At 37.5% G+C, this 57671-nt stretch carries 55 protein-coding genes and 2 tRNA genes (1 of these 57 cut by a window edge); 41 read left to right on the top strand and 16 right to left on the bottom strand.

The annotated features are described in order from the left end of the window. The 5 genes from AC07WY_RS13780 to AC07WY_RS13760 form a co-directional block, all read left to right on the top strand. A protein-coding gene (locus tag AC07WY_RS13780) for an AraC family transcriptional regulator (protein WP_494736524.1) crosses the window boundary here: on the top strand, positions 1-705 show its 3' portion. The gene continues 324 nt to the left of window position 1, outside the view; 705 of the gene's 1029 nt are visible here — the last part of the coding sequence; its start codon lies off the left edge, out of view; the stop codon is at positions 703-705. Positions 706-930: 225 nt separating this feature from the next. Further along, complete coding sequence (locus AC07WY_RS13775; RefSeq protein WP_004719389.1) at positions 931-1278, top strand: hypothetical protein; 348 nt, start codon at positions 931-933, stop codon at positions 1276-1278. Positions 1279-1554: 276 nt separating this feature from the next. Then, positions 1555-2538, top strand: coding sequence for an aliphatic sulfonate ABC transporter substrate-binding protein (locus AC07WY_RS13770; protein WP_494736523.1), 984 nt, complete (start codon positions 1555-1557; stop codon positions 2536-2538). Next, the gene (locus tag AC07WY_RS13765) at positions 2538-3371 is read left to right on the top strand and encodes an ABC transporter permease (protein WP_262086398.1); all 834 of its coding nucleotides are present in this window, start codon (positions 2538-2540) and stop codon (positions 3369-3371) included. Before AC07WY_RS13770 ends, AC07WY_RS13765 begins: the two co-directional genes overlap by 1 nt. Before the next feature lie 111 nt (positions 3372-3482). Then, on the top strand, positions 3483-4394 hold the full coding sequence (locus AC07WY_RS13760) for a bestrophin family protein (protein ID WP_494736522.1): 912 nt from the start codon (positions 3483-3485) through the stop codon (positions 4392-4394). A gap of 147 nt (positions 4395-4541) precedes the next feature. Here AC07WY_RS13760 and prmC read toward each other — a convergent pair whose 3' ends face one another. Both prmC and prfA read right to left on the bottom strand, forming a co-directional pair. Further along, entirely contained in the window at positions 4542-5360 is an 819-nt protein-coding gene (prmC, locus tag AC07WY_RS13755; RefSeq protein ID WP_262086399.1) for a peptide chain release factor N(5)-glutamine methyltransferase, read from the bottom strand. Continuing rightward, entirely contained in the window at positions 5360-6448 is a 1089-nt protein-coding gene (prfA, locus tag AC07WY_RS13750) for a peptide chain release factor 1 (protein ID WP_004719378.1), read from the bottom strand. Before prfA ends, prmC begins: the two co-directional genes overlap by 1 nt. Before the next feature lie 390 nt (positions 6449-6838). On the opposite strand from prfA, the gene AC07WY_RS13745 reads away from it, so the two are divergent. Continuing rightward, a complete protein-coding gene (locus AC07WY_RS13745) occupies positions 6839-7270 on the top strand; it encodes a YMGG-like glycine zipper-containing protein (RefSeq protein ID WP_004822418.1) in 432 nt (143 codons plus the stop codon). 66 nt (positions 7271-7336) lie between these two features. On the opposite strand, the gene AC07WY_RS13740 is transcribed toward AC07WY_RS13745, so the two are convergent. Next, positions 7337-7834, bottom strand: a complete 498-nt coding sequence (locus tag AC07WY_RS13740; RefSeq protein ID WP_494736521.1) for a GNAT family N-acetyltransferase — start codon at positions 7832-7834, stop codon at positions 7337-7339. A 637-nt stretch (positions 7835-8471) separates the two neighbouring features. On the opposite strand from AC07WY_RS13740, the gene AC07WY_RS13735 reads away from it, so the two are divergent. The 5 genes from AC07WY_RS13735 to AC07WY_RS13715 all read left to right on the top strand — a co-directional run bounded on the left by AC07WY_RS13735 (position 8472) and on the right by AC07WY_RS13715 (position 12632). Further along, a complete protein-coding gene (locus AC07WY_RS13735) occupies positions 8472-9011 on the top strand; it encodes a glycine zipper domain-containing protein (RefSeq protein ID WP_209828544.1) in 540 nt (179 codons plus the stop codon). Between the two features lie 169 nt (positions 9012-9180). Continuing rightward, positions 9181-10194, top strand: coding sequence for an LLM class flavin-dependent oxidoreductase (locus AC07WY_RS13730; protein WP_262086401.1), 1014 nt, complete (start codon positions 9181-9183; stop codon positions 10192-10194). A 237-nt stretch (positions 10195-10431) separates the two neighbouring features. Next, positions 10432-10914 (top strand): inner membrane protein YiaA, encoded by a 483-nt coding sequence (yiaA, locus tag AC07WY_RS13725; protein WP_262086402.1) that lies wholly within the window; start codon positions 10432-10434, stop codon positions 10912-10914. Positions 10915-11127: 213 nt separating this feature from the next. Further along, on the top strand, positions 11128-12057 hold the full coding sequence (locus AC07WY_RS13720; RefSeq protein ID WP_004822426.1) for a hypothetical protein: 930 nt from the start codon (positions 11128-11130) through the stop codon (positions 12055-12057). 17 nt (positions 12058-12074) lie between these two features. After that, entirely contained in the window at positions 12075-12632 is a 558-nt protein-coding gene (locus AC07WY_RS13715; RefSeq protein ID WP_494736520.1) for a flavoprotein, read from the top strand. Positions 12633-12682: 50 nt separating this feature from the next. Here AC07WY_RS13715 and AC07WY_RS13710 read toward each other — a convergent pair whose 3' ends face one another. Both AC07WY_RS13710 and ppsR read right to left on the bottom strand, forming a co-directional pair. After that, a complete protein-coding gene (locus tag AC07WY_RS13710; RefSeq protein WP_494736519.1) occupies positions 12683-13435 on the bottom strand; it encodes a hypothetical protein in 753 nt (250 codons plus the stop codon). Positions 13436-13547: 112 nt separating this feature from the next. Then, positions 13548-14384, bottom strand: a complete 837-nt coding sequence (gene ppsR, locus AC07WY_RS13705) for a posphoenolpyruvate synthetase regulatory kinase/phosphorylase PpsR (RefSeq protein ID WP_004719361.1) — start codon at positions 14382-14384, stop codon at positions 13548-13550. A 154-nt stretch (positions 14385-14538) separates the two neighbouring features. Between ppsR and ppsA the strand changes: the two genes are divergently transcribed. The 9 genes from ppsA to AC07WY_RS13660 all read left to right on the top strand — a co-directional run bounded on the left by ppsA (position 14539) and on the right by AC07WY_RS13660 (position 26234). Continuing rightward, positions 14539-16917: a phosphoenolpyruvate synthase gene (gene ppsA, locus AC07WY_RS13700; RefSeq protein WP_004719359.1), complete on the top strand. Its 2379-nt coding sequence runs from the start codon at positions 14539-14541 to the stop codon at positions 16915-16917. Between the two features lie 374 nt (positions 16918-17291). Continuing rightward, a complete protein-coding gene (locus tag AC07WY_RS13695) occupies positions 17292-18071 on the top strand; it encodes an RDD family protein (protein ID WP_034613420.1) in 780 nt (259 codons plus the stop codon). A gap of 295 nt (positions 18072-18366) precedes the next feature. Next, positions 18367-19431 (top strand): ubiquinol oxidase subunit II, encoded by a 1065-nt coding sequence (cyoA, locus tag AC07WY_RS13690; protein ID WP_004822435.1) that lies wholly within the window; start codon positions 18367-18369, stop codon positions 19429-19431. A 3-nt stretch (positions 19432-19434) separates the two neighbouring features. After that, complete coding sequence (gene cyoB / locus AC07WY_RS13685; RefSeq protein WP_004719352.1) at positions 19435-21426, top strand: cytochrome o ubiquinol oxidase subunit I; 1992 nt, start codon at positions 19435-19437, stop codon at positions 21424-21426. A 4-nt stretch (positions 21427-21430) separates the two neighbouring features. After that, on the top strand, positions 21431-22051 hold the full coding sequence (cyoC, locus tag AC07WY_RS13680) for a cytochrome o ubiquinol oxidase subunit III (RefSeq protein ID WP_056512630.1): 621 nt from the start codon (positions 21431-21433) through the stop codon (positions 22049-22051). Next, on the top strand, positions 22048-22374 hold the full coding sequence (gene cyoD, locus AC07WY_RS13675; RefSeq protein WP_171066910.1) for a cytochrome o ubiquinol oxidase subunit IV: 327 nt from the start codon (positions 22048-22050) through the stop codon (positions 22372-22374). Before cyoC ends, cyoD begins: the two co-directional genes overlap by 4 nt. Positions 22375-22380: 6 nt before the next feature. Then, positions 22381-23259 (top strand): heme o synthase, encoded by an 879-nt coding sequence (gene cyoE / locus AC07WY_RS13670; RefSeq protein WP_004719345.1) that lies wholly within the window; start codon positions 22381-22383, stop codon positions 23257-23259. 85 nt (positions 23260-23344) lie between these two features. Then, positions 23345-25477: a PA5441 family protein gene (locus tag AC07WY_RS13665; RefSeq protein WP_494736518.1), complete on the top strand. Its 2133-nt coding sequence runs from the start codon at positions 23345-23347 to the stop codon at positions 25475-25477. A 7-nt stretch (positions 25478-25484) separates the two neighbouring features. Beyond that, positions 25485-26234 (top strand): DUF3142 domain-containing protein, encoded by a 750-nt coding sequence (locus tag AC07WY_RS13660; RefSeq protein ID WP_494736517.1) that lies wholly within the window; start codon positions 25485-25487, stop codon positions 26232-26234. A gap of 60 nt (positions 26235-26294) precedes the next feature. Here AC07WY_RS13660 and AC07WY_RS13655 read toward each other — a convergent pair whose 3' ends face one another. Beyond that, positions 26295-26780 (bottom strand): hypothetical protein, encoded by a 486-nt coding sequence (locus tag AC07WY_RS13655; protein ID WP_419335831.1) that lies wholly within the window; start codon positions 26778-26780, stop codon positions 26295-26297. 266 nt (positions 26781-27046) lie between these two features. Here AC07WY_RS13655 and rpsF point away from each other — a divergent pair, with 266 nt between their 5' ends. The 4 genes from rpsF to dnaB all read left to right on the top strand — a co-directional run bounded on the left by rpsF (position 27047) and on the right by dnaB (position 29793). Continuing rightward, positions 27047-27433 carry a 30S ribosomal protein S6 gene (gene rpsF / locus AC07WY_RS13650; protein ID WP_004719337.1) on the top strand — a complete coding sequence of 129 codons (387 nt, stop codon included), beginning with the start codon at positions 27047-27049 and terminating at the stop codon, positions 27431-27433. A gap of 11 nt (positions 27434-27444) precedes the next feature. Further along, positions 27445-27672, top strand: coding sequence for a 30S ribosomal protein S18 (gene rpsR, locus AC07WY_RS13645; protein WP_004719336.1), 228 nt, complete (start codon positions 27445-27447; stop codon positions 27670-27672). 9 nt (positions 27673-27681) lie between these two features. After that, the gene (rplI, locus tag AC07WY_RS13640) at positions 27682-28128 is read left to right on the top strand and encodes a 50S ribosomal protein L9 (RefSeq protein ID WP_004719333.1); all 447 of its coding nucleotides are present in this window, start codon (positions 27682-27684) and stop codon (positions 28126-28128) included. A 219-nt stretch (positions 28129-28347) separates the two neighbouring features. Continuing rightward, a complete protein-coding gene (gene dnaB, locus AC07WY_RS13635; RefSeq protein ID WP_004719332.1) occupies positions 28348-29793 on the top strand; it encodes a replicative DNA helicase in 1446 nt (481 codons plus the stop codon). A 57-nt stretch (positions 29794-29850) separates the two neighbouring features. On the opposite strand, the gene AC07WY_RS13630 is transcribed toward dnaB, so the two are convergent. Next, positions 29851-30273, bottom strand: a complete 423-nt coding sequence (locus tag AC07WY_RS13630) for a DUF4259 domain-containing protein (protein WP_004719330.1) — start codon at positions 30271-30273, stop codon at positions 29851-29853. 283 nt (positions 30274-30556) lie between these two features. Here AC07WY_RS13630 and alr point away from each other — a divergent pair, with 283 nt between their 5' ends. Further along, the gene (gene alr, locus AC07WY_RS13625) at positions 30557-31630 is read left to right on the top strand and encodes an alanine racemase (RefSeq protein ID WP_494736516.1); all 1074 of its coding nucleotides are present in this window, start codon (positions 30557-30559) and stop codon (positions 31628-31630) included. 66 nt (positions 31631-31696) lie between these two features. On the opposite strand, the gene AC07WY_RS13620 is transcribed toward alr, so the two are convergent. From AC07WY_RS13620 to AC07WY_RS13600, 5 genes are all read right to left on the bottom strand, one after another. Further along, a complete protein-coding gene (locus AC07WY_RS13620; RefSeq protein WP_004719325.1) occupies positions 31697-32125 on the bottom strand; it encodes a BLUF domain-containing protein in 429 nt (142 codons plus the stop codon). Between the two features lie 333 nt (positions 32126-32458). Continuing rightward, positions 32459-33193, bottom strand: a complete 735-nt coding sequence (locus tag AC07WY_RS13615; protein ID WP_004822453.1) for a proteasome-type protease — start codon at positions 33191-33193, stop codon at positions 32459-32461. A gap of 73 nt (positions 33194-33266) precedes the next feature. Beyond that, the gene (locus AC07WY_RS13610; RefSeq protein ID WP_494736515.1) at positions 33267-34046 is read right to left on the bottom strand and encodes a transglutaminase family protein; all 780 of its coding nucleotides are present in this window, start codon (positions 34044-34046) and stop codon (positions 33267-33269) included. Next, entirely contained in the window at positions 34043-34651 is a 609-nt protein-coding gene (locus AC07WY_RS13605; protein WP_004822456.1) for an alpha-E domain-containing protein, read from the bottom strand. Before AC07WY_RS13605 ends, AC07WY_RS13610 begins: the two co-directional genes overlap by 4 nt. Positions 34652-34689: 38 nt before the next feature. Beyond that, positions 34690-36291, bottom strand: a complete 1602-nt coding sequence (locus AC07WY_RS13600) for a circularly permuted type 2 ATP-grasp protein (protein ID WP_494736514.1) — start codon at positions 36289-36291, stop codon at positions 34690-34692. A 310-nt stretch (positions 36292-36601) separates the two neighbouring features. Here AC07WY_RS13600 and AC07WY_RS13595 point away from each other — a divergent pair, with 310 nt between their 5' ends. After that, positions 36602-37597 carry a helix-turn-helix transcriptional regulator gene (locus tag AC07WY_RS13595; protein ID WP_004719313.1) on the top strand — a complete coding sequence of 332 codons (996 nt, stop codon included), beginning with the start codon at positions 36602-36604 and terminating at the stop codon, positions 37595-37597. A gap of 604 nt (positions 37598-38201) precedes the next feature. After that, entirely contained in the window at positions 38202-40280 is a 2079-nt protein-coding gene (locus tag AC07WY_RS13590; protein ID WP_494736513.1) for a TPR end-of-group domain-containing protein, read from the top strand. A gap of 161 nt (positions 40281-40441) precedes the next feature. On the opposite strand, the gene mnmG is transcribed toward AC07WY_RS13590, so the two are convergent. Continuing rightward, complete coding sequence (mnmG, locus tag AC07WY_RS13585; protein ID WP_004719311.1) at positions 40442-42322, bottom strand: tRNA uridine-5-carboxymethylaminomethyl(34) synthesis enzyme MnmG; 1881 nt, start codon at positions 42320-42322, stop codon at positions 40442-40444. A 259-nt stretch (positions 42323-42581) separates the two neighbouring features. Here mnmG and AC07WY_RS13580 point away from each other — a divergent pair, with 259 nt between their 5' ends. The 7 genes from AC07WY_RS13580 to purD all read left to right on the top strand — a co-directional run bounded on the left by AC07WY_RS13580 (position 42582) and on the right by purD (position 50115). After that, complete coding sequence (locus AC07WY_RS13580; protein WP_004719309.1) at positions 42582-43004, top strand: hypothetical protein; 423 nt, start codon at positions 42582-42584, stop codon at positions 43002-43004. A gap of 581 nt (positions 43005-43585) precedes the next feature. Next, positions 43586-44461 (top strand): bile acid:sodium symporter family protein, encoded by an 876-nt coding sequence (locus AC07WY_RS13575; RefSeq protein ID WP_224963796.1) that lies wholly within the window; start codon positions 43586-43588, stop codon positions 44459-44461. A 127-nt stretch (positions 44462-44588) separates the two neighbouring features. Next, positions 44589-45491 carry a 50S ribosomal protein L11 methyltransferase gene (gene prmA / locus AC07WY_RS13570; protein WP_004822468.1) on the top strand — a complete coding sequence of 301 codons (903 nt, stop codon included), beginning with the start codon at positions 44589-44591 and terminating at the stop codon, positions 45489-45491. Between the two features lie 21 nt (positions 45492-45512). Continuing rightward, positions 45513-46373 (top strand): zinc-ribbon and DUF3426 domain-containing protein, encoded by an 861-nt coding sequence (locus AC07WY_RS13565; RefSeq protein ID WP_494736512.1) that lies wholly within the window; start codon positions 45513-45515, stop codon positions 46371-46373. Between the two features lie 375 nt (positions 46374-46748). Then, the gene (gene fis, locus AC07WY_RS13560) at positions 46749-47018 is read left to right on the top strand and encodes a DNA-binding transcriptional regulator Fis (RefSeq protein WP_001086304.1); all 270 of its coding nucleotides are present in this window, start codon (positions 46749-46751) and stop codon (positions 47016-47018) included. Positions 47019-47112: 94 nt separating this feature from the next. Beyond that, complete coding sequence (gene purH, locus AC07WY_RS13555; protein ID WP_494736511.1) at positions 47113-48687, top strand: bifunctional phosphoribosylaminoimidazolecarboxamide formyltransferase/IMP cyclohydrolase; 1575 nt, start codon at positions 47113-47115, stop codon at positions 48685-48687. Between the two features lie 144 nt (positions 48688-48831). Continuing rightward, on the top strand, positions 48832-50115 hold the full coding sequence (gene purD / locus AC07WY_RS13550) for a phosphoribosylamine--glycine ligase (RefSeq protein ID WP_494736510.1): 1284 nt from the start codon (positions 48832-48834) through the stop codon (positions 50113-50115). A 94-nt stretch (positions 50116-50209) separates the two neighbouring features. Here purD and AC07WY_RS13545 read toward each other — a convergent pair whose 3' ends face one another. After that, a complete protein-coding gene (locus AC07WY_RS13545) occupies positions 50210-50872 on the bottom strand; it encodes an RBBP9/YdeN family alpha/beta hydrolase (RefSeq protein WP_494736509.1) in 663 nt (220 codons plus the stop codon). 561 nt (positions 50873-51433) lie between these two features. Between AC07WY_RS13545 and AC07WY_RS13540 the strand changes: the two genes are divergently transcribed. The 7 genes from AC07WY_RS13540 (at position 51434) to AC07WY_RS13510 (ending at position 57186) form a co-directional block, all read left to right on the top strand. Further along, the gene (locus AC07WY_RS13540) at positions 51434-52306 is read left to right on the top strand and encodes a MetQ/NlpA family ABC transporter substrate-binding protein (RefSeq protein WP_004719302.1); all 873 of its coding nucleotides are present in this window, start codon (positions 51434-51436) and stop codon (positions 52304-52306) included. A 113-nt stretch (positions 52307-52419) separates the two neighbouring features. Then, a complete protein-coding gene (locus AC07WY_RS13535; protein ID WP_494736508.1) occupies positions 52420-53445 on the top strand; it encodes a methionine ABC transporter ATP-binding protein in 1026 nt (341 codons plus the stop codon). After that, positions 53442-54137 (top strand): methionine ABC transporter permease, encoded by a 696-nt coding sequence (locus AC07WY_RS13530; RefSeq protein WP_034613374.1) that lies wholly within the window; start codon positions 53442-53444, stop codon positions 54135-54137. The genes AC07WY_RS13535 and AC07WY_RS13530 overlap by 4 nt, the downstream gene beginning before the upstream one ends. A 201-nt stretch (positions 54138-54338) precedes the next feature. Beyond that, positions 54339-54959, top strand: a complete 621-nt coding sequence (locus AC07WY_RS13525; RefSeq protein ID WP_419335845.1) for a hypothetical protein — start codon at positions 54339-54341, stop codon at positions 54957-54959. 204 nt (positions 54960-55163) lie between these two features. After that, positions 55164-55895 (top strand): hydroxyacylglutathione hydrolase, encoded by a 732-nt coding sequence (gloB, locus tag AC07WY_RS13520; RefSeq protein ID WP_494736507.1) that lies wholly within the window; start codon positions 55164-55166, stop codon positions 55893-55895. Between the two features lie 24 nt (positions 55896-55919). Continuing rightward, the gene (locus AC07WY_RS13515; protein WP_262086419.1) at positions 55920-56660 is read left to right on the top strand and encodes an alpha/beta hydrolase; all 741 of its coding nucleotides are present in this window, start codon (positions 55920-55922) and stop codon (positions 56658-56660) included. Positions 56661-56982: 322 nt separating this feature from the next. After that, a complete protein-coding gene (locus tag AC07WY_RS13510; RefSeq protein ID WP_004719296.1) occupies positions 56983-57186 on the top strand; it encodes a hypothetical protein in 204 nt (67 codons plus the stop codon). A gap of 172 nt (positions 57187-57358) precedes the next feature. On the opposite strand, the gene AC07WY_RS13505 is transcribed toward AC07WY_RS13510, so the two are convergent. Then, positions 57359-57443 (bottom strand) — tRNA-Leu (locus tag AC07WY_RS13505). Between the two features lie 36 nt (positions 57444-57479). Beyond that, positions 57480-57553: transfer RNA gene (locus AC07WY_RS13500), tRNA-Trp, on the bottom strand. Between the last annotated feature and the right edge of the window lie 118 nt (positions 57554-57671).

Here is a 57671-nt window from a genome sequence, read left to right as displayed (position 1 = left end):
CAAATTTTGCAATATTTTAATTTTGTCTTGGATGACTTCACCAGCAAACTGATTATTGATGAAAATTATGCATACATTGTCATTACAGATAAATTACAAACTAAGCGTATGTTCTGCTATGCCACTTATATTATGTTGATTCACAGTTTGATCTGTTGGTTAGTAGATCAAAGAATTTTACTCAATCAATTACAATTAAAATGCACGCCTCCTGAAGATGACAGCGATTATCGCGTTCGATTCTGTGAAAATATTACTTACCAAGCAGATGAGAATTATCTGCAATTCGATGCAAACTACTTAAACATTCAAATCAAACGCGATCAAAAGTCTTGGTATGGTTTTATTAAAAATACCCCTGAAAATCTACTATTAAGATTTAAGAATCCTTTGGCTTTAAGTTCAATGATTCGTAAGCAATTACTTTCTATTGCTCCTGCTGAATGGTTAGAACTCGGTGAACTATCAGCACAGCTCAATATTTCAGAAGCCACTATACAACGCCGTTTAAAAAATGAAGGCAGCAGTTACCAACAACTCAAAAATGATATACGGCGAGATATGGCGATTGAACTACTTGGTAAAACCACACATACCTTACAAGACATCAGTGAGCTGTTGAATTTTCAGGATGCCAGCGCATTTCATCGCGCATTTAAAAAATGGACTGGGGTAAGTCCAGGTGCTTATAGAGAACCCAAATAACCTTGATAACATCGTTAAAAAAACTCAGTTTTCAGTAAAACTTATTTAAAATCAAAATTATAATAAAAAATATATCAATATAAAGGCAAGCTCGATATTTACAGCTTATCTGAATAAGGTTGCAAATTAATCAATAATGGTATATTTAATACCCAATTTAAAGCAGGTTTTCTGCTTATTTCCTGTGGTACCCTCCTCCCCTTTAATCACTTTTAGGTCACTAACATGATTAAGATGATTGATGTACTAGAGCAAAATCTAGTTCAAAACTTTATCCATTCCCTTTCTGCTCAAACTGAACATTTAGATGAGCTTATCGAAGGTATTTTAAAAGCTTCAGATCATGACTTTGAACATGCCATGAATGATTTTTTCAAAACCAATGATGCTGCAGAAGTCGCACAAGCGCTTGATATTCACCAAGAGCGATTAGATGCAATTCAATCAGGCTTAGCAATGAAAAAAGAAAACATTGCTGATACTGCAAAAATTGTTGCGCTTTGTCTGGCACTTGAAACCAATGCATTAGACCAAGTTGAAATTGCAGACAGTCTGGAAGATTATCCAGTTTAATTTGCCCAATCCCAAAATGCCTCTGTATAGAGGCATTTTTTATGTCTAATGACTAAAATTTAATTAGAATATTTTTTTATAACTCATTTCAATAATCATCTATTCAACAAACAAATATGCATACTTTAAAAACATAAATTTATTCATATAGTTAAACTAATATTTTTTACATTTCATATTTTAAGAAGTGAATATCTGTTTTTCTTTTTTGTACTTTCACCCTAAAAAATATACATATCTAACTCTGTGTTTCTCTTTGAATTTTATGGGGTATGTATGAACGTTTTTAGCAAAAAAATGACGCGCTTAGTTTCCACCTTAGCCTTAAGCTTAACCGCAATGTATTCTTTTGCAGCCATCCCAACAACATTGAAATTAGACTATGCCTATTACGCCCCAACAAGTTTAGTGGTTAAAGAACAAAAGCTGTTAGAAAAAGCCTTACCCAAAACAGAGGTCAAATGGGTGTTTAGCCAAGGCAGTAACCGTTCACTTGAATATTTAAACAGTGGCAGTATCGATTTCGCCTCTACCGCGGGTTTAGCAGCAGTATTAAGTCGTGCCAATGGCAGTCCGATTAAAACGGTTTATATCCAAAGCCAGCCAGAATGGACTGCATTAGTCGTTGCTAAAAACTCAGCAATCAAATCCTTAAAAGACCTCAAAGGGAAAAAAATTGCTGCAACCAAAGGTACAGATCCATTCTTATTTACGCTTCAAGCACTTGAAACCGTCGGCTTAAATAAACGCGATGTGCAATTGGTACATCTACAACATCCAGATGGGAAAACAGCTTTAGAACGTGGTCAGGTAGATGCTTGGGCTGGTCTTGATCCACTGATGGCATCTGCACAATTACAATCAGGTGCAAAACTGCTCTATCGCAATATCGCTTTTAATAGTTACAGCGTGTTAAGTGTAAAAGATCAATTTAGTACCCAAAGCCCAGAAGCAGTTGAGGCTGTAATTAAAGCTTATGAACAAGCACGTAAATGGGCAAAAGCCAATCCTGATAAACTTGCACAATTATTAGCACGTGAAGCAAAATTGCCACTTGAAGTGGCGAAGTTGCAATTGAGTCGAACTAATCTAGATCAAAACATTCCAACCGCGAAACAGCTTAATGCGCTAAAGAAAGCAGGCACTATTTTGACTGAAGAGGAACTGGTTCGAAAAGGCACTAATGTAAATCAAGTTGTAGATCAACTATTTGACAGCAAATATGCACAAAAGGTCATTGGCAAGGTTGCTGAGAAGTAATGACAAAGTCTACACATACCCAATCGACGCAAAGCGAATCAAATGTACGTATAGCGCAGGCGAGTTTAAACAAACCTGCCTTTAAGGCCAATGTTTTAAAATGGGTAAAAGGAATTATACTTCCGTTGCTGCTCATTTTATTATGCGAGTATTTAGTTCGTTTTGGATGGATTGAGTCTTATCTGCTCCCTGCCCCAAGTAGCTTAGTTGACTCATTCAAGCAGCTTGCCGCAGGTGATTTATTGAACCATATCTATACCAGTACTTGGCGTGTTTTTTTAGGTTTTTTTATTGGTAGCCTATTGGGGCTCATTTTTGCAATTGCAGTGGGTTTAAACAAACACATTGAAGAATTTTTAGAACCTACATTTTCAGCGATCAAATCTATTCCAAGTCTTGCTTGGATTCCGTTATTGCTTTTGTGGTTAGGCATTGATGAGGCCTCAAAAATTACCTTAATCGCGATTGGTGCATTCTTTCCCACCTATACCAATAGCGTATCTGCCATACATGGTGTTGATTCAAAGTTGTTAGAAGTGGCAAAAGTATACCGTCTGACCTATCTACAAAGTATCTTCCAAATTGTTCTGCCTGCCGCATCGCCTGGAATTCTCGTTGGACTCAGAAACAGTTTAAGCCTAGCGTGGATGTTTATGATTGCAGCAGAACTGATTGCAGCGACACAAGGTATCGGTTATCTGCTCAGTGATGGTCGAGAAACCTCACGGCCCGATATTGTGATTATTGCGATTATCTTACTGGCTGTCCTCGGCAAACTCACAGACAGTCTAATGAAATTGATTGAAAACTGGTTTTTACGTTGGAGAACATAAACCATTCAAAATACGGCTTTTAATCAGCCGTATTTTTAAATTGCTTATTTGCAACTTGCATTTCTGCTTTTCTCTATGAAACACTGTCGCAGTAATATTTAGGTAGACAGTATGATCATTCGTGATAAAAGTAACAGCTTCGCACTACTCTTTGCTTGGCACGGCACCATTCTTCCCAAAGTCTTACCTGCATTAACTTTTGTTGTGCTGATCTCTACAGTTCTGGTTTATCTATCATCACATCACTATTTTACAATTCCTGCTGTACCTGCAATTGGGTTTACCGTGTTCGGGATTATCCTTTCTATCTTCTTAAGCTTTAGAAATACTGCATGTTATGATCGTTGGTGGGAGGGTCGTAAACTCTGGGGTGCCTTGATTGCAACCTCACGCCATCTTTCTCGTGACACACATGTTTTACAAGAAAACCTGCGTAAAGTTTTAATGTATCGTGTGATGCTATTTACCCGTTTATTAAGAAATCGTTTACGCAATCAAAATCAGTCCATTGAATTTTATAAAAATAAAGTTGATTTAGATGAATTAAGCTTTAGCCAACTGGCAAACCACATAAATGCTGCACAATTTGTTTTAGAGGAAATCCAAAAATCTTTAGTGCAATCACTTAAATCAGGTGAAATTTCTGACATTATCTATCAAGGTTTAAATCATCATATTGTTGCTATGGGTAATATTCAGGCTGGCTGTGATCGCATTCTAACCACCCCATTGCCTTATTCTTATTCAGTCTTATTACATCGCACAGTATATTGCTTTTGTTTAATTTTGCCGTTTAGTTTAGAAGCAAGTTTAGGGATTTGGACACCCGTCATCGTCAGTTTAATTGCTTATTTATTTTTGGGACTAGATGCTTTGAGTGCTCAGCTTGAAGAACCATTTGGCCTACAAGAAAATGATTTACCTTTAGATTCAATTACTCGTTTAATTGAAAGAGAAATGCACAGCTCTTTGGGTGAAAAACTCTTAGAGCCGATTCAATTGGTGAAAAGTAATTTGACTTAGCTGGTTTTTCTAAAGGCTATATTCCCCCCCTTAGCTTTAAAATACAGCGAATTCTTTTAATACTTTTTATTCGCCAATAAAAAAGACTTTGTTGGATAAGCAACCACCGCCATCCAACAAAGTCTTTTTAGATATAGCAATGCAAAACTAATTTGGCCACTGACCTAGTGTGACACGATCATTACCGCCATAGTCTTTCACGGTTCTGACTTGTTTAAAACCAGCACCTTTAAAAATGTTTTGTACCGCTTCAGCTTGATCATAACCATGCTCAAGTACGATCCAACCTTGAGTCGCCAACCATTTTTTACCTTGCTGAATAATATGTTCAATATCCGCTAAACCATGCTGCTCAGCAACTAAAGCTCGTTCAGGCTCAGAAGCAAGATGCGGCATATGCTCATCATCAGCATCAATATAAGGTGGATTAGAAACTATCACATCAAAAAATTGACGATTCAAAGCTTTAAACCAACTTCCTAGAAAAAACTTCACCTGCCCTAAGTCATGTTTTTCAGCATTATGTAAAGCAACCTCTAAAGTCGGCTCATAAATATCTGTGGCAATAATAGACCAATTTGGACGCTCACTTGCCAGCGATAATGCGATCGCACCTGTACCCGTACCTAAATCAACCATACGAGTATCTTCAGGCAAATCAAGATTTAAAACCGTTTCAACCAATACCTCAGTATCTGGACGAGGGACTAAAGTGTCTCTGGTAACGGTTAAATCCAAAGTCCAAAATGGTTGTGAGCCAGTTACATAAGCCAAGGGTTCACCCGCAGCAATCCGCGCTAGACCCTCAACATATTGCTGTTCTTGCTCAGCAGTTAATTCTTGCGTAGATTTAAGTGACAAATCAAAAGCATCAATTTTTAAAATATGCTCAAGTAACCAAGCATTTTCTTGACGCTCATAACTTTCAGCTTCTCCACGTAAGGCCAAAGCCTGTGCAATATTCATTAACCACCATTTTGTTGTGCAAGCATCGCCAACTGATCTGCTTGATATTCGCGATGTAAGCTGTCAAGTAGCTCAGTCAAATCACCTTCCATTACTGCATCTAACTTATATAAAGTTAAATTGATACGGTGATCTGTCATACGGCCTTGTGGATAGTTATATGTGCGGATACGTTCCGAACGATCCCCTGAACCCACCAAATCACGACGCATTTCGGATGTTGCTGCATCGGCTGCAGCACGTTTCGCATTCTCTAAACGTGAAGCCAGTAACGCCATCGCTTTTGCTTTGTTTTTATGCTGTGAACGTTCATCCTGACATTCCACAACAGTACCTGTTGGAAGATGGGTAATACGTACAGCAGAATCAGTTTTGTTAATGTGCTGACCACCCGCACCAGAAGCACGGTAAGTATCAATACGTAGATCCGCAGCATTAATCTCTACTGTGGTGTCTACATCAACCTCTGGAAGAATTGCCACAGTACATGCCGAAGTATGTACACGACCTTGTGACTCAGTGGCTGGAACACGTTGTACACGATGCGCCCCGCTTTCAAACTTCAAGCGACCGTAAACACCTTCACCATTCACTAGACAGATAATCTCTTTATATCCGCCATGCTCACCTTCATTTTCAGATAAGATCTCAATACGCCAGTTTTGAGTTTCAGCGTATTTACTATACATACGGAATAAGTCACCTGAGAAAATCGCAGCTTCATCACCACCGGTACCAGCTCGGATTTCCAAATATGCCGAGTTGGCATCATTTGGGTCTTTAGGAATCATGAGAATATTCAACTCAGCTTCAAGTTGTTCAATTAAAGCTTTGTTCTCTTTGATTTCCTCAACAGCCATATCCTTAAAATCTGGATCTGTTAACATTGCTTCTGCTGTTTCAATATCTTCTTCAGCTTGCTTGTACTTTTTCCAAACATCGGTAATTTCTGATAAATCATTATGCTCACGCGACAAATTACGAAAACGCTTATTGTCTGAAATGACTTCAACATCTGCCAATAATGCTTCTAACTCTTCATGTCGATCACAAAGTTGGTCTAATCGTAAACGTAACGATTCTTTCATTTTAAATACATTCTCAAGCTAAGCCTTACCAAAAAACATTGAGCTTTATAACAGCCCATTTAAAATTGGTAAGAAAATTCTAAAATTGTGCCTAGTTTACCGATTCTGCCATTTAAATGACACATTTATATAAGCGCCATCAAGATAAGCTGTAGAATTTATAGCAAGATGATCCGCATGATTTTTGATTAGATGCTTTTATTCTCCATTATTCATGCTATTTGTTAACTAATATGGGTGTTTTAAAATCACTTTTAATAGAAAACATACATTCAGATACCAAACGCTATCAATTTTCAGATCCCTCTCCACATTTTTTGGAAAAATTTTTGTTACATTTGCCACATCGAATAGAGATAGAACTGTCCAGATAAGGACATGGAGCAACACATGAAATTTAATACGATCATATTTAGTACTGTATTGGCAGTAACTTCAATATTTACAGTAAGTGCTCATGCTGATAACTCAACACGTATTGCAGCAACTTCTGCTCTAGGTAGTGTCGTTGGTACTGCTGTAGGTAAACAAATCGGTGGTAACACGGGCGCAATGATTGGTTCAGCAGTAGGCGGTGCAGGTGGTGCTGCAGCATCAACCAATAGAAAAGACCGTACTGCGGCTGCAATCGGTGGTGGTTTAGGTGGTGTTGGTGGCTATACCGTAGGTAAAAATATGGGTGGTACCACAGGCGGTTATATTGGTGCTGCTGCAGGTGCGGCGGGTGGTTCGGTTCTCGGTAAAAAAGTTTCTCAAGACCGCCATGCAGATCAACGTAAGTACAATAAAAAGTACTATAAAAAACACCGTCGTCATCACTAATTGATCCTTGAACGATATCAAGCACCTTCGGGTGCTTTTTTATTTTTCACATTACTCTTCTCCTTTTTATTCAAATTTTTTTTCAAAAAAAATCACCTGCATATTAAAAAAATGAGAAGCATATCTTTGTATAAATCCAAGTTTAAGCAACAGTTGATGTGCAGCAGCATTATTTAATTCAGAAAACGCGATGACCGATTGAAAACCTCTAGCTTGAATATCTTCACATAATTTGATTGCAGCTTCTTTTATATAGCCCTTTCGCCTTTCTTGTTTTAGCAAACGAAATCCTAATTCAACGGTTTGATTACCATTCAATACGCATTTTTCAAAACCACAATATCCAATAATTTGCTGAGTTGCTTTTAAGTAAATCGCCATTTTTGCATAGCCATATTCCTTATAATGTTTCTCAATCTCCCAAAATCGCACTATGGCAGACTCAGTCGTTAAAACCCCATTGGGAGAAAAAGCCATAAAATCTTCATCCTGAAATAAAGCAGAGATTTCCAATAAATCTTTTTCCATAAATGGTTTTAAAATTAAGCGTTCAGTTTCTATCATTTGTCTTTAGCCCGAGCGATTCTTCATATTTATTCACATATCAATATCACGTTTCTTTATAGTCAAACCCCCTAATTATTTATACAAATGATTTTCATCCAGTTATTGATCATCAATGAAGCTAATGTTTTTTGTATGAAATCGAGAAGTTTTGGCTATGAATAAGTTTTTGTATTTGTGAATCCTAGATGGTTAACCTACTGTGGGGCGACATCGATGTCGCCATGTTGGGTGGAGGTATTTAAATTTTGAATGTAAGGTGTGGCATTGCAAGCTTTTTATCATTAAACAATTTATTTTTCCATACAATTGATTTAATTAAAAATGCTAATTAAGAGAAATTATATTCTTGTATATAAGTTTTTTAGCCGGTTGACTATATGTTCTAGCTATATATTGGTAGAGCTGCATCTCAACAGATATTTTAATATTAAAATATCATCATGATTGTTACGACAACAATATTGCCCTCATAAGCTCAATACAAACTAATCATGAATAAATTAATCAGCCAAATATACAATCCACACACAAAACACAGAAATTGCTTACATTCAAATCCATAATTATTGCTAAATGTTTCGTTATTCTAGCCTCAAGTTAAAGAATTCGAAGAAGCTTCGATCAGGAGTTTAAAATGAAATTACAAGCAATCCTTGGTGCAACTGTAATTGCAGCAACAATGATGACGACTGCACATGCAGGCAACTCAACCAATACAGCATTAACATCTGCTCTTGGTGGTGTGGTGGGTGCTGCGATTGGCCAACAAATGGGTGGTTCAACAGGCGCGATGATTGGTTCTGCAATCGGTGGTGGTGTTGGCGCAGGCGCTTCATCAAATAAACGTGATCGTAATGGTGCGATCATCGGTGGTGCGTTAGGTAGTGCTGGTGGTTATACCGTAGGTCGTAATGTTACGGGTACTTCAACTGGTGGCTATATTGGCGCAGGTCTTGGTGCTGCAGGTGGTTCGGCATTAGGTCAAAAAGTCAGTAACGACCGTCGTTATGACGACCGCTATGACAACCGTTATGGACGTTATAATGATCGATATGATCGTGGCGGTTACCGTAATGTTGATTATCGCTACAATGACCGTGGCTATCGTAAAGACAATGGCAATCATTATGGTCACTACAAAAACAAGAATCATTGGAATAACTGGAAAAATTAATTTCAGTCCAAAATTAATATCCAATCATTTAAATCAAGCACCTTCGGGTGCTTAATTTGTTTTTGGACAATAAAATCAACATCAAAACCACCAAATATCGATACTTTTCGATATACATTTGCACACTTACATCGTATTATTTCGATATATATTATTTTCGAGTTTAAAAATGTCGTCTTTAACAGATACCGCATTAAAGAATACGAAGTTCTCTATCCTAGAACTCGCACCTGTTCGAGAAGATCAAACAGTTGAGTTTTCACTTAAGCACGCATTGCAACTTGCTCAGCATGCTGAACTGTTGGGCTTTGATCGCCTTTGGTTAGCTGAACATCATAATATGGACGGTATCGCCAGCTCCGCAACTGCTGTATTGCTGGGTTACATCTTAGCCAATACAAAAAATATTAAAGTGGGCTCGGGAGGGATTATGTTACCCAACCATGCACCTTTAGTGGTTGCTGAACAGTTTGGTACCTTGGCAACCCTCTATCCGAATCGTATTGAACTCGGCTTAGGTCGTGCGCCTGGAACAGATCCAACCACCATGCGTGCATTAAGACGTGGTCGTCAAGAAACAGAAGAGCAATTTCCACAAGATGTTTTAGAAATTTTAAGCTATTTCGCCGACGCAGTGCCTCAGCAAAGAATTAAAGCAACACCTGGGCAAGGTACGCATGTGCCTGTATGGCTTTTAGGATCGAGCCTTTTTAGCGCACAACTGGCGGCTAAATTAGGACTTCCTTATTCATTTGCCTCACATTTTGCACCGAGAATGTTAGGTCAAGCCATTCAGCTCTATCGTGACAATTTTGAACCATCCGACTATTTAGACAAACCATTTGTATCTATGGGGGTTCCTACTGTGGTCGCCGAAACCGATGAGGAAGCGGAGTATCTAGCCACAAGTGTGTATCAACGTATTCTTGCATTACTGACAGGACAAAGTTTAAAACTAAAACCGCCTGTAGCAACAATGGAAGGCCGATGGTCTGCATCAGAGAAAATGTCAGTACAAAATTTCTTAGGTATGGCGCAAATTGGCTCACCAGACACAGTGAAGAACGGTTTAAAGCAACTTTTAGAAAAATATCAGGTAGATGAATTTATTTTCACTTGCGATATTTATGATACACAGAAGCGCCTAGACAACTTTAGTTTATTGATGGATTTAAAAAAATAATACAAATCAATCATGTTTTCCTCTTTACCAAAATGAAATGACAAATTTCATTTTGGCTTTTTTTGATTTAACTGTCTTACATCCTAAGTATCTAATTGATTTAAAATACTATTTATTAATTTCTACACTTAAACACTATTTGAATTAGCTCTCATAAATTGAAAAGATTTGCCATCTCATTTCAAATCAGCATAATAGAACATATAAAAATCAGTAAAATAGTAATAAGGAACAACAATGAACCAATATATCAATAAGCCCACCCCTGCTTTTATTGCAGTCAGTTGGGTGGCTTTGCTTGCTGGTGCGGCTGCCTACTGTGTCGGTTTATTCAATGCACAAATTCTATTAAATGAAAAAGGCTATTATTTAATCCTGATCCTATATGGTCTATTTTCTGCTGTTTCACTACAAAAAGTTGTTCGGGATAAACTTGAAGGGCAGCCAGTCACAGCAATTTATTATGGACTGTGCTGGGCTTCAGTGGTGATCTGTATCGTTCTGCTCGCATTAGGTTTATGGAATGCGACCATGGCACTCAGTGAGAAAGGTTTTTATATCATGGCTTTTTTACTTAGCCTCTTCGGTGCTGTTGCTGTACAAAAGAATATTCGAGACTTGGAATATCTCAGAACGAATTCACAGTCTGAATTGCCTCAGCCCCACGCTGTTCAACAAGTTGAAGTTAAAGAACTTGAAACACCAGAAGATAAATTTTAATTGTTAAACAATCTATTGCTCAAAATGATAAGACTTGTCCTTTTATGACAAGTCTTTCTTTTTATCTCAATCACTTAGCTAAATTTTCACATTCAAAATCAAACCATTACTGGGTTGATATTTTTCATCATTCCACAATGAATATCTTTGCCAATTAATTCACAGAAATATTAAATAAAATGCAATGAAATCCTTATTTTTGATAGATTTGCTATGGCCTCAATTGACTTAGAAAAAATGTTAGATAAAGTCAAAAATACACAATGGACTTTATCCGATATTGATTGGGATGCACCAGGTCGAGAGCTGGTTACAGCTGAACAATGGCCAAAACTTAAAGACTTTATGGCAGATCTGATGTGGATTGAGCATGTAGGTGCCCGTGCATTTTCGGCAATGTCAAAAAAAGCGCCAACAGCAACTTTACGGGAGATGTACGCCATCTTCCATGCCGAAGAACAACGCCATGCCAATGCAGAAATGGCGCTCATGAAACGTTGGGGAATGTTAGATGGTGATATCCCTAAACCAAATAAAAATTTACGCTTAATTATTGAATGGCTAGATACCTATGCCGATGAAATGCCTTTTTATATTTTAGGTGCAGTGATTCCCATGCTTGAAGTGGCTTTGGATGGCGCTTTATGTACCTTTTTATTGGATACTGTAGATGATCCTGTTTGCCACCAAGCCTTTGAACTGATTAATGGTGATGAGGCACGGCATTTAGGTGTGGGTTTTAGTGTAATGGAAGCACAAGGGATCAATAAAAGCGTTATTGAGCTTGCCCAAATGGCTGCACGAGTAATCGACCCACGTTTGATGCTGGGTATTTTGGCCTACCTACCATTGATTAATAAAATGCGTGACAACGTCATTAAGCTCGGGCTTCCTGAAGAAAAATTATATGCAGCAATGAATAAATTTTCGAAAATTGGCGGAAGAACAGCGGAAGGACGCCGTAACCCATGGTTCCAAATCATTCAATTTCATGGCAAAAATGTAGTAGATCGCAATAAAAAATGGTTCCATATCCCGATTGATGCCATGGTTAGCGTGACTGACAAGATTCCTGAAAAGTCTTTACCTAAAGTCCCAAGTTGGATATATCAATTAACGTCAGAACCCACTGCGACCAATTAGTATAAAAAGGAAATAATATGCTCGATAGGAAAAAGAGTCAAAATGAAGGTTTTTTTCAAAATCAGCCGGAATTTTTTAAGCATTATAAAGGTAAAATTATTGCATCTACTGAGATTAAACTCACCGATTTTAGCGGTTTAAACGTGGCAATTATTGGTGCAAATCAACTTACAGTCACCCATCTTGGCCACGTTTTAAACAGTGCTGAATTTGTAAAAGTGTTTCAAATCACACCCGCTTTTATTTTACCGCAAACTGAAAAAGGGGTTCAAAAGTTAATTTCGCACCCTTTGATTATCAAAAATCGTCGTTTGTTTAATCATCGTGTTAAATCAATGTTGGCGATTCGTTATCTAGAGTCGCAAGTTCAGGAACAATGGTTAAAACGTCAGTTGATGCCGAACTCTGCGTTAAAGAGTAAAGTATTTTTAAAATCAGATACTTACTATACAGCATTACAACGTAAAAACTGTAAATTAATCACTTGGCCAGTCGTTAAAATTACTGAAAATGCAGTACAAAGTATGGAAGGAATTGAACATTTAGTGGATGTGATTATTACCACTTACGAATAATAGCTTGAAAAGGTTTGAATAAAAGAGGCCTTTAGGCCTCTTTTATTTAATTATTTGACCACACCACTGTAACGATAACCCTGTGGAGCTTTTTGATAACGTAAATAGTTATTGGTCAATTTTCCTGAAGCATTCACCACCAATATATCGATATTTTTTAAGTCTTTTGAGATACGGATAAAATCTTCAGCAGAACGCTCCCATTCCTGACAATCATTTTCAACACCAATTGAATCAAGTTTTTGAGTCTTGGTTTCAAAAATGGGGTGCGCGACAAATTTGCCGTTGTTCAATACAAAGGAGTGAATGCGATAGCCCCTTGAACAAGTACTATTAATAAATAGACTGGTGACTAAATAAACGTCCTGATTTTTAATTTTGACTTGCGCAATTTTATCAATAAATCCCACTTGCGCTAACTCTTGGGACGCCAATCCACTGCTTCGCTTCACCTGAATTAAACTATATGGCTCTCTCATCGTTCCCCCAGCAGAAACGTCCATTGTATAAAATTTGATTTTTCGATCAGGGCTATAATGGATATCCAGCATATTTTTTTCAGTGAGTTTTGCAAACGAATATGCAAAACTCGATGAATCATTTTTAATTTTACTTTCAATTTCGCTGGAAATTTTTTCATTGTACTGATCACATTCAGCACGCCCTGAACAGGTTTTTTGATAATATTTTTCAACCAACCCATTTTCAAATTTGCTCAATGATTCAGCATTGGTTTGTTGTGCAAATATACTTTGTCCACTTACAAGTATGAAAAATGAACTTACTTTTAATATCTTATTCATATAACAAATCACACTATAAAAAATAATAAACATAAAAGAAAAAGAGCCAAATCTTGATTCAGCTCAATACTGTTGTTACACCACAACACACATCAAAAAATAAAATGATGGATTATCCAATACGACGTTTTAGCCCTGTCATTTGTAAAACGCGTGTTGAAATTTCTTCAATCGACATCTCTGAAACATTTAAATATTTAATCCCTTCAGAAATATAGATCCCTTCAACAGCGCGCAGCTCCATCTGACACTGCGAAAAGCTCGCATAGCGACTATTGGCTTTACGTTCAGAACGAATGGCAACGAGACGTTCAGCATCAATCATCAAACCAAATAGTTTATTTTTATGTTCTTTCAGTACCGCAGGTAAACGGTTATCGTCTAAATCTTCTTCGGTCAATGGGTAGTTTGCAACTCGAATACCAAACTGCAAAGATAAATAAATTGAAGTTGGAGTTTTACCAGAACGCGATACGCCGATCAGGATTAAATCTGCTTTGTCATAATGGCGGGTACGTGCCCCATCATCGTTATCCAAAGCAAAATGAACAGCATCAATACGTGCTTTATACGACTCAGAATCCGTCACAGCATGGGTTTGTCCGACTAAAGTTGTAGGCGGTGTACCTAAAACGTCCGACAACTTACTAATAAGCCCTTCAAAAACATCAAGATTTACGGCATTTGCAGTGTTAATAATGTCACGAACATAAGGGTCAACCAAAGTATCGAATACCAAAGGTTGTTGACCATCTTTATCTGCCCTTTTATTGATTTCTTCGACTACATTCATTGCAGCTTCTTCAGAGGTAATATAGGGAATAATATGGATATCAAACTTTACATGAGGAAATTGCGCTAATAATGAATGCCCAAGGGTTTCAGCCGTAATCGCTGTACCATCAGAAATAAAAAATACGCTCCGCTTTATTTGGTTACTTTCTGACATTAAAAATCTCCTCAAACATTTGTCTTAGCGATGTATAATCTTTATAGTAAGCCCATCTTACATGACTATCACTTAGTTGAATCAAAATGCTAAGTTTTTTGTTATAATTTCATGCCAAGATAGTGATTAATACTGCATAAGTGGAGTAACAACTTTGGAAGCACGCGTAATCGGTCTGGAAAAACTAGGTAAACACGACGTTGAGATCGTGGGTGGTAAAAACTCTTCACTTGGGGAAATGATCAGTCATTTAGCAAATGCTGGTGTATCGGTTCCAGGTGGATTTGCAACGACTGCTGATGCATATCGCGAATTCCTAGAGCAAAGTGGCCTAAATGCTAAAATCAATGCAGAACTTGCAGCATTAAATGTTGATGATGTAATCGCACTGGCAGAAACTGGTGCAAAAATCCGTCAATGGATTGTAGAAACTCCACTTACTACAGGTCTAGAGACTGAAGTTCGCGAAGCATTTGCTGCCCTTTCTAACGGTAATCCTGACATCGCTGTTGCGGTACGTTCTTCTGCAACTGCTGAAGACTTACCAGATGCTTCATTTGCGGGTCAACAAGAAACTTTCTTAAACATTCGTGGGATCGACAACGTTCTTATCGCAATTAAAGAAGTTTTTGCTTCACTTTATAATGACCGTGCCATTGCTTACCGTGTACACCAAAATTTTGCACATGATATTGTTGCGCTTTCTGCTGGTATTCAGCGTATGGTTCGCTCTGAAACGGGTGCTGCAGGTGTAATGTTTACACTTGATACAGAGTCTGGTTTCCGTGAGGCAGTATTTATTACTGCTTCTTACGGTTTAGGGGAAATGGTTGTACAAGGTGCAGTAAACCCTGACGAATTCTATGTTTCTAAGCCACTTCTAAGAAATGGCAAACATGCCGTTATTCGCCGTAATCTTGGTTCTAAACACCAAAAAATGATTTATGGTGAAGAAGGTGCTGCGGGTAAATCTGTTGTGGTTGTTGATGTTGAAAAAACAGATCGTCAACAATTTGCTTTAAATGATTTAGAGCTTCAAGAACTTGCTAAACAAGCCTTGATCATTGAAGAACATTATCAAGCACCGATGGATATCGAATGGGCAAAAGACGGTGATGATGGTCAAATCTATATCGTTCAAGCACGCCCTGAAACGGTAAAAAGCCGTGAGAATGTCGGCACAATGGAACGTTACCTCCTTAAACAAAAAGGTACAGTTCTTTGTGAAGGTCGTTCAATTGGTCAACGTATTGGTTCTGGTAAAGTTCGTATCGTTACCTCAATTAAAGAAATGGACAAAGTACAAGAAGGTGATGTTCTTGTATCTGACATGACTGACCCAGATTGGGAACCAGTGATGAAACGTGCGGCTGCAATTGTAACTAACCGTGGTGGTCGTACTTGTCATGCGGCAATTATTGCCCGTGAACTTGGTGTTCCTGCCATCGTAGGTTGTGGTAATGCAACAGAAGTGCTTGTTGATGGTCAAGAAGTCACTGTTTCTTGTGCTGAAGGTGATACAGGCTTTATTTATGAAGGTGCGCTAGATTTCGAAATTCAACGTAACTCGATCGAATCTATGCCTAAACTTCCGTTCAAAATTATGATGAACGTAGGTAACCCTGACCGTGCATTTGACTTTGCTCAAATTCCAAACGAAGGGATTGGTCTTGCACGTTTAGAATTCATCATCAACCGTATGATTGGTGTGCATCCAAAAGCTTTGTTAAACATTGACAGCCTACCACGCGAAACACGTGCGGCAGTTCTGGCACGTACCGCAGGTTATGCATCACCGATTGAATTCTATGTTGAAAAATTGGTTGAAGGTATTTCCACCCTTGCAGCTGCATTTGCTGACAAACCAGTAATTGTTCGTATGTCTGACTTTAAGTCGAATGAATATGCGAACTTGATTGGTGGTAAGCTTTACGAGCCTGAAGAAGAAAACCCAATGCTTGGTTTTCGTGGTGCGAGCCGTTATGTATCTGATAACTTCCGTGACTGCTTTGAACTCGAATGCCGTGCATTGAAAAAAGCACGTGATGAAATGGGTTTAACCAATATTCAAATCATGATTCCTTTTGTACGTACAGTATCTGAAGCGAAACGTGTTATTGAGTTATTAGCTCAGAACGGTCTTAGACGTGGTGAAAACGGTCTTAAAGTGATCATGATGTGCGAGTTACCTACAAACGCATTACTTGCTGAACAATTCCTTGAACACTTCGATGGTTTCTCTATCGGTTCAAATGACTTAACTCAGCTAACACTTGGTTTAGACCGTGACTCTGGTATCGTTTCTCACTTGTTTGACGAACGTGATCCAGCAGTAAAAGCATTACTTTCTATGGCAATTCATGCTTGCCGTAAAGCGGGTAAATATGTAGGTATCTGTGGTCAAGGTCCTTCTGATCACCCTGATCTTGCAAAATGGTTAATGGAACAAGGTATTGAATCTGTTTCATTAAACCCAGACTCAGTTTTAGATACTTGGTTCTTCCTTGCTGAAGAAAAGATTAAACAATCTTAATCAAAGCTGCTTAAAAAGACCCTCTAGCAGGGTCTTTTTTATGTATATTTTTTAAACTTTGATTTTAATATTCTATGAAATATCAGATTTAAGATTGGTAGTTTTTAACGTAGATGCAAATATTCGATATATCGTTGGTGTATTCAGTTTTCACATCTGTGTTTGAATGTTAAACCAAGTTTCAGGGCCACTCCTCTGCTGCTAAATAGGTTAATTTTTCTTGATATTTTAAGATTTCGTGTAAATTTAATGTTAATACATTCAAAAATCTAGTATACATAGTGGTTTAAAAAAGTAGGTGAACAAAGTTGCGGTTATGTTCATTTTCATCTACCAATTTTGTACTTTTAGATTTATTTTGAGAATTGAGTTTTATGCAAATTTACTTGGCGAGAAATAACCAACAAGCTGGTCCGTATTCAATTGAACAACTGAATCAAATGCTTGCAAGCCAGCAAGTACTTTTAACAGATTTAGCTTGGCATCAAGGATTAACGGAATGGAAAGCGCTTGGTGAACTTACACAAGGTAAACTTGTTTATGAGCCTATTGGTTATGTCACACCAACGTCATCAAACAACGAACAAATTGATCGTCAACAAAATCCTGCTATCACCAATATAAAAATTGAAAAAAGTACAAAAAAAATCATTAAAGCGGCACCTGTAGGCAAACGAATCTCAGCCAAACTTATCGATTTCGCCCTTTTGTTTTTACCCCAATTCATCGCTATTGCTTATTTTATGCCTGAAGATGCAATCAAAGTTGCTTCAGATGGTTTTTCAGTAGACAACCAAGTTAAAATTGCTGAAATGATCAGTCAAAGTATGCCAGCCTATCTGAATATTGCTCTGATGGTCTTTGTACTTATTCTCTTGATCACTCAATGCTTTATGATTACTAAATTTGGGCAATCTATTGGTAAAAAAATATTCAAACTGCAGATTGTTGATGTCAATACCAATCAATTGCCAGGGTCACTAAGAGGATTTTTTGTTCGTTCATTTTTATTTCTTATCCTGTCTCAAGTTATGAGCGTATTACCTCTGATTGCCATCATTTTCATTGTTGATTTGTTCATGTTTTTCTCTAAAGAGAATTATGCATTACATGATCGTATTTCTAAAACCAAAGTTATTGATCTTTCAGAATAATTCAAATGGCGGTTATACCGCCATTTTTTATCGCTCGCCAAGCACAAAATAATAATTTATGTTTTTGTTTTCCTTATAATTCCGACTAAAAATATCAGGTATTTTTACATCAATATATTCAACCTCTATGTATAGCTAAGTTTGACGATATGAGGCATAATGCCCTACAACGTAGCGGTGTCAGATCATTGAGAATGTTTTCTATTTAGAAATAATAGTCATTTTCAATCATGCGGCACTTTAATCGCTATCCCATATTTATATAGGGAATGGGACTCTTCACCGAGGTTGTAAAATGAGACAAACGACTTTAGCTGTATTGTCTTTATCTGCGATCGCCGCACTCTTAACTGGGTGTGGTGGTGATATAGTACTTCTAAACTCTAAAGGTCCAGTCGCTGAAGGTCAAAGTAGCCTGATGATGACTGCGATCTACTTAATGCTATTGGTCGTAATTCCTTCGATCTTGATGGCATTGTGGTTTGGTTGGAAATATCGCGCGTCAAATAAAGATGCAGACTATAAACCTACATGGGCACACTCTACTGCGATTGAAATTGTAGTATGGGGTATCCCATGTATTATTATTGCTATTCTTGCGTATTTAACATGGTGGGGTTCACACAAATATGACCCTTATAGACCATTAACGAATACTCAAGGTCAGATGGAAGAACATTTAAAAATTCAAGCAGTCGCTGAACAGTTTAAATGGGTATTTATCTATCCTGAACAACAAATAGCTACAATTAACGAAGTTCGTTTCCCAGTCAATAAACCAATTGAATTTCAAATCACTTCTAACTTTACAATGAACTCGTTCTTCATTCCTAAGTTAGCAGGTCAGGTTTATGCAATGGCAGGTATGCAAACTAAGTTACATATGCTTGCAGAACATCCAAGTCCAGCAGATGGCTACCGTGGATTCTCAGCAAACTATAGCGGCTATGGCTTTACGCAAATGCGTTTCAGAGCTCATGCTGTTTCAGATGCTGACTTCAACACTTGGGTAGACGCTATTAAAGCAGGTAAAGGTACTTCAATTAATCCTGAAGCGATCCAAAAAACCACGCTTGATGCGACTGAATTTGCTACGCTCAAAGATGGTGATCGTTCTAAACACCAAATTGAAGCAATGCTGAACAATGCGCATACTCCAGAAGAACTTAAAGCTGCACACGAAGCTGAACGTAAAGGTCCATTCCCTACTAAGCCTCATCCTGTGACTTATTATTCTTCAGTTACGCCTGACTTGTTCAAAAGCATTATCAACACTTACATGAGCAACTACCATGGTGCAGACCATGCAGGCGCTGAACATGCAGGTGCTGAACATGCAACTGCTTCTGTAGGGGAATAAGACATGTCTTTGTTATTAGGTAAACTCAATTGGGATGCAATCCCTAAAGAGCCGATTGTACTTGTAACAATGGTCATTATGGCTCTTGGTGCAATTGCAGTTTTCGGCGGTATCACCTATTTCAAAAAATGGGGTTACCTCTGGAATGTATGGTTTAAATCTGTAGACCATAAAAAAATTGGTATTATGTATATCCTTGTGTCTGTTGTGATGCTACTTCGTGGCTTCGCAGATGCAATCATGATGCGTCTTCAACTGTTCCTTGCAAAAGGTGGCGGTGAAGGTTACTTACATCCAGACCATTACGATCAGATCTTCACCGCACATGGTGTAATCATGATCTTCTTCGTAGCAATGGGTCTTGTTGTTGGTATGATGAACATCACTGTACCACTTCAAATTGGTGCGCGTGACGTTGCATTCCCATTATTAAACTCTGTGAGCTTCTGGTTATTTGCTGGTGCTGCTGGTTTGATGATGGTTTCACTAGTATTAGGTGAGTTTGCTGCAACAGGTTGGATGGCTTATCCACCTCTTTCTGGCATTCAATATTCTCCTGGTGTTGGTGTTGACTACTATATCTGGGCACTCCAGGTTTCTGGTCTAGGTACGCTTTTAACGGGTGTTAACTTCTTTGTTACCATCATCAAAATGCGTGCGCCTGGTATGAAACTTATGGACATGCCGATCTTTACTTGGACTGCACTTTGTACAGCAGTATTGATCATTGCATCTTTCCCAGTATTGACTGCAACAATTGCAATGTTAACGCTTGACCGTTACTTCGGTTTCCACTTCTTCACCAATGAGCTTGGCGGTAGCCCAATGCTTTATGTGAACTTGATTTGGACATGGGGTCACCCAGAAGTATATATCTTAGTATTACCTGCTTTTGGTCTTTACTCTGAAATCGTTTCAACGTTCTCTCGTAAAACGTTGTTCGGTTACAAGTCTATGGTGTATGCAACGATTGCGATTACAGTACTTGCTTTCGTGGTATGGTTACACCACTTCTTTACCATGGGTGCTGGTGCCAACGTTAACGCGTTCTTCGGTATCATGACCATGATTATTGCGATTCCTACTGGTGTGAAAATCTTCTCATGGTTATTCACTATGTATAAGGGTCGTATTACCTTTACATCACCAATGTACTGGACACTTGGCTTCCTTGTGACTTTCGGTATCGGTGGTTTAACGGGTGTATTGATGGCTGTTCCACCAGCGGACTTCTTGGTACACAACTCTTTATTCTTGATCGCTCACTTCCATAACGTAATTATTGGTGGTGTTGTATTTGGTATGTTCGCAGGTATCACTTTCTACTGGCCAAAAATGTTTGGTTGGAAGTTAAATGAAACTTGGGGTAAAGCATCGTTCTGGTTCTGGTTCTTTGGTTTCTATTTTGCATTCATGCCACTTTATATCCTTGGTTTCATGGGTATGACACGTCGTTTGAATACATATGATAACCCTGAATGGGACCCATACTTAGCAATTGCTTTGTTTGGTGCTGTGCTTGTAGCAATCGGTATTGCTTGTTTCTTAATGCAAGTTATTGTTGGTTTCTTACAACGTCACGACAACATGGACAACACAGGCGATCCATGGGATGGTCGTGTACTTGAATGGTCTACTTCATCCCCTGCTCCGTTCTATAACTTTGCTGAAATTCCAAAAATCAATGGTATTGATACTTTCTGGAATGACAAAGAGAATGGTGTAGCGTATGCACGTCCTGAGAAATATGAAGATATTCATATGCCAACTGACCGTGCTGCTGGTTTTGTTATTGCCTTGTTCATTACAGCAATGGGCTTCGCTTTAATCTGGCATATCTGGTGGTTAGTCGTTGCAACTTTCCTTGGTGCTGTTATCAGCTTCATCGTAAGTTCATTCACTAAAAAAGTGGACTACTACGTACCAGCTGCTGAAGTAGAACGTATCGAAAACGAGCGTTATGCTTTACTTGAAAAACACTTGAAGAAGGACTAAGGATATGGCTGAAGTACTTCATCACGACAACCACGGACACGATGAACATCATCATCACGATGATACAGACATCACCGTCTTTGGTTTCTGGACATACTTGATGAGTGACTTGATTTTATTCGGTACACTCTTCATCGCGTTCGCTGTATTAAGCAGTCATATTCCGCCTGGTACTCCAAGTCCAAAAGAGTTATTTGGTGAGTCTTTAGGTTTCGTACTTGTTGAAACCTTTGCTCTCTTGATTTCTTCTGTGACTTTCGGTTTTGCGGTACTTGCTTCTTACAAGAAAAATGTCAACCAAGTGCTTATGTGGTTAATTATCACTTGGCTCTTTGGTGCAACATTCATCGGTATGGAACTTTATGAGTTTAATCATTTAGTTCACGCTGGTCATGGTCCTAGCCACAGTGCGTTTTTGTCTGCGTTCTTTACCCTTGTAGGTACGCACGGTATCCACGTAACATCTGGTTTGGTCTGGATGATCGTATTAATGGTTCAAATCAAGAAAAATGGTTTGACTGTTCCAAATACACGTCGTCTTGCTTGCCTAAGTTTGTTCTGGCACTTCCTTGACATCGTTTGGATCTGTGTATTCAGCGTAGTTTATTTACTGGGAGCTTTATAATGAGTCATGATCATAATGCTGCTGGTGCTTCGCACGGAAACATCAAACAATACTCTATCGGCTTCATTCTTTCAGTTGTATTGACCATCATCCCTTTCGGGATGGTGATGAAAGGAATGACTGGTGGTGCAGTTGTTGCAACGATTGCGATCACTGCGATTGCTCAGGTTCTTGTACAATTAGTTTTCTTCTTGCACATGAATTCATCTTCTGAACAACGCTGGAATGTGATTGCATTCATCTATACGATTCTGACGATTGCAGTACTATTAATTGGTTCTGTATGGATCATGAACTACTTACATTCAAACATGATGCTCTAGGGTGTCATGTTGAAAAAATATCTATTCCTGACTAAGCCAGGAATTCTCTTTGGTAACTTCGTTACCACTTTGGGCGGCTTTTTCTTAGCCGCTCAAGGTTCTGTAGATTTCCTTTTACTTCTCATCACATTACTCGGTACTACGCTTGTCGTTGCCTCTGGCTGTGTGGTGAATAATGTCATTGACCAAGACATTGACCAAAAAATGCAACGTACAATGAATCGTGCGCTCGTCAAAAAAACCATCAGCCCAACAGTTGCTTTAATTTTTTCTGCTGTGCTCGGTTTAATTGGCTTTGCTTTGTTGTGGTTTTTTGTCAACGCCTACGCATTTGGCTTTGCTGTACTCGGCTTTGTTGTGTATGTGATTTTTTATAGTCTTTGGAGTAAACGTACTACCATTCACCAAACTGTGATTGGAAGTATTTCTGGCGCAAGCCCTCCTGTAATTGGATATACTGCTGTTTCCAACGGATTTGATGTTGCCGCTTTGCTGATTTTTTTAGCTTATGCACTCTGGCAAATGCCACATTCTTGGGGAATTGCAATCTATCGATTTGATGATTATAAAAATGCAAATATTCCAATTTTACCTGTAGCCCGTTCAATTTTTCGCACGAAAGTTGAAAGTTTAATTTACGTTATTCTGTTTGCTGCAGTTTTAAACGGATTGTATTGTTTTGGCTATACCAACATTTTCTTCCTTATTACCTTTAATGCTTTATGTGCCTATTGGGTATATTTGTCGATTATTGGATTTAAAGCTGAAAATGATCAGGTCTGGGCAAAAAAATATTTTTTGTATTCCGTCATTCTAATTACAGCGCTCAGTGTGAGCTTTAGTTTTAGTTATGTCTCCCCTGCACCTCATTTGCCACTGTTTTAAAAAAAGATAGAGTTCTCTCTATCTTTTTTTTATCTGCATAAATAAAATTAAAATATTAAAATTTTATTATAACGATAGGCACTTTATGCTTTTTAAAAATAAAACACTGCAATATGTCTTTCTTGTCGGTTTACCTTTGGTAGTTCACCCTACTTCTAGCTTTGCTGGCGCTGCAGAAGAAATCGCATCACCAACTTTTGACCTAAACAACAATCAATATCGTATATTAAATCTCCCCATACTCTATCCAGCCAATGACAATAGAACCAACATGATGCTACTGCTAAGTGACAAAGGTTTAGCAAGTATCAAAGTATTTGAAGTTGATAAAATGAGTTTATGGGATACGTCTAGTGGCTTAGTCCCTTTTTACCCTACCGAATTAACTCAAGCATCTGAAAATAAAATTCCAAACAAACGTGCTTTTTATGATGCAAATGATCACGTCTATGATGAGCGCTGTATAACGCTCAAATCTGGTGCTGAAGTTTTTCTTAAACAAGTTTCAAATCACAAGAAAATATCTCAAGACGAAAAAGGCAGCTTGTTAGAACAACGAAATCAGATTACAGATTGTCAACAAACTATTCCATTGATTCAGGTCAATGCGCAATGGACACAGTCCGCTCAACAGTATGCTTCTTATTTAAATGGGATCATTTTATTTTACAAAGCTAACTATTCCTCAGCAACTAAAATATTTACAGCCTTAAGCCAAGTTGATGACCCTTGGTTAAAAGAAACCGCTCAATACATGCTCATCCGCACATCATTAAATGAGTTGTATAGCCAGTCATTAGGAACTTATGGTGATTTAGATACTCAAAAAGTTGATCAAGCGCTTCTTAAAACTTTTTTTAATCGCATTACTGATTATTTTAAGCTTTACCCTAAAGGTCAATACGTAGCCAGTGCTAGAGGCTTTTTACGCCGAGGCTACTGGATTGCCAATCAACAAGATGCGCTAGTCAAAGAGATGATTTGGCAGATGGATCACCCCAGATCAGATTATTACAATCTCGATATGTCCACATTGGCGGCCGAAATAGATCGCAAGGTATTTGGTTTAGAAAACTTCAACGCAAAAACACTCAACGATCCTTTCTTTTTAGCCATCTATGATCTGATGTATATGCGTCAGAGTGATTCTACGCAGTACCGGCCAATTAGCTGGTCCGAGTTAAATGCACAAAAACCTGTATTTAAGGAGCAACCTGAGTTGTTCCGTTATTTACAAGCCGTTCATTTATATTTTATTCAGAAAAAACCGCAAGATGCGTTAAATTATTTACCGAAACAAAAACCCAATTCCATTCAAAATTATTTAGAACTCAGCCAATATACGCTTAAAGGGGTCATTCTTGAAAAAAGTAGCGATAAAAATCTGGTTGAACAATATTGGGATCATTTACTCGCAATTTCTGCTAATCCTTATCAAAAAGCTTTGGCAGAAGTCGCCCTAGCGATTCACTATAAAAACACCAATAACCAAAATGCCTTTTTAGGAAATCATTCAAAAATCAAACAAGCCACCTTACAGAAAGCATTCATTACTCAAATTGCCGATGTCAAAGCTTTAGAAAGTATCATTACTGCCAAAGACAGTTCAGCTGATAAAAAGAATCTGGCTTTATATACATTATTAGATAAAAGCTTAATGAGTCAAAACTATGCGGTATTCAATAAAGCCTATACCACATGGTTACCTCAAGATGCCTCAGAATACAAAGCATACAACAGCAAAATTAAAGCTTATAAGTCAGAACCCCACTTCGAAGTTTTTGTTTGGAATGGTCATGAAATTACACCAACGCTCAAATGCCCTAAATTAAGTACCTTAACAGCTGGCTTAGAAAAAAATCCAAAAAATTTAACTTATCGTTTATGCCTAGGCGAATATATGCGTAATCAAGGCACTGCTTTAGAAAGTTTTTATGGTGACTATTACTATGGTCCAAGTTTTAGCCAGCCGAAAAATGCCTTTACAGGTGAAGCTTTTAGTCGTGGTGAGGTCTATAAAGAAATTATTAAATCGAATTCTAAAAGTGAATTACAAGCTTATGCGCTTTATCGCGCTGTTATGTGTTATTCGCCGAGTAGTATAAATGTCTGTGGTGGAAAAGAGGCCACAAAATCCACACGCAAACAATGGTACGCACAAATTAAACGTGACTATCCAAATACCACATGGGCAAAATCTTTAAAATATTATTGGTAGTTGATTCATGCTTAAACAGATTTTCTCGGTTCTACTGACAATCCAATGTTGTTTAGGATTAATGGCATGTCAACCGAGTCAATCCGCGACAGCCTCAGATCAGGTCAATGCAAATGACTATGATGCCTTTTGGATTTGGGGAAATATCAAGTCTGCGCCTTATTTAAGTAAAGCTAAGGAAATCTATATTTTACAAGGTGAAGTTAAGCTGGAGAAAAATTCCAACCAATCTATCTTGATCCAACAAGGCATTTCTGTGGTTAAAATTCCACATCAGAAAGTATGGTTAGTTTTTCGAAATCATCATTTAAATTGGCAAGGCGCTGAAATAGAAAAAATTTTACAACGCGTCCGACAGTGGGAAAGCGCAGGCAATCACCTTCAAGGTATTCAAATCGACTTTGATGCACCAACTAAAAATTTAAAAGCGTATGGCTTATTTCTACAACAGCTTAGAAAGCAGTTACCACAGCATTATCAACTCAGCATCACCAGTTTGATGGATTGGGCCAATCTGCGTGATCCAGTTACACTTAGGCTATTTAGAGAAAATATTGATGAAATGGTGATTCAAACCTATCAAGGCACTACGACTATTCCAAATTATCAGACTTATTTAACCAAGGCTTCAACATTGAAACTGCCTTATAAAATTGGCTTGGTACAACATGGTAAATGGGATCAGCAACTTAAATTTGATACTGATCCAAACTTTAAGGGTTTTGTGGTGTTTTTATTACGACAAAATAAATCATAAATTAATCTAATCAATAAATTCACGTTTTTATTCAATTTAACGTCTAATTGAGTGACCCAATTAACTTCCAAAAAAAACAGAATCATGCTCAAACCGAGCAAATAACGTATCCATTTTTCCTGCATATTTCATATCCAGTTGATGCCATAATTTTTTCGGAAGTGGAATAAATTCTAATGTGTCTGAACCATCAGAAGCTTTGCAGAAACGGATTTCATACTCAGGTTGTAAAATTTCATTGAGTGCCCGTAGTGTGGTATCACGATCAGCACCTTCTCCTTGATAAGGAATCAACAATGATTTTTCACCATAATGAATTGTGATGCTAAAACCTTGTTGATTATCAGCATCTTCAAGTTCAGCAGACAATTGTCCAGTTTCTAAAATATTTTCACAATAGCCAATAATTGCATCATCCTCTTCTCTCCAATCCACCACCATGACAATATCATAACGACCATCAAAAACATCAAAGTAAAAGTCCTGTGTAGGGTTTTCAATATAAGATTCAATGGTTTCAAGTTTTTCAGCGCTGTAGTTTGTCATTTTAGCGATCCATATTTTTATTCATTTTCAATCTAAATAGGTACAAGATGAAATTCAATCTCGAGTGTGTAAAATTTTAGTGGTTATTCCAATAAATATTTGAATATTAAATTGTGTTTGCGCACAAACTTTCCTATAATAGGTGCTCGCAATTTTTGCGGCACAATCTATTGGCTTTTAAACTGTTGTTTAAAGTTTATGCTGATTGTGACTCCTTGCTTCAATCTTTTTAAGGTTGGGGCTGTATAAACCGTAAGGAGCTGACAATGCGTCACTACGAAATCGTAATTCTGGTACACCCAGACCAAAGCGATCAAGTTGTGGGAATGGTAGAACGCTACATTTCTCACATCAAAGATGCTGAAGGTCAAATTCACCGTCTTGAAGATTGGGGCCGTCGCCAATTGGCTTACCCAATTAACAAAATCCATAAAGCGCATTACATTTTAATGAACATTGAATGTAACCAAACTACGCTTAATGAATTAGAAGAATTGTTCCGTTATAACGATGCAATCCTTCGTAACGTGATTATCCGTCGTGAAAACGCAATCACTGAAGAATCTTTACTCGCTAAGAGTGCTGAAGAAAAACGTGCGCGTAAAGCTCAACGTGAAGAAGCACAACAAGCTCAAGATTCTGTTGAAGCATAAGGAGAACATCAATGGCACGTTTTTACCGTCGTCGCAAGTTCTGCCGCTTTACAGCTGAGAACGTTACGTACATCGACTACAAAGATATCGACACTTTAAAACAGTACATCACTGAAAACGGCAAGATTGTTCCTAGCCGTATTACAGGTACTAAAGCTCGTTACCAACGTCAATTAGCGCTTGCTATCAAACAAGCTCGCTATTTAGCGTTGATTCCTTACACTGACAATCATAAGTGAGGTTGAGCCGTGGATATTATTTTATTACAACGCATTAAAAACCTTGGTAAATTAGGCGATAAAGTTTCAGTTAAAGCTGGTTACGGCCGTAACTACCTTATCCCTCAAGGTAAAGCAGTTGCAGCGACTGAAGCGAATACTGCTGCATTTGAAGCTCGTCGTGCAGAACTTGAGAAAGGTGAAGCTGAAGTTTTAGCTGCTGCTCAAGCACGTGCTGACCAATTGAACGAAGTAAACATCGTTATCACTGCGAAAGCTGGTGATGAAGGTAAATTATTCGGTTCAATCGGTACTCGTGATATCGCTGACGCGTTAACAAATGCTGGTCTTGTTGTTGATCGTGCTGAAGTTCGTTTACCGAACGGTGCACTTCGTCACACTGGCGAATTTAACATCGCAATCCAATTGCATCATGATGTTACTGCTGAAGTTCTCGTTACTATCGTATCTGAGTAATTTCTTGCAGAAAAAAAGAGCATACTTTTGTATGCTCTTTTTTTATCTTTAAATTTTACCTCGGATCAGCTGAAATTGTTTCTAGTTGATTCATTCCCCTACTTATTGGTATTACTGTTAGATACTTTTAGTATTTTGCATTAAGATAAGTGAGTACTTCAGTACACACGTACATTACGTAAATAATGTTTTTGCACGATTTAAAAATCAAGGTTTTATATGTCTCAGGCAACTGCCACAGCTCAACAGAATCCCTTCAGCACTGATGCAAAAAACAAAGACAATGCTCAGTTAAAAGAGTTTCGTACGCCTCCTCATAACTTGGCAATTGAACAAGCTGTACTGGCTGCATTGATGACGGTTGCTGAGTCTTTTGAACAAGTCAGTGATACTTTGAATGAAACTGATTTTTATGCAACACGTCACAAATACATCTTCCGTGCAATCGAAAAACTAGCACAAGAAAACTCTCCATATGATGCAGTTTTAGTCAACGATTGGCTGATTAAGCAAAACTTGCTTGATGCAATTGGCGGTGAAGAATATTTAATGCAATTGATGTCCGATTCACCTTCAAGTTTCTATAACCTAGAAACCTATGCGGGCAAAATCAAAGAATTTTCAACGTTAAGAAGCATGATTAAAGTGGGCAATGAAATCCTGCAAAATGCTTATGACACCAAAGGTCGTGAAGTCAGTGAAATTCTAGATCTTGCTGAAACCAATATTTTCTCTATTGCAGAACAACATAATAACAATGCCAAAGCACAAGGGCCAAAAGCCATTACCTCAGTTGTTGCAGACGTTTTTGACAAGTTAAATGAACTTTCTCAAATGGAAGGCAATATCACTGGTTTAACCACAGGTTTTATGGAGTTAGACAATAAAACCTCTGGTATGCAAGCTGGTGATATGATCATTGTTGCTGCACGTCCGTCGATGGGTAAAACAACCTTTGCCATGAACCTTGTAGAAAGTGTGTTATTTAACTGTGATCTTCCAGCACTGGTTTTCTCTATGGAGATGCCAGCAGACTCTATCGCCATGCGTCTCATTTCAGCATACGGTAAAGTCCATCAAGGGCATTTACGTTCAGGTAAGCTTGACGGCGATGAATGGTCTAAAGTCACAGGAACCATTTTACAGCTACAAGAAAAACATCTTTATATTGATGATTCATCTGCACTGCCACCAACGGAACTTCGGGCACGTGCACGACGTATTGCCAAACAACATGGTGGCAAGCTGGGTTGTATCATGATCGATTATCTACAATTGATGAAAGTGCCAGGCATGGGTGATAACCGTGTTGGTGAGATTGGTGAAATTTCACGAAGCTTAAAAGCCCTTGCCAAAGAAATGATGTGCCCTGTTATTGCACTGTCACAGCTTAACCGTTCTCTGGAAAACCGTCCAAATAAACGTCCGGTAATGTCCGACTTACGTGAATCAGGTGCAATCGAGCAGGATGCCGATTTAATTATGTTTATTTACCGTGATGAGGTTTATAACAAAGAGTCAAAAGAAGCAGGCACAGCTGAAATTATCATTGGTAAACAACGTAATGGTCCGATCGGGACTGTGCGTTTAGCCTTTGAAGGTCAATACACGCGCTTTAGTAATCTATCGCCTGAGTATTATGCGCAATATCAAGATGAAGAATAATGTTGATCAATAGATTTAACATCATTTAACACTGCTGTTGAGATGAGATTTTAATCTTCAAATCTTGGAACTTAAAGTCTCTCTCAACGTTTCAATATTCTTAGTCCATTCATCATAATCATCTGAATCTTGCCAAAGCTCATCCAATTCAGAGTTTTCACTGGTCAATAATAATAATGCAGTCAATGCTTTTGGAATAAGCGCATAATTGACATTGTTTTTATTTTGTTCAAGCCATTTTTCTACAGGTTCAGGATAATATTCATTTTCTTCAATCCCTTCACCAAATGATTTAGCTAAAACATCAGCCGCAGCATGCGCAATACAGCCAATATCGGCGTCGATAAACTCTTCGGTTGCCATATCAATCATTTCATCAAAAGCTTGTTCAATGACAACATGCCCATCTTGCTCTTCAAACTCATAGGCCCAATCACTTGCAGTATCATTTCCAAATGGTTCATGTGACCATGTTCCCATACACCCTCCGAAATAAATCCTTAAATTTAAATATAAAATGTACGATTTTATTTAAAAAATAAAGTGCTATATCTTTACAAATTATGTGCAAAGCGCTTAACAAAAATTTTATCGATACAAAATCAATAAACCATTCAAAACACAAATGTTTATGTTTATTTAAAGCTGATAGGACTACAATATTTAGCGTTTTAAAGCTGCACTTTTTTTAAAGTTAGGCTTTTATCTCTATTTATGCGATTTAGCATTATTCAATCTTTGCCATTCCTCAGGAGTAACTAGGGTGCGTCAAGCAACAGTTTATATTGACAGTGAAGCACTGCAATATAATTTAAACCGAGTCAAACAACTTGCATCAAGCGCTAAAATTGTCAGTATGGTTAAAGCCAATGCATATGGACATGGCGTCAAGGACTGTTTAGCCGCCTTAAATGCGACTGATGCCTTTGGTGTCGCCTGCCTTGCTGAAGCCTTAGAGATTCGAGCATTAGGCTATCAACAACCGATTACTCTCATCGAAGGTATTTTCAGCGCTGATGAAATGATTAGTGTTCTTGAAAACAACCTTGAAATCGTTGTACATCATCAGCCACAATTGGCTTGGTTACGTGCACATAAAAAACAATATATCGACAAAGGTTTAAAAGTCTGGGTAAAACTCAATAGCGGTATGAACCGATTGGGTTTTAAGGTGGCTGAAATTATTGAAGTGATTCAATCACTCAAAGCAGAAGGCTTTACCTGTGTGCTGACCATGCATTTTGCCAATGCGGATGCGGATCATCACCCGTTAAATGAACAACAGAAAGATCAATTCTTACAGGTAAAAGCTGCTTGTGAACCGATCTTAGCTTCATGCTGCAATTCTGCTGCTATTTTTAAATGGCCTGAACTGAATTTTGATTTTGTACGTCCAGGTATCATGCTTTACGGCGCGTCTCCCTTTGCAGATCGAAGCGTTGCTGAACTAGACATCAAACCTGTCATGAGCTTTACCGCTGAAATCATCGCACTCAATCATATTCAAGCAGGTGAATCTGTAGGCTATGGCTCTACATTTGTCTCCAAAAATGAAATGGATATCGCCATTGTTTCAATAGGTTATGGGGATGGTTATCCGCGTGCTTTTCCTCAACAAAACTATGTCAGCATCAATGGCCAAATGACAGCGATCATTGGTCGTGTCGCAATGGATATGATCGCAATTGATGTCACTGGCATAGATGCACCACTAGGTACAGTCGTTGAACTGTGGGGCAAGGATCGTTTGGTTGATGATGTGGCTGCTGCCAATGGTACAATCGGTTATGAGTTACTCTGTCGTATGAGTACACGTCCTATCCGTAAAAAACTTTGAGCAAGCATTCTCGATTCAAGATGAAAATCCAAGCGATCGCTTGGATTTTTTAATGGTTTTCAGATTTTAAACAAATTCTTCTGGCTGTTCAATCTCATAGAGTAGTTTAAGTAATGTCGGGATATCCTGTTCATCTAAACTTAATGGGCGAAAATGGTTATAGCCCTTACTCTCGAAGTATTGTTGAATTTTGCCATTTCGTCTCACGTATTTCATAGACCACTGTGAAAAATGCCCTTGCTCAACATGGCCTGCTCTAAACAGCTTGATCTGATGATGTCTTGGATCTTTATGCAGTTTTTCCAATACATGTAAGATAACCACTTCCTCACCTTCTAGGCATTGAAAAAAATGCTCATCTGCAAAATACAGAACGCCTTGAACTTGATGAAGTATATTAAAATCTCTCGCTTCACCTAAAATATCTCTTAAATCATTGAGTATTTGATGATGGGGTGAAGTTGTTTTACTTGCGTAGCATAATTGAAAAGTCATGTAATTCTTCTATTTTTAACTTTCATTATTTATAAACAATTATTTGCGATCATACAAGCCTTAACGTTTTATTATTTAATTGTTTATCTATTCTTTTATATGGATTGCTTTAAACTAAATACATAGCAACCGTGCTCTTTAATTTTTTAATTTAAAACAGTGATTTAATATATATTTATTATTAAAAACACAAAGTAAATCATGATCCACCTAGACAATTGTCTCGATATAAATTTTAGAATAAAAGAAACATAGAATTGAATTTATGCGACCTCTTTATAATTTTTAATATAAAAAAAGCGAGATTAAACTCGCTTTAAAGCACATAGAGTACTATTCAAAATAATCATTGGTCGGTTTAGGTAAATCTTGCAAACCTTTCTTTAAAGTTTCAGACCATTGTTTGCTGATGTGTTGAAAGTAAGGATCACTGTCGTTAATTCGCTTGCCTTTTGGTACCTCTAGGCTGTCTTTAAGATAAATCATCGCATCTAATGGCATACCAACAGATACATTTGAACGTAAAGTCGAATCAAATGAAATTAAACTACAACGTAACGCTTCATCTAAAGGCATATCATAACTTAATGCACGATCTAAAATTGGTTTACCATATTTACTTTCACCAATTTGAAAATAAGGTGTATCACTGGTTGCAGAAATAAAATTACCTTGTGGATAAATATTATAAAGCTGCATTTCCTCTCCACTGATCTGGCCACCAACCAATAAACTACAATAATAGTTACTTTGCTCTTGAGTATCTTCAGTGACATCTGCAATGACTTTGCGTAGGGTTTGCCCAACCAATCCTGCAACCTCGAACATCGTATTCACACTATACAAATTGGGTTCTTGCTTAAGTGCCAAATGATTTTCTAAATGTCCAATCACCGCTTGTGTCGTTGCAAGGTTGCCAGAAGTTTGAATACAAATAAAGCGTTCGCCTTTTACCCCAAACGTATAAAGTTTTCGATATACAGAAATGTGATCGACTCCAGCATTGGTTCGGGTATCACTAATAAATACTAAACCTTGTTTGAGTCTTAAAGCACAGCAATACGTCATGAAACTACCTATACAACTAAATTTGAGATTAATCACATTCTGCAATTATTCACACTATTTACCATTGCCACCACTAACATGCAAGCACTTGAACAATAGAGTACATGGTTTCAGTGCCACCTTGCTCTCTTACTCCACGAACGGGTGCAACATCCCAATAGTCGCGTCCAATCGCCACATAGACATGTGATTCTGGGCGGAATAATTGATTACTGACATCAATAACATGCCATTTACCGTCTAAAAATACCTCTGTCCAAGCATGACTTGCCAAATGCGATTGATTATTTACATATAAGTAACCAGAAACATAGCGAGCTGGTACCCCCAATGCTTTCGCCATCGCAATCAAGACATGGCTATGATCTTGACATACCCCTTGTCGTGCTGAAAAAGACGCCATTGCGGTATGCGTTACTGTGGTACTTGCGCTGATATAGGGCATATGTTGCAACAAAGCTTCTGCTAATTTTTGGAAATTCGCCCAACGCTTATGCGTGATATACTGTTCAGCAAAAGCAATCATTTCTGTATTGCACAAGGTTGCAGTGGTTGGCTGTAAAAAAACCACAGGTGATACCTGATCTTCGATACCAAATTGATTGTCTACATTAATATCGACAATCCCCTGCGCCATAATGGACATTTGTTGATAAGGCTCAATTTGCGAACTGGTCAACCAGATATTATCAAAAGCATCTTTTTTAATGTGTTTTTCACCGGGAACACTGACATGCCAACCCGTCACCTGTTGATGCAAATTAGACTGTGGTGTCATCTTGATATACTGAATACTATTTTTTGCCCATTCAGAATATTGGTAATGCGTTTGGTGATTAATCATCAGTTTCATAAGCGATCCAATTCAAATAATGAGTCAATATGGTCACTAAAATGATAATAATTCATACGGTCTGGTTGGTTTTTTAGTTCTTCCCAAACTTCAGGCAAACTACACATACCATGTTGATCTAAACGATCAATCAAATGATTCAATTGTGTCAAAGTCACTGATTTATCTTGATTCAGACGTAATTGACGATCAAATTGTTCCATTTTTTGCCCTAGGCTAAAAAATAGAAACAATAATTCATCATCCTCTGCCTCTAATACATCATTACATTCTTCACAAACATCACAAATAAAACCAGCATTTTGCTCTGCCTGTTGCAATAACTGATTTAATTCGGCAAAGGACTGTGCTGAAATCACCCCACGTAAATCATGAATATTATTTTTGGCACATAAAAAATGCTGATGAAATGATGCAGGTTGCTCATTGTCTAAAATCAATTCATTTAAAGAACTTGCATCAAATGCAGGTAAACAAAAAGCATGTGCATAATCTAAAGCCAATTCATTGGTTTTAAATGGAAATTGACTACACAAATATTGAATACGGGTTAAATAGCGTCCTAACCAAAATATATTCTGTGCATTGGTACTGAGTAAAATCATGTTTGCTCTCCTTTGGCTGGGATTATTTGAAGGTGGGGCTAAATTGAATATTCATCAATTACCCATGTATCCTTAATTCCACCACCTTGTGATGAGTTGACCACCAGTGAACCTTGTTGCATCGCAACACGAGTCAAGCCACCTGGAACAATTTCTATGCGTTCTGGTGAGCTGAGAATAAATGGTCGTAAATCAATATGACGTTCAGCAATTCCTTGGGAAGTTAGTGTTGGTGCAACAGATAAATTTAAGGTGGGTTGTGCGATATACGCAGAGGGTGAAGCCATTAACTTCATTTTAAATAGATCAATTTCTTGTTCAGTTGCTTTAGGACCGATGAGCATCCCATAACCACCTGAACCTTGAGCCTCTTTTACCACCAATTGATCCAGATTTGCCAAAACATAATCCAAAGCTTCAGCTTCACGGCATTGATACGTCGGTACATTGGACAAAATTGGTTTTTCATTTAAATAATAAGCAATCATTTGATCCACATATGGATAAATCGACTTATCATCTGCAACGCCTGTACCAGGGGCATTGGCAATCACCACATTTCCACTTAAATAAGCAGACATCAACCCTGCAACACCTAAAGTGCTATCAGGTCTAAAGCTTAATGGGTCTAAAAAACCATCATCCAAACGCCTATAAATTACATCAACCTGTTGACGTCCACGGATGGTTTTCACATAAACCTTGTCGTTTTCAACAAAAAGATCACGTGATGTCACCAATGACACACCCATTTCCCTTGCTAAAAATGAATGTTCATAATAGGCACTGTTATAACGTCCTGGCGTTAAAACCACAATTGTTGGGCTGTCTACCTTTGAATTTTCAGCCAAAACGTCACGCAACAATTGCGGATACAACTCAATATTGGCAACGTGTTGATTGCATAATTCAGGCATGAGTTTTTGACTCATCTTACGGCTTTCAAGCATATAGGACACACCTGAAGGCGTACGTAGATTATCTTCTAAGACAAAAAATTCACCTTTGCAGTCCCGTACAATGTCAATTCCACTAATTTGACTGTAAATATTTCCATTCAAGCGATGATTCATCATCACTGGTTGATAAGCTTCATGCGATAGCACTTGTACTGCTGGAATTAAGCCTTCTTTTAAAATATTTTGTTGATTATAGATATCAGCTAAAAATAAATTTAACGCTTGAATACGCTGTGTACAGCCTGCTGCAATCTTGTTCCACTGTTGCTTGGCAATCACGCGCGGAATTAAATCAAACGGTATGGTTCGATCAATTCCCGATGTTTCACCATAAACCGCAAAAGTAATTCCTTGATATAAAAAATGTGCTTTGGCTATTTCATTGAGTTTTTCAAGTTGGTAAATGCTGTGTTGAGATAACCAATCTTCAATTTTTTCAGCAGTTTCGGGCGAAAGAACGTGATCATCCGTCATTTCATTAAAAAAAACCGAGTTCATCTGTTTAAGTAAATGATGTGAGGCTTGTTGTGCATCGATATTTAGATTAATGGCCTGTTGAATATTTCCTATCTGTTGTTGATTCGTCGTTTCAGTTTTTTCTTCTGCCTCAGCAATTGGCAAAGCGAAGCGATCTGCATAATTCTCATTGCTTGAATTTGTATCTATGGTTTCTTTTAGCATACAAACCTCTTTTTATCTTCTCTAATGACTTCTTTAATAATGCAATATCAATGCCAAAATATTATTAAATCGCCATATCCTGTATTCTTCACCTGTACAATTAAATCTTTCTGGCTCAGTTTTATTAATTCATTGTTTGCTATTGCACTCAATGTGAGTTTTGATCGAACTTGTTTCAAAATTTTTTAGCTAATATTTTCAACACCTAAGCGACTAGTCACAGGATATAACTTGCAGAATCAGTTTTAATTTTCTATTGTGTAGCTGATTTATTTCCCTTAAACATTCACGATTCCATTGATACCAAACCATGTCTGCACAAGAAAAAGAAACTTCCAATAGCCTCTATCGCCAATGGCAAATCCTGTCCCGACTCTCTACCGGGAAGTGGATGGGCACACGTGAATTACAAGAAGTTTTAGAACGTGAAGGGATCGAAATCAGTTTACGTACGATTCAACGTGATCTAAATCAGATTGCTCAACGCTTTCCTATCGAGAGTAACAAAACCGTACCACAAGGCTGGCGTTGGCGTTCAGATGCCCCGATTCAAAGTCTGCCGCATATGACCAGCTCGCAAGCAGTCACGTTTATGATGGTTGAAGAACATTTAAAACACCTGCTTCCACCGAGTTTAATTGATGAAATGAACCCTTGGTTCGATTTGGCACGGCGTAGCCTTTCTACGCAGAACAATGTTCGACAATGGATTAACCGTGTTCGAATTGTGCCTGCAAGCCAACCAGTAATCCCACCTCTGGTGGAAAGACATGCACAGCAAGCCATTTATGAAGGTCTACTACAAGATAAACAAATTGAATGTGTCTATCGTGCACGCGGTTATCAGGGTGAAGAGAAAACCTATACTCTAAATCCTTTAGGTTTGGTTCAAAAAGGTGCAATTATTTATTTGATTTGTACGCGTCATGACAAGACAGAAGTTCAGACCTTTGCATTACATCGTTTTAAATCTGCAACTGTTTTAGATTTACGTGCTTTACACCCTGTCAAATTCGATATTGATGAATATATCGATTCTGGTGCGCTGGGCTTTAGAGTCGACTTTTCTCGACCGACCGAAAATGTTGAATTAAAATTAGTCATGCACGAAGATGATGCACAATACTTTACGGAGAGCCAACTGAGTAAAGAGCAAAAAGTTGAACAACTCAATGAAGAGCTGTATCAAGTCAGTGCTGTGGTTCCATTTACCTCACAATTGGTATGGTGGTTAAGAAGTTTTGGTAAAAAAATTGTCCGAATTGAGCCTGTTGAAGTGTTTAATGCGGTACATGAAATTGAATAATCTATTGACTTCACCCTAGCCAAGATAATCAAAATAAAAAGAGCCTTTCGGCTCTTTGATTTATTGTTTTGATTGTTGTTTTTAAATTTTATTGTTTTTGCGCTGATATAAAGCCCATGTCACATTTTTACATGTCCACAAGACATGGGATTTATTGGAGTATGTTAAACATCACATGTTACAGCACGCGAGTTCAGCACTATTGTAGCGGATCGATTTCATTGTCATGATGTTCACCTCTCGTTTGAATGTAAATTGACTATAACGATGATTTTGCAAACTGAAAAATAATTAAAACTGCTTTGTTTTTCATCAATTCTGTTTAGGAGTTATTTTTATAAAGTTAGAGTGGATCTGTGTAGTTAAATAACTAAATTTACTATAAATGTCGTAATGGGCTATATAACAATAAATTACGCCTCATAATTCATAACAAAAATTCAAATTTTCCTTTAAAAATTATTGAATAATCTATGTAAACTAATAGTTTATCTATAAAACTTTGAATAAGAATAATAGACAATGAATTTCATCAACTAAGATTTTATAAATTATTCAAAATTTCTTGTATAATTAGATGGTTATTTTAATTATTGATTTCTGTATGAACCATAGTGTTAAAGATATTGCAAAGACATTAAAAGATAGTAAAAAACAAGGAACACCAGTCGTTGTATTTACGGGTGCTGGATGTTCAAAAAGTGCGGGCATGCCATTAGCTAATGAATTGATTACTGAAATAAATAAGAAATATAAGGGTAATCTTAAAAGTCTAACTGACAAAGAAAAAAGAGACTATGGGATATGCATGAGTAAGCTTACCCCTCATGAGCAAAAAACTCTAATTGAAAAACATATCTCTAAAGCAAAAATCAATTGGGCACATATTGCTTTAGCAAGCCTTTTAAGACATGGATTTATTGGAAAAGTACTTACTTTTAATTTTGACAATATTTTAAATCGTGCATGTAGCTTAGATAATTTTTTTCCACCAACCTATGACTTGAAAGTGCTTTCTGAAGAATACTTTAGTGCAATTCCTAATCAGTCTATTATTCATTTACATGGACAATGGAGTGGTTTCCAATTAGCAAATTCAGATAAAGATACTGAAGAACAAGCAAATAAGTTAAAAAATTATATTAAAACTACTATAAATACATCTCCTAGTTTATTTATAGGTTATAGCGGTGGTGCAGATGCTTTTTTCAAACTTGTTGAAGAGGGTTTTATTGGGCAACATCGTTTATTTTGGGTTGACTATGCGAATGAACCTAATATAAATGTAAAAAAATTTATTGATGCCAATCAAAATCACAGAAATTTTATTGGTGAACAAGATGCAGATAAATTTTTATTAGAATTGGCAATAGAATTAAAATGTTTCCCTACAGAGATGTTTAAAGATCCTATCAAACACTTAAAGAATGTTTGTGAATACGTTAATAAATTCCCTTTGGCTACCTCAGATAATGAAATTGATATTTCAGAGGATACAAAAAAGACCTTATTGATTGCAGATGCGAATAAGCCTGCAATTACTTCAATTAAATTAGCTGAACTTTTACATGCAAAAAAATTTGAAACTATTATTAATCAAGCTAAAAACCTTGACCTGAAGATTAAATCCATTTCTAAAATTATTGCTTCTGCGTATCTTGGTAAAGCTAAAGATTATTTATGGCAATACAATAATCAATATGAGCTATATCTATCAAAAGCATTAGAAATAGATAGTAATTTTTATCAAGCACATGTAGAAATAGGAGTCATTCTTGCTAAAATTTTTGAGAAAACACAAAAAGAACAATATATAGAAAAATCTATAATTCATTTTCAAAATGCGTTTAAAATAAAACCTAACCTAAAAGAACTAAGTATATGGTCAGATTATTGTTCAGCATATGGTTTATTAGCAAGCTATAAAAAGGATAAAAGCCTATTTAAAATAGTCCATCAAATGTATGAAAAAACTCTAAAAATGGAACCACAAAATGCAAACTTGATAGGAAATTACGGCCTCTTCTTAGGGTATTATGCTGATTTTTCTTCAGATTTTATGCTTTATGAAGATGCTATAGTACAACTTAAAACATCAATAAATTTAAATCCTGATGACGATAATCACCTAAACAATTATGGCTCTAGTTTATTACAATACGGTATTATAAAAAAAAGTGAAGAACTGATTAAACAATCCTTCATTTTTTACGAAAAAGCATTAAAAATCAATCCATTAAAATCAAATTTCTTATTTAACTACGGAATTTCATTGTACAATCTTTATGTCCTAAATAAGGATAATACTTACTTAGACTCTGCAAAAACAAAAATTGAGGAAGCTTTAAAAATAGCTGATAGCAATAATCCCAAATATCTCAGGATATATGGAACTATATTATTTGCAATTGCAAAAATAAATAATGAAACAGAAATATTTTCATTAGCTTATGAACATCTTATTAAATCAGTTAAATTAGATTCAAAAAACACATACAATCTAGCTTGCTACTATGCTTATAAAAATGACTTAAAAAACTCCAAGAAAAACCTGTTACAAGCTGAAATGCATGATACTTTACCTACTATTCAACAATTATGTGAAGACACTGATCTAGATAATATACGAAATGAAACATGGTTTATTGAGCTTATCGAACGTTTAAAAGAAAAATCCTCATAAATAAAAGCGCGAGTCTCGCTACCAAATTCTGATAATAAATTCACTCTAAAACATCAAAAATGGCTAAATAAAAAACCGCAATATGACTATTAATAAATCATATTGCGGTTTGTTTATGTATTTGGAGGCTTTTGAGATAGCCTCTCTACAACAAATACATCTTAAGCTGATTTTCTCGCTTGGTTATTTTTACGAATTGTAATCATCACCAATTGAACAGCAGCAGGTGTTACACCCGGAATACGGCTGGCTTGTGCCAATGTTTCAGGTAATACATTTTTCAGTTTCATGGTGATTTCACGAGAAAGCCCTGAAACGATATCATAATCAAAATCAGCAGGAATTTTGGTGTCTTCCAAACGCTTCATTTGCGCAACATCTTCTTGCTGACGATTGATATAACCTTCGTATTTCACAGCAATTTCAATCTGCTCACCAACAAATGCAGATACTTCAGAACCAGTTAATTCAGCAATTTGTGCAAAGTTAATGTTTGGGCGTTTAAGTAAATCGATTGCAGAACATTCTTTAGAAAGATCAGCACCCGTCAATTCAACGAATTTTTTACCCATTGGATTGTTCGGTGCAGCCCAAAGGTGTTGTAAACGACCTGTTTCTTTTTCAACTGCTTCCATTTTTTCACAATAAGAAGCCCAACGCTCATCATCAACCAAGCCCATTTCACGGCCAATTGCTGTTAAACGTTGATCAGCATTATCTTCACGAAGCATCAAACGGTATTCTGCACGAGAGGTAAACATACGGTACGGTTCTTTGGTACCTAAGGTAATCAAATCATCGACCAAAACGCCCATATACGCTTCATCACGTTTAGGCGTCCATTGCTCTTGATCCCATGCACGACGTGCAGCATTTAAGCCTGCCAATAAACCTTGTGCACCAGCTTCTTCATAACCTGTTGTACCGTTAATTTGACCTGCAAAATACAAGTTATTAATCGATTTGGTTTCAAGTGAGAATTTCAAAGACTGCGGGTTGAAATAATCATATTCAATTGCATAGCCTGGGCGAAGAATGTGTGCATTCTCCATACCACGGATTGAGCGTACCAACTCAAACTGCACATCAAATGGTAAAGATGTTGAAATTCCGTTTGGATAAAGCTCGTGTGTATCCAAACCTTCTGGCTCAAGAAATACCTGATGCGAATCTTTATCTGCAAATTTATGAATTTTATCTTCAATCGATGGGCAATAACGTGGACCTACACCTTCAATCACCCCGGTATACATCGGCGAACGGTCTAAACCACCACGAATAATCTCATGAGTACGCGCATTGGTATGCGTGATATAGCAATTTACTTGCTCAGGATGCATCGAAGCATCCCCCATAAATGACATGGTTGGTGATGGGAAATCACCCGGTTGTGGAATCATCACAGAAAAATCGACAGAACGCGCATCAATACGTGGTGGTGTACCAGTTTTTAAACGACCTACTGGCAGGTTTAATTCACGTAAACGAGCTGCTAACGAAATTGATGGTGGATCGCCTGCTCGTCCACCTGACGAATTATTTAGGCCAACGTGAATCACGCCACCTAAGAATGTACCTGTGGTTAACACCACAGTTTTCGCATCAAAGCGAATACCCATTTGGGTCACTACACCTTTAACTGTATCGCCTTCAACAATTAAGTCATCTGCAGATTGTTGAAAAATATCTAAATTGGCTTGATTTTCAAGTGTATGACGAATCGCGGCTTTATAACGGATACGGTCAGCTTGTGCACGAGTTGCACGTACAGCTGCGCCTTTACGCGAGTTCAAAATACGAAATTGAATACCACCCTTGTCTGCAGCCAATGCCATTGCACCACCTAAGGCGTCAATTTCGCGAACAAGGTGAGATTTACCAATACCACCAATGGCTGGGTTACAGCTCATCTGCCCTAAAGTCTCAATGTTATGAGTCAAAAGCAGAGTCTGTCGACCCATACGCGCCGCAGCCAGTGCCGCTTCCGTACCTGCGTGACCGCCACCGATAACAATGACATCGTAAACTTTAGGATAATGCATAGTGATAAATGAGAGATAAAAGAATGACAGGAAATTATAGCAAAATTTTACTTCTAGTTTTAGGCAGTTTTACAAATATTATTTCCCTCAATCATGCGTATGAACGATTAAACATCTCTTATACATAGGCAACATAAATTGACACTTCGTTTCATGACTGCCCTACAAATAGAATTTAACTTATCAAAAACTCACGATACGATAGACAATACACGGACAAATTATTTTTTTCGAGACTTTATATATAAGGAATATCATGATGAAAAATACCATGTCTAAAGTAATTACAGCATCTTTACTCAGTTGTGTTGCATTTAGTTTTGCCCATGCTGCTGATGAAAACACCAGCAAAGCCGAAGTGAAAAAGCAAATTCAGGTATGTGCCAAGAAAAAACAAGGTGACTGGGTCACCTACGCCAACAAAGGTGTAACTTTTAACGGTACATGTGAACCAAATGAAAATGGTAAATTACAATTTAGCTTCCCAGCACCTGCAGGTGGCAACCCAACTGCCGCTGCTGCAGCGCCTGAACCAGCCATTGAAAACCGCCCAGCTGTAGAACAATCTGCTCCAGCAAGTGCCGATGCACCAGCAACAAATGATGCATCACAAGCAGAACAACCTGCAATGGAGCAACCGAGTCAAGCCGCTCCAAGCGAAGATCCGATCCAAGCGCAATAATCTGCTTTAGGCATAAATACGTGCTTTTATAAATAGCATGTATGAGCAAAAAAGGTGTTCCATTAAAAATGGAGCACCTTTTTTATTTCAAGTCTGTGCGTAGACTTGATTAATATCAGTATCCATATAGTTTTACGTCTACGATGAATCAATTGTTATTCGGCCTAATGCTATATATTTAAAACACATATTTTCAAGAAGATTTCTGAGTCATAGATTTCATTTTTCAATTCGATACCTTTCGATTACACTCAAATCGAGAACGGAATATTCACATATTGAATCAGGGTCTGTTGACAAATCGTCTATGTTTGCGACTACGTGTATTTTTTAGGCGATACTAGGCGCGAAATATGAAATTTAGTCATTCTAAATGAGTAATTCGTAACGACGTAGCGGCAAAAAACACGCTAGTCCCGAAGGGTTGTGGCTAAAATTATCTCAGTCTTCGTTATAAAACTCGAAAATAGTCTCGCTATTCTCTTCGTTTTCTGCCTTGCCTGCTCAATTTTCGCCTACAACGCAAGCCATTTATGAAATGTCAACAGACCCTAATGTAAAACAACAAAAAGGATGAAACTATGGATTCAGGGATAATTACCATAATGCTTCCCCTCGCCCTCGCCATTATTATGATTGGACTAGGTTTAGAACTTACTCCAAAAGATTTTGCGCGAGTTTCTAAACACCCTAAAGCTGTATTGATTGCGTTATTCTGTCAATTGGTACTTTTGGTCGGTATCGCTTTTATCATTTGTAAAGTGCTTGCACTCCCGCCTTTGCTTGCCGTTGGTTTAATGTTGCTTGCAGCCTCACCTGGAGGAAGTACCGCCAATCTATTTAGTTATTTATTTAAAGGTGATATTGCACTTAATATTACCTTAACTGCAATTAACTCAGTCATTGCTGCCTTTACCTTGCCTTTGATCGTAAACTTTTCGATTCAGTACTTTATGAATGATGGGCAACAAATCACCATGCAGTTCAGTAAAATACTGCAAGTCTTTGCAATTATTTTAATTCCTGTGTGTATCGGCATGCTCATTCGACATTATGCACCACACTTTACTGAAAAATTAAGTAAACCTTTGCGAATTTTTTCAGTGGTGTTTTTGATTCTCATTATTATTGGGGCAATCACCAAAGAACGTGCACATATCATGGAATACCTAACTCAAGTCGGCCTAGCCACGGTGATTTTCTGTATTTGCAGTCTGGTTATTGGCTACTTTGTTCCAAGATTGCTCGGTATTAATAGTGCTCAAGCACGCGCATGTGCATTTGAGATCGGCATTCATAATAGTACCTTAGCCATGACGATTGCTTTGACTGTCATCGCAAATTCTACTGTCGCAATGCCTGCCGCGGTTTACTCAATCTTTATGTATATTTTCGCTGCTATTTTTGGTGCCTTAATTTCAAGACATGCTACAACTGAAACTGAATCTGCTGCATAAAGCGATAATACACCTCGACTAAAATGGATGCTTAAGCATCCATTTTTTATTTTGCTACTGAATATAAGCGTAACTTCCCAGTTTCGGCTACAATACTGCCTTTAAGAAAACGATTTAGGTCTTTGCCGTGAAGTGGTTACAAATTCATATTACTGTAGAACAAGCTCAAGTTGATTTTACTGAAACCTTGTTAAGTTCTTTAGGCGCAGTCAGCGTGACATTAGATGATGCTGAAAACCAAGACTTGCTTGAACCACTCCCTGGCGAAACTCCGCTATGGAATAAAGTGATTGTTACAGGAATCTACGCGCAAGAAGAAGGCGAAGACATTGATGTAACAGCACTAGAAACATTTATTCGCACCCAACTCCCAACTGAACCGATGCGTAGTGAATTTCTTGAAGACCAAGTATGGGAACGTTCTTGGATGGATTACTATGAACCAATTCAAATTGGTGAAAAGTATTGGATCGTACCTGAATGGATAGAACCGCCAGAAGCGGATGCAGTCAATATCAAACTTGATCCAGGCTTAGCGTTTGGTACAGGTAACCATGCATCTACTTTCCTTTGTCTACAATGGTTAGGCAAAACCGATGTTAAAGATAAAGTCGTGATTGATTATGGTTGTGGTTCAGGCATCCTCGGTGTTGCTGCACTGCTTTTAGGTGCAAAGAAAGTCTATGCAACAGATATCGATCCACAAGCTGTCTTGGCGACCAAACAAAATGCTGAGCTGAATGGCGTTCTTGAAAATCTTTATGTTGGATTACCTGAAGAGTTCAATGCAGAATTTAAAAACCAACAGGCGGATATTTTGGTTGCAAATATTCTGGCAGGCCCACTTATGTCTCTTGCTAAAGAATTCTCAACTTTGATTAAATCTGAGGGAGAGTTCGCACTTGCTGGCGTAATTGAAGAGCAAGTTACTGATGTTTCTAGTATTTATTCTGAATTTTTTGATATAGTAGAAGTCGAGAAACGTGAAGAAACCTGGTGCAGAATTTCTGGGTCGCGTAAGGCTGTTTAATCTATGAAAATATAAATATTTATGACCGAAAAACAAACCCGATGCCCAAATTGTGCTTCAGTTTATAAAGTATCAGTTACGCAACTCACTGTTGCGCAGGGTATGGTTTGTTGTCCGAAATGTTCACATAATTTTAATGCATTAATTCATTTACAAAACAGTCAACCTGCTCAACCCAAGATCGATCCTGAGACTGTCGTGCAAAGTCAGGCACAAAACCTCATTACGACGAAACGACAAATCGAAACCAATGTTTTAGATATTTTTAATCGTAAAATTGAAAACTCCAATATTGATTTAAGAACATACTTAAACAATTTGAATTATTTCAACAATGAACCGGTCAATAACATTCCAAGCTTAAACCTATCACAAGGTTTAAATAACCACGGCCAACATTTAATAAAACCCAAAAGTACGTTTTATTATCTGGCGTGGAGCTTGATCAACCTTGCCCTACTCAGCATTTTATTATTTCAAATCCTTTGGTTTAATCCAAACCTAACTGATCGTTATCCATTTTTAAATACTGTTTTTACCCAAACCTGTGCCGTCTTACAGTGTGATACTGTTGATCAACGCTATAAACAAATTGTGATTAGTCATCTTAAAGTTAAAGCACTTGGTAGAGACGAGACGCAATTTTCAGGTCAACTCAATAACCAATATTCTAAAAGCTTAGAATTACCATTAATAAGAGTCACCTTAAAAGCTCAAAATAAGGTCATTGCTACACATGTGATTACACCTGAGCAATATCTGATAGAAAGTTTGGTTGGAATTAAGCGTATTCCTAAAAATAGCCCATATCCTTTTAAATTTGTTGTTACAGAGCCAAGAAAAAGTTTTGATCAGTACCAATTAGACATTATTCACCCTTAAAATTAAAAAAAATTATAAAAAAATGAAAAAAAATGTAGTTTTCTTGCTCATTTTTTCTTAGACAATGGTATCATACGCGCCACGAAAGCTTTGTCCTGCAAACTCCTCGCATTTTTTCAAAAAAAATACTGTTTTGTTATGTGCTTTATATCCAATATCGCGCAAGTAGAACATTTTTTTGTTTAAAAGAGTGTTGTAACAAATATTAATCTATTGTTACGCTTATTTTTCACTCAACTCGACGATTTGTGGCAAGCTAATTGTTCTTGTTTTAGAGCCAACCGTTTTAGGATCTAAAACGGAGCTCAGATTTTTTTAGACCACATTTATATATTACTTTACCCAAGTAATATTTTGATTTTCGGATTAACTCGCATGAATAGCAAATCTCCTATTTTTACTGCACAATCTGACGTCGCTCTTCGTATTCACGTAGATCGCGCAGTTCGTCACTATTTTGCACAATTGCAAGGTGAGCAACCATCACAAGTGTACGACATGGTGCTAGCAGAAATGGAGAAACCTCTTTTATCTGTTGTCTTAGAATACACACGCGGGAATCAGACTCGCGCTGCTGAGATTCTCGGACTGAACCGTGGCACTTTACGCAAAAAGTTAAAAGCTCACGGTTTAATGAGTGAATAAATGATAAAATGCTCACGGCTTGCGTGGGCATTTTTTTTACCTATATTTTGCCTACCTGTTCAATCTCTAGACTTAAAAACTGTTGACGAAGATCATGACTATTAAACGCGCTTTAATCTCTGTTTCTGATAAAACCGGGATCGTTGAATTTGCCCAGAACCTTGTTGCTCTTGGGGTGGAAATTTTATCTACTGGCGGTACATATAAGTTGCTTAAAGACAACAATGTGGCTGTAGTTGAAGTTTCAGAGCACACAGGCTTCCCAGAAATGATGGATGGTCGTGTAAAAACACTGCATCCTAAAATTCATGGAGGCATTTTGGCTCGTCGTGGTCTAGACGAAGCTGTCATGGCTGAACACAACATCGATGCAATCGATCTCGTTGTCGTAAACCTTTATCCTTTTGCTGCTACTGTTGCTAAACCAGACTGCTCGCTTGCAGATGCAATTGAAAATATTGACATTGGTGGCCCAACAATGGTTCGTGCAGCTGCGAAAAACCATGCTTCAGTGGGGATCATCGTAAATGCAACTGATTATGAAACTGTAATTGCAGAACTTAAAGTGGATGGTGCTTTATCTTATGCGACTCGTTTCGATTTAGCGGTTAAAGCATTTGAACATACTGCCCAGTATGACGGCATGATTGCTTCTTACCTCGGTGCACGTGTTGGTAAAGAAGACGGTCAAGCTGATAAATTTGCTCGTACTTTCAATACCCAGTTAAATAAAGTACAAGATCTTCGTTATGGTGAAAATCCACATCAATCCGCTGCTTTCTATGTAGAATCGACAGCAACTGAAGCATCGGTTTCAACTGCTAAGCAGTTACAAGGTAAAGAACTTTCTTATAACAATATCGCGGATACAGATGCAGCACTTGAATGTGTCAAATCATTTGCAAAACCAGCGTGCGTCATTGTTAAACATGCAAATCCATGTGGTGTTGCAGTATCGTTAGATGGTCTTAAAGCTGCATACGATCTTGCTTATGCAACTGACCCAGAATCAGCATTTGGTGGCATCATTGCATTTAACCGTGAGTTAGATGTTGTTACAGCTCAAGCAATTGTTGACCGTCAATTTGTTGAAGTGATTATTGCACCAAGTATTGCCGATGGCGTACTTGAAGTAACTGGCGCAAAGAAAAACGTCCGTGTTCTGGTATGTGGCGAACTTCCTAAAATTGATGAACGTGCTTCACAATACGATTATAAACGTGTCAATGGCGGTTTATTGGTTCAAGACCAAGACCTCGGCATGATCACCAAAGATGATCTTAAAGTAGTGACTAAGCGTGCCCCTACTGAAGCAGAAATTGATGATTTAATCTTTGCTTGGAAAGTTGCCAAATACGTTAAATCCAATGCTATTGTTTATGCTAAAGGCCGTCAAACCATTGGTGTTGGTGCTGGTCAAATGAGCCGTGTAAACTCTGCACGTATCGCAGCGATCAAAGCTGAACATGCAGGTTTAGTGGTTGAAGGTGCTGTTATGGCATCTGATGCATTCTTCCCATTCCGTGATGGTATTGATAATGCTGCAAAAGCAGGTATCAAATGTATTATTCAACCAGGTGGTTCAATGCGTGATGAAGAAACAATTGCAGCAGCAGATGAAGCTGGTATTGCAATGGTCTTCACGGGTATGCGTCATTTCCGTCACTAATTCACAATAAATCATTATTTAAAAATCCCCCTAAGTCCCTCTTTTCATAAGAGGGACTTGTCACGAACTACTGGACTCTTTAAATTCGTGATACCCCTTCCTGTATAAAGGGAGGTTGGGAGGGATTAAAAAAGGATACATAAGATGAACATATTAGTTTTGGGTAGTGGTGGTCGTGAACATGCATTGGCATGGAAAATTGCGCAAGACGATCAAGTCACTAAAGTTTTTGTTGCACCAGGAAACGCGGGTACAGCAACTGAACATAAATGTGAAAATGTTGCTTTAGATATTCTCAACAACCCTGCCATTATCGACTTTGCAAAAAATAATGCCGTTGACCTCATTATTGTTGGTCCTGAAGCACCGCTTGTAAATGGTGTGGTCGATGCAGGACGAGCAGCTGGCCTTAAAATTTGGGGACCAACCCAATTTGCAGCACAACTTGAAGGCTCTAAAGCTTTTGCCAAACACTTTTTAAAACGTCATAACATTCCTACAGCATTCTATGATGTATTCACTGAAGTGGATGCAGCCAAAGCTTTTGTAGAAAAAAATGGCGCACCAATCGTAATTAAGGCAGATGGCCTTGCTGCAGGTAAAGGCGTCATTGTTGCGATGACCAATCAAGAAGCGTTTGATGCAATTGATGACATGCTTGCAGGCAATAAATTTGGTGATGCAGGTTCGCGTGTTGTTATTGAAGAATTCCTTGAGGGTGAGGAAGCATCGTTCATTTGTATGATTGATGGTGACAACATCCTACCTATGGCAACTTCACAAGACCATAAACGTATTTTTGAAGCTGACCAAGGTCCAAATACGGGTGGTATGGGTGCATATTCCCCTGCCCCAGTTGTGACTGCAGATGTTTTTGACAGAGTCATGAAAGAAGTCATGCGTCCAACCGTAGATGGTATGAAAGCTGATGGTCATACTTATACAGGTTTCTTGTATGCTGGCTTGATGATTGATGAGCAAGGGCAACCTCGTGTCATTGAATTTAACTGCCGTTTTGGTGACCCTGAAACTCAACCGATCATGATGCGCTTAAAATCTTCTTTGGTTGATTTAGTAGAAGCTGGTATTGCTGGTAACTTACCTACTAAAGCTGAATGGGATGAGCGTAAAACTGTTGGTATTGTGCTTGCGTCTAAAGGCTATCCTGAAACTTCGAGCAAAGATGATGTCATTTATGGTTTAGATACCCACATGACAGATGCGAAAATTTTCCATGCAGGTACAGCAAACAATGCCAATGGTGATGTAGTGACTGCTGGCGGTCGTGTACTTTGCGTTACAGCGTTAGGCAACACAATTGGTGAAGCGCAAGCAAAAGCCTTGGAACTTTGCCAAAAAGTGACTTTTGATGGTGTCCAATACCGCAAAGATATTGGTTACCGTGCGATTGTTCGTGAAAATGCTTAAACTCGATTGAGTAGTAAAACCCGCCTAGGCGGGTTTTTTATTTGGTAAATCTTTAGTGAGTAATGCTCTTCCAGAATAATAAATATAAGATTAATTACCTTGATTGATTTTTCGCTGAATCATTTGAATCACCTACCGCCTCAACACCACCAATGACCATTTGAAGCCAATCTAATAATTGAGGAAATTCCCGATACCCATCACTGGCTAGAAAATGTCCAGCATTGGAAATAATTTCATATGGAAACTCCAATTTTTCTGCCAGCGAGATACTTAAATCAGTTGGAACATATTGATCATTACTCGATATAAACATCTTCCGATGCAATATTTTATTTTTAAAAGAAAAATCCTTATTCGTCTCAGCGATATATGAATCCAGTTGAGGTAATACTGCCAATTTATTCGAAAATCCAGATACACAGACAACACCGCCTATCTGTTGAAAATCAGATTCAGATAGAAAATCAAGCAGTGTAATACATCCCAAACTGTGCGCAACAAAAAATGTATGCTGATCAATTTGAGCAACATTATTTTTTAAGGTTTGCTTCCACTGTAAAAGCTTTGGATTGCTGGAGTTAGGCAATGCGATCTTTACAACTTTAGTATTTTTATCTTGTAAATTTTCCTCAAGATAATTAAACCAATGATCACCCACTTTTGCTCCATAACCATGAATGATATAGACATTATTTTGAGCATATGCAGTATTTAGCAATAAAAAACTGCTTAAAAGAAAGATGATTAATTTCATTTATCGATCTCTTTGAGTTAGATAAGATCTCCATGCTAAAGTATGACAGCGGTGTCAATGTCAATCACTGTTTGAATAAAATCCCCCCATTTCGCCTAGCAATCCCTAATAATATTTATCAATGCACTACTAATAGGTACAGATCTAAGTTTATTTTACTTATTCAAAAAAAAGATAATAAATCCTAAAAAATTTATATATTATGAATAAGTATAAAATTTAAACATTTATCGTTTAACATTCAACAAAAGCATTTGTTTTCTTTATTAAATTAATAAAAACATTGATATTCAAACAACGACATCGCTACCCAATGTCAACACGTAGCCACTATGTATAATTTTCATTTATTGATATGATAAACAAATCTTTAGAGTCTGTTTTAAACAATTAAAATTCTTTTAAAACATACTGCTAATACTCAAATGTAAAGAATATAGATAGCGCAATCAGACAAGTACGTCACCGCATTATTTATTTTCAAAATGTTAAAAATTCGATTTAAATGATCGAGAATGCAAAGGACAAAATTCTACTGCATTTGCTACTTAGGACTTATTCATGAAAAAGCTGTTTGGCGTTTTACTTAGCGCGTCTGTGCTCACTCTTTCTGCTTGTGGAAAACAAGAAGCTCCAAAAAATGATGCTGCCCAAGCAGATGCAGGTAAAGAACAAGTCGTTACCATGGCTTCTACAGGTTCAGATGCAGATATTTGGCGCTATATCGCAACATTACCAGAAACAAAACAAGCTGGAATTAAATTAGAAGTTAAAAACTTCACTGACTATGTTGCAATGAATACTGCTGTTGCGAACAAAGAAGTCGATATTAATGCATTCCAATCTTATGCATATCTTGTTGCTTTCAATCAATCAAACAAAGAAAAAATTGCACCAATCTCTACAACATATTTAGAGCCAATGGGCATTTACTCTAGTAAAATTAAAAAAGTTGAAGAATTTGCCAACGGCGCAACCATTGCTATTCCAAATGATGGCGCAAATGAATCACGCGCATTGTTACTTTTACAATCCGCTGGTCTTATCAAATTGAAAGATGGCTTTGATTTAGTCAAAGGCACACCTGCTGATATTACTGAAAATGCGAAGAAAATTGTCATCAAACCTATTCAAATGGCGACTGCGGTACGTGCTAAAGATGAAGTTGATGCAATTGTTTTAGGTAATACTTTAGCAATGGAAGGCGGTTTAAACGTGCTTAAAGATTCGGTTTATTATGAGCCAGTTGACCAAACAACCAAAATGAATGTCAACGTACTTGCTGTTGCAGATGCACGTAAAGACGATGCCCTTTTGAAAAAAGTGGGTGAGTTATATCATGTTCCTGCTGTAGGTAAATATGTTCAAGAACACTTCGGTGGAACTAAAGTTGATGTGAATAAACCTGTAAGCTATCTTACAGAATCAAAATAGTTTTATAATGGATCAGGTCTATTGACCATTCTTTTATGAAAGGTCTACAGGCCCTCATAAAACAGGCAAAGTGAATTTGCCTGTTTTTTCTTTTTGCTATAGTTTTTGACGATATGATTGAATTTAAAAACATTTCAAAACACTATGAGTTGAAAGGTCAAACCATACGTGCACTGGATCAGATTAATCTTGAGATTCCAGCGGGCAGTATTTTTGGCATTATCGGCTATAGTGGTGCAGGTAAAAGTACCTTAATCCGTTTGATTAACTTGCTTGAGCGTCCCAACCAAGGACAAGTCATCATTAATCAAAAAGACTTTACGGCACTTGATGCAAGTGCATTACGTCAAGAACGTGCAAATATAGGCATGATTTTTCAGCATTTCAATTTACTACAAACCAAAACTGTAGCTGACAATATTGAAATGCCGTTAAAGTTGCTGGGTGTCAGTAAAGACCAACGTGAAAAACGTTTAAATGAGTTACTTGAGTTTATTGATCTAAAGCACAAAAAAGATGCTTTTCCAGATGAACTATCAGGAGGACAAAAGCAACGTGTCGGTATTGCACGTGCCTTGGCCAACCACCCAAAAATTTTACTTTGTGATGAAGCAACCTCTGCACTTGATCCACAAACCACGAAATCTGTTCTCGCTTTGCTTAAAAAGATTAATCAAGAGCAAGGGATTACCATTGTCATGGTTACGCATGAAATGGATGTAATTGAATCTGTTTGTGATTTTGTTGCGGTCATGGAACAAGGCAAAGTGATTGAAACTGGTTCTACCTTAGAAATTTTTAGTCAACCGCAACATCCGACGACGAAAAACTTTATTCAAACCGTTTTACAGCAACAGCTCCCTGTTAATATCTTAAACAATCTCGAAAATCAAAATCATAAAAGTATTTATAGTCTGCAATTTTTGGGTACTTCAGCGCAAGAGACTGTGGTACAAGCAGCAATTAAGCAATTTGATGTCAGTTTAAATATTTTATTTGCCAACATGACTGAAATTAATGGTTCAGTGATCGGTCAAATGTTTATACAACTTTTGGGAGATGCTGAAAGCATTCGCCAAACCATAGATTTCTTTGAAAAAAATGGGGTCAAGGTGGAACAGTCAGGAGTTAGACTATGAGAGAACTCATTGTACAATGGCTCACTACGCTCACAGCACCATTTTGGAAAAGCTCTTTAAGCATTGACCAATTTGTTACAGCGATGCAAGAAACCATTCAAATGGTCATTTTTGCAATGCTGTTTGGTACCATTTGGGGCTTTATTCAAGCAATTACCTTGCTGGTCACACGCCCTAATGGCATTTTACCCAATCGCGCTGTTTATCAAATTTTAAATCCTATCGTCAATGCGCTACGTTCCCTACCCTTCATTATCCTATTGATTGCGGTTTTCCCACTCACCAAAGCGATCGTGGGTACAACTATTGGTACTTGGGCAGCGATTGTACCGTTGACCATTTATGTTGGTCCTTATATTGGTCGTCTTGTAGAAACATCATTGCTTGAAGTAAATGAAGGGATTATTGAGTCTGCACAAGCAATGGGTGCATCGCCTTGGCAGATTATTTTTAAATTTATTATCCCCGAATCTCGTAGCTCACTCATCCTGAGCCTTACCACAGCAACCATTAGCTTGATTGGTGCAACAGCGATGGCGGGTGCTGTAGGCGCTGGCGGTATTGGTGATTTAGCAATTTCTTATGGTTATCAACGTTTCGATCAAAGTGTGGTTTATCTCACTGTGATTGTCCTATTAATCCTTGTACAAATTGTACAGAGTCTTGGAAATTGGTTATCTAAGCTTCGATAATCCTTGCTTGCCATTTCCAGTTGTTCTTAGTTCTAAAATCATACCCTCCTTGTTGAGGGTATTTTTTATTTCTTGAGTTAGCTACAGATATAAATACTTATAAATTTTATAAATCCTTTTTAATTCTACTCATTTGATCATCTGCTCTTGATCAATCAGTCATAACTGATTAAGTTATAGAAAACTTAAGAAATATTTGAAATGAATAATTTTACCCAAACCATCGCCCCGTTGCTCCTTATGCTACCTATTTGCAGTTTTGCTGCGCAACATTCAGAAGATTACACCACCACAGTGAAAGTTAATGGTGTCGAGCTCAACCAAGCAGTAAGTGCAACACAAATTGAAAAATTGCTTGGAAAAACCTCTCAAAAACCTATAAAAACATTTTCAGAATGTACAGGAAACTATGAATACTCAATCTCTACTGCATCAGGAAAAAATCTAACATTTGACATTTTTAGTGAAGAAAATCCACAGATTAAATCTGACGCTTTTTATAAAAGCAAAAATACTTTTCAACAACTTGGTACGACCAAAGGGCGAATTTGGCTTTCTTGGACAAATGCACAAAAGATGACAGACACCGTTTTGATTAACAACAAACCCATCACCAATATGTATAGCATCAATCAATTTAAAAAAGACTTTCCAAACAGTGCCAAAACTGGCACCCATGTTTTAATGTTAACTGCGTCGGAAGCCAAAGAATTTTTAAAAAATCCTGCTGAATTTGAAACAGGCTATCGCAGTTATGTCGATTTTAGTTTTAAAAATGGCAAACTCAGTAAATTAGAAATTAGCCAAGGAATGGCTTGTTAAGTCTTATTAAGAATAGCATTGTGGTTTATATACTACTCTCTAAAAGCATAATCTACGGCATAACTTGTTTGTTCAATCAAATAGAATGCCGTACAGCCGAATTACATATGTTTTCACATAAATATGCCCACAATCAACTTTCCAACTTGTCTATAGCCTAATTTTGCTATTAAATTTGTATCAGCATATATATGGAATTCAACGATGCAATTTAAAATTCACGTCATAGATGTAAAAAATCAATTACAAAACTATATTTGGCTGATCGAAGACAGTCACAGCCACGATGTCGTTGCAATTGACCCCACAGAAGCATCGTTGGTTGAAGATTATTGCCTTGAACATCAGCTGAATTTAAAACAAATTTGGCTCACACACTGGCATAAAGACCATATTGGTGGTGTTCCAGAATTAATCGCAGATCATAATATTCCTGTTTATGGGCCACGCGCTGAACTGAGTCACATTCCTTTTATTACCTACCCGCTGCAACACGATGATCAATTTGAATTTCATGGATTAAACATCGACATTATCTCTGTACCAGGTCACACCCTAGGACATGTCGTTTATTTTATTGATGCATTAGACAGCGTTTTCTGTGGTGATACCCTTTTTGCTATGGGGTGTGGACGTATGTTTGAAGGAACTGCTGAACAGTTTTATCATTCTCTCAATCGCCTTGCTGCTTTACCACCAAGAACCAAAGTTTACTGCACCCATGAATATACGCTTTCTAATGCACAATTTGCTTTGCATATCGAGCCAGAGAACCGAGCAATACAACAACGTGCCGAAGAAATCAAACAGCTCCGTGAACATGGGAAAATCACCTTGCCCAGCACCATTGAACTTGAGCTTGAAACCAATCCTTTTTTACGTGTCGAAAGTGCTGAAGAATTTGCGCGTATTCGTGCATTGAAAGATCATTTTTAAGCAATCACGATTATTGTCCCCACAATGTTAAAACTGCGCCAGCCTAAGCCTCTGTTTTTAAAAGCATCGCAGCAGGCGGTACTGTTATTACATGCCTATACCAGTACCATTCAAGATATGAAGGCCTTAGCAAAATTTCTGCATCAACATGGTTACACTTGCTATGCGCCTAGCTACGCTGGACATGGTTTAACGATTGATGAGTTTCTCAATTACACGACAGCGGATTGGTGGCAAGATACATATAATGCTTATCAATTCTTAGAAAATCAGGGTTATAAGCATATTGCTGTCATTGGGGTTTCTTTAGGTGCAATTTTATCGTTAAAACTCACTGAGCACTTTCCAATTGATGCATGTATTAGCATGTCTACGCCACAGAATCGAAGTGTAAATGATCTTTTTAAGCGACTAAAACACTATGCTGAATATCTCCACCAATTTGAAAACCCCCATACAGGTTTAGACTTAAAAAGCTTAGAAAATAAAGCAGCAATACAACTACAGCCATTTCATCAATTTGTTGCCGCAACCATAAGTGATATTTCTTTAATTCGCGCACCTATCTTTTTATTGTATGGTGGGTTAGATGATGCACATTATCAATCCAGTGCACAAACCATTTACAATCATGTGAATTCTACAGAAAAACAAATTAAAAGTTATCCCAATACTGGGCATCTCATGACGTTAGGTAAAGATCAGATACAACTGTTTAGCGATATTTTAGATTTCTTAGACCTGCATCATCCTGTACAGCTGTAATCCCCCATACTTCTGTTAAATTTACTTACATTTAACCACAGTGAAAATGAGAAAAAATCTGCTTTTTTAAACTGATATCTTTGCATCAAAATATTACAAACACAGTTTCTAGGATTAATTAATCCATTGTTTTATTTTAATATTTTTTATTAAATTCACATTTCATCCATATTGGCAGCAAAAAAATACGCATTGATACAAAAGCCTTATTTCTCAAATTGCTCAAATATTGATATAAAAAATAAGTTTCATCAAATTTCCCCTTTAAAAATTTAATGATCACCCCTATTAAATTTATAGGCAGGAATTAAGGAGATCTTCTGTGAAAAAGGTTGTAAAGGCAAAGAATTTAATCGCTTTTCGTATTTGGTTAGAAAAATTAGGCTATTCAGTAAAAAATTTAGCTGATGGAAAAGGATTTACTTTCAGCTTTAAAAAAGAATATGGTTTAGTCACTTGTGATTTATCTGGTAATAACTTAGCAATGCAGCTCGGTGAAGAATTTGAAGATCACTTAAAAGCTTAGTAAGTGTCTAAATGAAGTTTCTCTTTGAAAAGACCTAAACGATTACGTTTAGGTCTTTTTATTGATCTGGATAAAATTCTAATTCTAAGAAACCTTTAATCAGGATACAGCATAGTTAGAATAAAAATTTAGGCATAAAAAAAGCATGATTTTCATCATGCTTTTTTAAATTTGGTGGGGACGGAGAGACTCGAACTCTCACACCTTGCGGCGCTGGAACCTAAATCCAGTGCGTCTACCAATTTCGCCACGTCCCCGAATAAAAACTAACGCTGTAGTCTTTTTAAATAACTTGGCAGAGGATCAAGGATTCGAACCTTGACGAACGGTTTTGGAGACCGTCATGCTACCATTACACCAATCCTCTATAACCCTTCATTTTGTTTTAGTACCACAAAATGAATTGCTTGGTGGGGACGGAGAGACTCGAACTCTCACACCTTGCGGCGCTGGAACCTAAATCCAGTGCGTCTACCAATTTCGCC

It is taken from the genome of Acinetobacter sp. GW821-FHT01C12 (genome assembly GCF_059422625.1).
This window is presented reverse-complemented; position numbering and strand designations above follow the sequence as displayed.

What these genes read in the sequence shown, in the direction of transcription:
- AC07WY_RS13775 (WP_004719389.1), top strand. Translation starts at nt 931, where the DNA reads ATGATTAAGATGATTGATGTACTAGAGCAAAATCTAGTTCAAAACTTT.
- AC07WY_RS13770 (WP_494736523.1), top strand. Translation starts at nt 1,555, where the DNA reads ATGAACGTTTTTAGCAAAAAAATGACGCGCTTAGTTTCCACCTTAGCC.
- AC07WY_RS13765 (WP_262086398.1), top strand. Translation starts at nt 2,538, where the DNA reads ATGACAAAGTCTACACATACCCAATCGACGCAAAGCGAATCAAATGTA.
- AC07WY_RS13760 (WP_494736522.1), top strand. Translation starts at nt 3,483, where the DNA reads ATGATCATTCGTGATAAAAGTAACAGCTTCGCACTACTCTTTGCTTGG.
- prmC (WP_262086399.1), bottom strand. Translation starts at nt 5,360, where the DNA reads ATGAATATTGCACAGGCTTTGGCCTTACGTGGAGAAGCTGAAAGTTAT.
- prfA (WP_004719378.1), bottom strand. Translation starts at nt 6,448, where the DNA reads ATGAAAGAATCGTTACGTTTACGATTAGACCAACTTTGTGATCGACAT.
- AC07WY_RS13745 (WP_004822418.1), top strand. Translation starts at nt 6,839, where the DNA reads ATGAAATTTAATACGATCATATTTAGTACTGTATTGGCAGTAACTTCA.
- AC07WY_RS13740 (WP_494736521.1), bottom strand. Translation starts at nt 7,834, where the DNA reads ATGATAGAAACTGAACGCTTAATTTTAAAACCATTTATGGAAAAAGAT.
- AC07WY_RS13735 (WP_209828544.1), top strand. Translation starts at nt 8,472, where the DNA reads ATGAAATTACAAGCAATCCTTGGTGCAACTGTAATTGCAGCAACAATG.
- AC07WY_RS13730 (WP_262086401.1), top strand. Translation starts at nt 9,181, where the DNA reads ATGTCGTCTTTAACAGATACCGCATTAAAGAATACGAAGTTCTCTATC.
- yiaA (WP_262086402.1), top strand. Translation starts at nt 10,432, where the DNA reads ATGAACCAATATATCAATAAGCCCACCCCTGCTTTTATTGCAGTCAGT.
- AC07WY_RS13720 (WP_004822426.1), top strand. Translation starts at nt 11,128, where the DNA reads ATGGCCTCAATTGACTTAGAAAAAATGTTAGATAAAGTCAAAAATACA.
- AC07WY_RS13715 (WP_494736520.1), top strand. Translation starts at nt 12,075, where the DNA reads ATGCTCGATAGGAAAAAGAGTCAAAATGAAGGTTTTTTTCAAAATCAG.
- AC07WY_RS13710 (WP_494736519.1), bottom strand. Translation starts at nt 13,435, where the DNA reads ATGAATAAGATATTAAAAGTAAGTTCATTTTTCATACTTGTAAGTGGA.
- ppsR (WP_004719361.1), bottom strand. Translation starts at nt 14,384, where the DNA reads ATGTCAGAAAGTAACCAAATAAAGCGGAGCGTATTTTTTATTTCTGAT.
- AC07WY_RS13695 (WP_034613420.1), top strand. Translation starts at nt 17,292, where the DNA reads ATGCAAATTTACTTGGCGAGAAATAACCAACAAGCTGGTCCGTATTCA.
- cyoA (WP_004822435.1), top strand. Translation starts at nt 18,367, where the DNA reads ATGAGACAAACGACTTTAGCTGTATTGTCTTTATCTGCGATCGCCGCA.
- cyoB (WP_004719352.1), top strand. Translation starts at nt 19,435, where the DNA reads ATGTCTTTGTTATTAGGTAAACTCAATTGGGATGCAATCCCTAAAGAG.
- cyoC (WP_056512630.1), top strand. Translation starts at nt 21,431, where the DNA reads ATGGCTGAAGTACTTCATCACGACAACCACGGACACGATGAACATCAT.
- cyoE (WP_004719345.1), top strand. Translation starts at nt 22,381, where the DNA reads ATGTTGAAAAAATATCTATTCCTGACTAAGCCAGGAATTCTCTTTGGT.
- AC07WY_RS13665 (WP_494736518.1), top strand. Translation starts at nt 23,345, where the DNA reads ATGCTTTTTAAAAATAAAACACTGCAATATGTCTTTCTTGTCGGTTTA.
- AC07WY_RS13660 (WP_494736517.1), top strand. Translation starts at nt 25,485, where the DNA reads ATGCTTAAACAGATTTTCTCGGTTCTACTGACAATCCAATGTTGTTTA.
- AC07WY_RS13655 (WP_419335831.1), bottom strand. Translation starts at nt 26,780, where the DNA reads ATGACAAACTACAGCGCTGAAAAACTTGAAACCATTGAATCTTATATT.
- rpsF (WP_004719337.1), top strand. Translation starts at nt 27,047, where the DNA reads ATGCGTCACTACGAAATCGTAATTCTGGTACACCCAGACCAAAGCGAT.
- rpsR (WP_004719336.1), top strand. Translation starts at nt 27,445, where the DNA reads ATGGCACGTTTTTACCGTCGTCGCAAGTTCTGCCGCTTTACAGCTGAG.
- dnaB (WP_004719332.1), top strand. Translation starts at nt 28,348, where the DNA reads ATGTCTCAGGCAACTGCCACAGCTCAACAGAATCCCTTCAGCACTGAT.
- AC07WY_RS13630 (WP_004719330.1), bottom strand. Translation starts at nt 30,273, where the DNA reads ATGGGAACATGGTCACATGAACCATTTGGAAATGATACTGCAAGTGAT.
- AC07WY_RS13620 (WP_004719325.1), bottom strand. Translation starts at nt 32,125, where the DNA reads ATGACTTTTCAATTATGCTACGCAAGTAAAACAACTTCACCCCATCAT.
- AC07WY_RS13615 (WP_004822453.1), bottom strand. Translation starts at nt 33,193, where the DNA reads ATGACGTATTGCTGTGCTTTAAGACTCAAACAAGGTTTAGTATTTATT.
- AC07WY_RS13610 (WP_494736515.1), bottom strand. Translation starts at nt 34,046, where the DNA reads ATGAAACTGATGATTAATCACCAAACGCATTACCAATATTCTGAATGG.
- AC07WY_RS13605 (WP_004822456.1), bottom strand. Translation starts at nt 34,651, where the DNA reads ATGATTTTACTCAGTACCAATGCACAGAATATATTTTGGTTAGGACGC.
- AC07WY_RS13600 (WP_494736514.1), bottom strand. Translation starts at nt 36,291, where the DNA reads ATGCTAAAAGAAACCATAGATACAAATTCAAGCAATGAGAATTATGCA.
- AC07WY_RS13595 (WP_004719313.1), top strand. Translation starts at nt 36,602, where the DNA reads ATGTCTGCACAAGAAAAAGAAACTTCCAATAGCCTCTATCGCCAATGG.
- AC07WY_RS13590 (WP_494736513.1), top strand. Translation starts at nt 38,202, where the DNA reads ATGAACCATAGTGTTAAAGATATTGCAAAGACATTAAAAGATAGTAAA.
- mnmG (WP_004719311.1), bottom strand. Translation starts at nt 42,322, where the DNA reads ATGCATTATCCTAAAGTTTACGATGTCATTGTTATCGGTGGCGGTCAC.
- AC07WY_RS13580 (WP_004719309.1), top strand. Translation starts at nt 42,582, where the DNA reads ATGAAAAATACCATGTCTAAAGTAATTACAGCATCTTTACTCAGTTGT.
- AC07WY_RS13575 (WP_224963796.1), top strand. Translation starts at nt 43,586, where the DNA reads ATGGATTCAGGGATAATTACCATAATGCTTCCCCTCGCCCTCGCCATT.
- AC07WY_RS13565 (WP_494736512.1), top strand. Translation starts at nt 45,513, where the DNA reads ATGACCGAAAAACAAACCCGATGCCCAAATTGTGCTTCAGTTTATAAA.
- fis (WP_001086304.1), top strand. Translation starts at nt 46,749, where the DNA reads ATGAATAGCAAATCTCCTATTTTTACTGCACAATCTGACGTCGCTCTT.
- purH (WP_494736511.1), top strand. Translation starts at nt 47,113, where the DNA reads ATGACTATTAAACGCGCTTTAATCTCTGTTTCTGATAAAACCGGGATC.
- purD (WP_494736510.1), top strand. Translation starts at nt 48,832, where the DNA reads ATGAACATATTAGTTTTGGGTAGTGGTGGTCGTGAACATGCATTGGCA.
- AC07WY_RS13545 (WP_494736509.1), bottom strand. Translation starts at nt 50,872, where the DNA reads ATGAAATTAATCATCTTTCTTTTAAGCAGTTTTTTATTGCTAAATACT.
- AC07WY_RS13540 (WP_004719302.1), top strand. Translation starts at nt 51,434, where the DNA reads ATGAAAAAGCTGTTTGGCGTTTTACTTAGCGCGTCTGTGCTCACTCTT.
- AC07WY_RS13535 (WP_494736508.1), top strand. Translation starts at nt 52,420, where the DNA reads ATGATTGAATTTAAAAACATTTCAAAACACTATGAGTTGAAAGGTCAA.
- AC07WY_RS13530 (WP_034613374.1), top strand. Translation starts at nt 53,442, where the DNA reads ATGAGAGAACTCATTGTACAATGGCTCACTACGCTCACAGCACCATTT.
- AC07WY_RS13525 (WP_419335845.1), top strand. Translation starts at nt 54,339, where the DNA reads ATGAATAATTTTACCCAAACCATCGCCCCGTTGCTCCTTATGCTACCT.
- gloB (WP_494736507.1), top strand. Translation starts at nt 55,164, where the DNA reads ATGCAATTTAAAATTCACGTCATAGATGTAAAAAATCAATTACAAAAC.
- AC07WY_RS13515 (WP_262086419.1), top strand. Translation starts at nt 55,920, where the DNA reads ATGTTAAAACTGCGCCAGCCTAAGCCTCTGTTTTTAAAAGCATCGCAG.